Here is a 57033-nt window from a genome sequence, read left to right on the forward strand (position 1 = left end):
GCCTGTATTTCTTTAAAATGGGGCCTTGTTCGGTTGCAACCGATTGGATTTTGGTCATCGGAACCAAAGAATGTTTTTCGTTCAGCACACCCAATTTCATTTGTAAAAATTCTTCGTTCACATCGTAACGCCAATTTTTATAGCGAAAATACGAACTTATCCATGACCAGATCATACTGCCTATATCCAACACGAGTAAACCGTATAATATCCAGCCGATCCATGCCGGCCAGGCAAAGCGATGGTCGAGATAAAGCAACACGGCGAGAACCACAACCCCTGCTCCGGCCTCCAGCGTCTCACGTATGATCCAAACCTTTATTGCATCTTTGGATAATGTTTGTCGAGGTTCATTTATATCTGAATACATTCCATCACCTTTAAACATGTTTTCTTCATTTCACTTCATACCGGCAAGACAAAAATTCGTATTGCTCATACCGGATCAAAGATCATTTTCCAGTTGATAGGCCATAAGTTTTATGATTTCATCCTGTGACATTTCATTTGTTAACATGGTTTCACCCTTTACCCCCAGTTCGTTTCTCGGATTCCACCAGGTACGCAAAGCTTCTTCCCCGAATTCCGTTTTTTTCAAACGCATATTATGGCGTCTGACTGTTTCCCAAAACGTTAAGCGAAAATAATAAATATACGCCTTTGGATGGTAGAATTTCATTAAACGGGACAACATTTCCCCGTAACGGTTTTTGTTTAAAATGCCTTCGACAATCACAAATCTGCATTTTCCTTTTCCATATTCCGCAATTTGGCGAATGAGCTCAACGGAGAGGTTCCCATCTTTGTCCGACACCTTTAACATTTCACGCCGGACGGTATCTTGTGAAACAAGAAGCGTTCCAGAACCTAAATGGCTTTGAAGCCTTTTGGCGATCGTTGTTTTTCCGCTTCCGGAGTTTCCCCGTATGATAATCAGCTTCGTTTCCAATTATAAGCACCTCCCCGGATTTAGCCCCCGAAGAATAAGTCCAGAATATTAGAGGCGGTGGAAGTTTGTTTATGATAGAACTCCGAATAACCGCAGTTTTTGCAATACACGACAATGAACGTGTTGTTCTGGACATCAAATAATTTTGACAGGCCTGTCCCCGTCATTGCCACTTCTTTTTTCCCCGCATGCTTAGACCCGCACTTCACGCACCCTTTTTCAGACATGGCACTTTCCCCTCCTCATCATTGTTACTTTTTTATACGGGCGGCAGCAGAAAAAGTTTCAGGCATTTCAACTGCATAAGGGGCAGCAGGGATTTCTGATCCGCCAAAACGGCTGAAAACCCGGAACGATGGGTTTCTTTTCTGCGGGAGCCGTTTCAACGGCTGAATCATATGCCGGTGCGGGTGCCGCGGCAGATGGAAAGAGCCGGGTGTATTGGCCTACGGGGCTTTCCTGCCGTTTGGCACAGCCGCGCATCTATTGCGATGAAAAAGATATAAAAACCGGGCTGTTTTTGTATCGGGGGTATTCAGGGGGAATGCTATACCGTTTCCCCCTCCATCTGTTTTGTTTCAAAGTGATCAAGCAAGGTGCGCACTTCATCTGTTGAATCTGTGCTCATTAGTTGGTTTCGCAACTCGCTCGCTCCCCGGAAGCCTTTGACATAGATCTTAAAAAAGCGGCGAAGCGGTGGAAACGGGCGCGGCTCCAGTTCTGTTGAATATTTGTCAAAGAGATCCAGATGCAGTCTTAAAAGATCAAGCAATTCCTTGCTGTTGTGCTCTTTCGGCTCTTTTTCAAAAGCAAACGGATTTTTAAAAATGCCGCGCCCGATCATAATCCCGTCGACACCGTACTGGCGGGCTAATCTAAGGCCGGTTTGACGGTCAGGGATATCCCCATTAATGGTCAAAAGGGTATCCGGCGCCACCTCATCACGCAGTTTTTTGATCTCCGGAATGAGTTCCCAGTGGGCGTCCACTTTGCTCATTTCCTTTCTTGTACGCAAATGGATGGAAAGGTTCACGATGTCCTGTTTCAATATGTGCGTAAGCCAGTCCCGCCATTCATCCACATACGTGTAACCAAGCCTCGTCTTTACACTCACAGGCAGTCCGCCTGCTTTTGCGGCTTGTATGAGTTCAGCAGCAACATCCGGACGGCGGATCAGGCCGCTTCCCTTCCCCTTTGTTGCTACATTCGGCACAGGGCAGCCCATATTGATATCCACACCGCTGAACCCGAGTTTTTCCATGCCCATGCTCATTTGTCGGAAATATTCGGGCTTGTCCCCCCATATATGGGCCACAATCGGCTGCTCATCCGCCGTAAACGCCAAGCGGCCGCGCACACTTTGGTTCCCCTCGGGATGGCAATAACTTTCCGTGTTTGTAAACTCTGTAAAAAACACATCCGGCCTGCCCGCTTTACTTACAACATGGCGAAAAACAACGTCCGTCACATCTTCCATGGGTGCCAGTATAAAAAATGGCCGTGGTAAATCGCGCCAAAAATTTTCTTTCATAATAAAAATCATAACCTCCCCTGTCTGGTACCGGGCCAAACGTCCAACACAAAAAAATTTTAACCTCTTTTACACTTATAACATGGCTCGGTCCTTTTTATCAAACGGGATATTATTTTGAATGTTGTCAAATCAAAGCGGGCGATCGTGAAAGCCACACCTGGGGATGGAAAAAACCATGCCGTTTTACAGCAACGCCGCCTTAAACCAATGATTGAACAATATAAACCGCCATCCCCCACATGATGACTGCAGAAACTTTGTTTATGAAGCGTAAAAATCTCCCTGACTGGCCTAATCTCCCAATCCCTCTTCCTGCAATCGCCAATCCTGTGAACCAGATCCACGAAACAAGCATACAGGCAATGGAGAAAGCCGCTTTTTCCACCCCTACATAGTTTAAAGAACTTGTTCCAATTACCCCGATGGTATCCAATATCGCATGAGGATTCAATAAGGAAACCGATGCGGCAAAAAGGATTTGTTTTTTCGCATTGAATAAGCCGTCTCCATTTTGAACTGCCGGTTTGCTCCTCCATGTCGCAATGCCCATATAAACTAGAAAGCAAATCCCCGCGGACATAAATACTGCTTTTAGCCAAACAAATTCCAATACAACAACAGAAACACCAAAAACAGCCAAAGCAATTAAAACCATATCGCAAACAGAGGCGGTAATAATGGCAGGCAATGCTTTCAAAAAGGAAGGCTGGACGGCCCCTTGGTTAAAGACAAATACATTTTGCCCCCCGAGCGGCAAGATAAGCCCCAAAGCTAAAATAAACCCGTGAACAAACGCTGCTGACACGATGATCTCTCCCTGTTTTTTCTTATTATCTTACCGGGAAGAAGCCATTTGGTCTCCATCCAATTGGTTGGAAAATGAGCCAACCAAATAGTATGATCACCTGAATCCGTGACGAAATTTCCGCTTAAAGGCAAACAAATCGCATAAAATTTAGTATAATTGGTATATCAGACAAATTAAATTCATTCCACATTCAGGTGATCTAGGGAAATTTTTACATACTGAATCACTAAAAGTGCATTTATCGAATAGTCGGACACCACTATATCCTTACTCTTGGGAATCTACCTATTAACGGCGTTTGTTATATTTTCGTCACGGATTCAGGTTACACTGTATCGTGAATACTTCTTTACATAGCCGGTGTGTCTACCTTAAATTGTTCAGCCACGTATTTTGCATACGTTTCATGCGTACGTACCAATTCATCATGTGTACCTGATCCTGTGACCCGGCCTTTTTCGATAAAGTAAATCTTGTCGCTGTCCACAATGGTTGCCAGGCGGTGGGCGATGACTAAAGTCGTGCGGCCTTTCATCAAGTTGGTTAAGGCTTCCTGGACTTTCATCTCTGACTCACTATCAAGACTCGCAGTTGCTTCATCCAACATTAAAATCTTGGGATTGCGCAAAAAGGCCCGGGCAATGGCAATACGCTGGCGCTGGCCGCCGGAGATTTTCACCCCGCGTTCCCCTACCTCTGTGTTAAGTTTGTCAGGCATTTCTTCGACAAATTTGCGTGCAAAGGCTAAATCTAAAACGTTCCAAAGTTGTTCATCCGTATATGTACCGTCTAATCCATACGTCAAATTGTCGCGGATTGTCCCGGCCATAATCGCAGAATCTTGTGAAACGTATCCGATTTGGCTGCGGTAATTTGTTAAATTGATCTCTTCAATATCCGTATCCCCAAATTTGATTGATCCGCTTGTTGGTGCATAGAAACGTTCAAGCAAACTAAAGATCGTCGATTTGCCGCCGCCGGAAGGGCCTGCAAAAGCAATGACTTCATTTGGTTTTGCCGTAAATGATACATCTTTCAGGATGGGTTCATCCGGCGCATCTTCGTAGGCAAAGTCCACATGTTCCACTGATAAAGTTTTGCCAGCCAAATCCAATTCAATGCCCTTCGTAAAATCTTCTGGCTTTTCAGCAAGCAATTCTTGTACACGGCGCGTTGAACCCGCAGCCTTTGCCATTTCTGAAAATAAGGTTGCAATGACCGGCACGGCCCCAATCAAGTTAAACAAATACATCAGAAAGCTCATTAAAATCCCGATTTGCATTTCACCAATTGCAATACGGTGCATCCCATAAGCAAGAAGCCCAAAGACCATACTCATAAATACCATCATCATGATGGGTTGCATTGTTGCATCAAAGACAGCTTCTTTTTTTCCAACTTTAAACAGTTTGTTTATTTCATTATTGGCACGAACTTGCGCTTGTTTTTCTGCGTTCGAAGTTTTTACCAACCGGATTTCACTTAATGTTTCACTTGAAATCCCGTTAAATTGGGCCATCGCCTCTTGGCGGATATGCCCGATTTTTGTACCAAAGGCCATGATCGGCATCATCAAGATGACGACGATTGGAACAGCTACAACCATAGCGGCCGTCATGTGCCAATCCATCTTGAACATCATATATACTGTCCCGATGACAGTAATGATGCTCGCGAGTGTCTGCGGGAAAGTCACAGCCAGCAACTGTTTGACTTGTGCAGTATCGTTTACCAGACGGCTTGAAATTTCACCAGCTTTAACAGTATCGAAGTAGCTCACTTTCAAGGTGGTTAACTTCTGCCACAAGCTTTTCCGTAAGTTTTGGATTACATTTTCTCCAAAAATCCCCAGAACCGTTCCGCCAATTGCAGAAACAATGGCTGAGATGACAAATAGTGCGACGACTTTCCCTAACAACCCATAGTCAATGCCTTTTGAAAAATGATTGACAAGGGATGATGCTAATTTCGGCACATAAATTTGTACACCGGATGAAACAACCAGCAGTAAGACACCCATCGCCAGCAAAAGATATTTCGGTTGCGTCGTTTTGATGAGTTTCATAAATTGTCCAATTGAAAATTTGGTTTGATCTTTACGGACTGAACCATTGAATCCACTTTCCATTATCTTTTACGTCCTTTCTTCCAGCCATCGAATCCGCCGCCCATGAATCCGCGGCCGCCGAAGCCGCCAAACCCGCTGCGCTCTAGCATTTGTTCCCGTGCACGGCCGAAACGGGCACTCATTTTCCCAAAAAGTTCCCAGCGTTTATCATTGCTGAAGACTTCGTGGAGCTTATCATGAAATGCTTCGCTTGAAATATTGGAAACCATGCGTTCAAGATATTGATCCAACATTTCAAGCTCATCCTCTGCAAACCCCTGGAAGAGGACATCTTTTAGTGTAGTTGAAATTGAACTGCGCTCTTTTAAGCTTTCACGGCCTTTATCCGTGATTTTTACAATCGTTACACGGGAATCTTGTTCGGATTTTTCACGCCGAGCAGTGCCGGCTTCTTCAAGTTTCTTGATAATTTGCGTTACACTTGACGGCTTAATATCAAGCACTTCAGAAATGCGGCCCGCTGTCACATTTTCTTCCGCTGTCAACAGCTTCAGCGTTTCAAAAGCATTATCTGTTTTTTCTTCTACTGCATTTACAAAGATGAGAAATGGCTGGTGCGTAATTTCCAATAATTTATCCAGAATTTCATCTTTTTTCATTTTAAAACCTCCAAAATTATTTATTTAGTTTTTATTTACTTTGACAAACTAAATGATATGCCGGATTATTTTGTTTGTCAAGATAAAAACTAAGTAAAAAATAGGAGGGGGAACGGAGAAAAAAACATCGAGATAATGCAGGAATGATAGCGGCTGGACAGAAAAAAGCCCTGAACTCGGGAATCTTAGTGATCCCGAAAACAGGGCCTGTTGGCTAAAAGTTTATGATGTGTCGTAAATGTTTAATTGGCGGTCACAATTTCAGCTCCAGATTCGCCACACACTCCACATGCGCCGTTTGCGGGAACATATCCACAGGCTGCATGTACGCTACGTCATAAGCCTTGCTCAATATGTGCAAGTCCTTCGCCAAAGTGGAAGGGTTGCACGACACGTAGACAAATTTTTTCGGCTTTACCTTCAAAATTGTCCGTAAGAGGGCTTCGTCACAGCCCGAACGCGGCGGGTCGACGATGACAACGTCCGGGCGCCAGCCTTGGTCCAGCCATTTCGGCAGGAGGGTTTCTGCTTTGCCGGCAAAGTAATGGGCGTTCGGGATGTTGTGGGCGGCGGCGTTTTTTCTGGCATCTTCAATCGCTTCCGGAATCACATCCATGCCACGGATTTCAGATGCGCCGTCCGCGAGCCACAAGCCAATGGTGCCGACACCGCAGTAAGCATCCGCAATTTTCTCCTTGCCGGTCAACGCAGCGGCGTTTTTCACTTCATTGTAAAGCTTCAAAGTCTGGATCGGGTTCAGCTGGAAAAAGGCGCGGGCGGAGAGTTCGTATGTGAATTCTTCGAGCCGTTCTTCAATGATTTCTTTTCCGGATAAATGAATCGTTTCGTCGCCGAAAATAACCGACGTTTTTTTGGCGTTCACATTTTGCGCAACCGATACGACTTCCGGCAGGCGCTTTTTGATCTCAGAAAGGATGACATCTTTGCGTGGCAGCTCCCGCCTGGCCGTAATCAGCACAACCTGGGCCTGGCCGGTCTGGGTGCCGACCCTTGTGACAATTGTCCGCACGATGCCTTTCCCGGTTTTTTCATTATACACCGGGACATGAAAATCATTTAAAATTTGTGTCACCACTTGTGTCACTTTGTTTGTCAGCGGATGCTGGACAATGCATTCCGGCACGTTGATCAGCCGGTGGGAATCGAGGCTGTAGAGGCCGGAAATAATTTTCCCATGGTCTTCGCCGAGCTGGAACTGGCTTTTGTTCCGGTAAATCCACGGGTTATCCATGCCAATCGTCGGGCGGATATCGAGTTCGTCTACTTTTAACTTTGTATGGCGTTCAAGCGCCTGGATGACAATGTCGCGTTTTTCGATAAGCTGCTGCTTGTACGCAAGGTGCTGGAGCTGGCAGCCGCCGCACTGCTCGTAAACCGGGCACGGGGGTTTTACCCGGTGGGGCGAGCGTTTTCGCACCTTTTTGGCAATGCCCTCCACGTATTTCGGGTGTATCCGTTTTGCTTCAACGACCACCTCTTCGCCCGGCAGTGCACCTGGCACGAAAACGACCGTCCGCTTAAAATAGCCGACCCCTTCCCCGTTGATGCCGAGCCGTTTGATCGTCAAAGGAAATTGCTGTTTTGGTTTAATGATGGCTTCTTTTTGCATAAAATCCGTCCTTCTATTCGATGCTGCGCCATAAGTACAAGGAGGCATAACTCAAATAAGGCTCCCAGTCTTTTGCGTAAGCGTCCATTTCTTCATAAGTAGGTTTTTTCTCAAGCTGGAAAAGTCTTTTCAATGCCTTCTGTATGCCGATGTCAGCTTTTGGAAAATGATTCAGGCGGCCGAGCCCGAACATGAGAAAATTTTGCACGGTCCACGGGCCGATGCCGCGGATTTTCACGAGCGTTTTTAAAATTTCCTCATCCGGTTCCTTCTCAAGTGCCGCCAGATCCAGTTCGCCTGATGCCACCAATTTGGAAAGCCCGATTACATACTCTGCTTTCCGCTCGCTAAACTGCAGGGCGCGTAAATCTGCGACTTGCAATGCAGCCGTTTTTTCAGGAAACGGATAAAACCAGACACCGTCTTTTTGAAAACCAAAATGGTACACGAAACGCTCTGTCAGCGTATGGGCAAATTTCATATTGAGCTGCTGGTGGATGATGCATTTGACCAGGCAGGCATATGGCGAAAAGTCGAGCACAAACGGTGTACCGCGGTGTTCTTTAAAAAGCGGTTCAAGGGCGGTGCCGGTAAAATGGTTTGTGATGCCTGCGAGGTCTTTCTCCCACTGAAAAAGGTGAAAAATCCGCTTCTCAACGATTTCAGCGGTATCCGGATTTTCGCCTTTGATGAGAAATGCAGGTGCCTCCGTCGTGCCGGTTGCAGTGATAGCCGCTGTTTCCGGATGTTTGCCGTATATCGGGATTTTCACTGTCCGTCTAAGCGGATCCAGCGCATGCAACGGGTCGAGGCTTAATCTTTCGAGCGCACGGTCAAAATTGTACGGGCCATTGATTTTAACGATTTTCTCCCACATGGCGTCCTCTCAATTCGTTTTTAAGTATTATAGCACAAGCGCTCGCCCTTTTCATTGCCGATTCAACGCGCATGAAAAACAACGCAAGATAAAGAGACCCGGCCTGTTACTTGTCTAATCAGAATTTTTATTTGGACAAACGCAGGTGAGCTGCACGACTATTTGTCTAATTAGCCTTTTTAATTAGACAAAAGCGGAAGGGCTGCTCGAGCACTTGTCCAGTTAGAGCTCTGCCAATTAGACAATTGCAGGAGGGGTGCATGCTCATTTGTTTAATTAGCGTTTCCAATTGGACAAACGCAGGTGATCCGCCCGGCTATTTGTCTAATAAAGCTGCCAATTAGACAATTGCAACAGACCCGCGCGAGCATTTGTCTAATTAGACGCCCATGCCGCTGTGAAAGCAGCACCAGCGGAAAAATAAAAATCAACCGGCGCATATTTCAGAATAGACGCCCATGCTGCAGTGAACGCGGCCAGCAGAAGAATGAAGATCAGCCGGCACAATTGTTTCCAATTCGTTCAACCCAACCCGGCAAGCCCTTTTCCTTCTGGCAAGAAACCAGCCTGTTCCGGCAAGAAAAACAGAGCTGCCCACTTTTCAGGCAGCCCTCTTTGGTTACTTTTTCAATTTTTCGGTTTTCATAAACTCATCCATGCTTTTGAATTTGTAGCCTTGTTTTTTCAAGTCTTTGATCACGCGTTCCAATGCGTTGGCATTGTCTTTTGACACAGTATGGAGCAAAATAATGGCCCCAGGGTGGATTTGTGACATGATGCTGTCATAGGCAAATTGTGTGCCGCGCTGGCGGTTCACATCCCAGTCGAGGTAAGCCAGTGACCAAAGGACATGGGTGTAGCCTTCTTCATTGCCCAGTTTCAGCGTCCGTTCGCTCAGGATGCCGCGGGCCGGGCGCAAATATTTCATTTCTTTCTGGCCGGTAAGGCGGGCGGTTTCTGCTTTCACTTTTTCCAACTCTTCACGTACTTGTGCATCGGAAATCTGTGTCATGTCCGGATGGCTCCATGAGTGGTTGCCAATGATATGGCCTTCTTTCACCATCCGTTTCACAAGATCCGGCTGTGATTTTAAATAGTGGCCGGTGACGAAAAAGATGGCAGGGACTTTTTCTTTCTTCAGAACATCGAGTATTTTCGGGGTATACCCATTCTCGTATCCATTGTCAAACGTCAAATACACATACTTGTCATTCGGATTGCCCTTGTAAATGCCGCCGTATTTTTGCAAAAGAGCGTTATAAGCGGCGCCGGCATCCGCCTGCTGCCCGTTTTTGCCTTTGTTAAATCCCCAGTTGATCGGGGCGTTGGAAAGGGCAAAAGCATCTCGCTGCGGGCATATTGAAAAAAACAGGAAGACTGCAAAAAGTGTTGCAAAAACTTTTCTCATAACCAAACTCCTTTTTGTTGTTTTCCTTATCTTTCTCATTTCTGCAGCCGGAAATGCTGGCAGTATCTGTTCGTGCAGGAAAACAGGGCAATATCGTTCCAAAACAGCAGTCGTCCCCCGATGCCAGATAAAAAACCGGCCTTTACAAAGAAGGGGCCGGTTTGCGCTTTTTGAATTGGTCCATTTTCATTTCGATTTCATCGATCATTTGAATAAGCCGGTCAATATCTTCAAGGCCTGCCGCTTCCGGATCAATCGAATCCAGAACCTCCAAAAAGATATTCAGCCGTTCCATTAAATAAGTAAGTTGCTGGTCCTTGTCATATACCGCTTTCCCCAAAAAAATCCTCCTCACGTACTTCTTTCTTATTATAGTATACCCCATTTTCGGCACAGAAAAAAGCTGCCGTTCAGACAGCTTTTTCTTTATTAGCGTGAGACAGGCCTCCTCAGAAGCCGGCGAACCTGCCCAATAAACTTCCTTATTTCGGCTGTTCGCTCACGGAAAAGCCGAACGAAACATAGTCCTGAATCGGAATCCAGGCGCCAATGCCGTGGGAAGTGACGTTTTTCACCAAAATTTCCCGTTTCGTCCCTTTAAGGACAAGGTACACTTCGCCGTATGTCACTTTTCCTTTTTCGTTCACGGCCGGGGCATAAGCATACAAATAGCCGAGCCGTTTTGCCGGGACATTGTATTCATGGCCTTTTTTCGTGCCGGCTCCGATAATCGTGTCAAAGGAAAGCGGCAGCTTCGAGTTTTCCATTGCTTTTAACAGCATCATTTTCTTTACATCGTCCGCTTGCGGAATCCTGGCAGTCAGGCCGCCGCGCACGATCTTTTGCGCTTCCTGGACATAGTGCATTTTATAATTGGCATCGCCGCCGCGGTTATCAAAGTAGTTCGTATTGATTTTTTGGTATTGCCAGTTTGGCGACGTTTCGCTGGATTCATAATTCAGCGGCCATTCGCCCAGATAAATTTTCGCGCGCAAGCCGAGCGATAAAAACGAACGGTTCACGCTTGTTTCATTCAACATCCGCACGAGATTCGGGTTTTCAATTCTGACATTAGATGTTTTCAGCAAAGTTTCGGTAAACTTGCTCGGCTGCAAGTAAGGCAGATCCTGCGACGAGTTCGGATACGTATTTTCTTTTGTAATGTTTAGGACCGACTGTGGAATTTGCACCTGTTTATCTGCCGGCTTTGCTTCCCCTGCCGGCACAGCAAAAAGTACGGCAAGCAGGAAAATCAGGATCGTCCGCATCCATTTCATTGATGTTGTCTCCTTTCACAAGAGGTTACGAACGTACCGTTATTTTTTCCTGCCCGGATTAAAATATCCGTTCCATGCAAATAAAACCCGGCTCCTTTATACCACATGCATCACGGCACTCCGCCGCGATGTGCCAGCGTATTTTGCGCTTCACACGGCAATATCTTCCGGCGTTACTGAAAAAACTCCGGTTCACCGCTGGACTCCCGTTTATAACGGGCCGCAAGTTTCCGGCGTTATTGCAGATACCCCGTGTTCCTTTTATCTCGATGCATGAGCTTCACCAGTATTTGTCAAAGTATCACACATATTGCTTCCATTTATAATGGACATAAGCTTCCGGCGTTACTGCAACCCGATTTTCCTATATCCCGTTAATGGATCGCACGCATTTTTTCCGGCTATGATGGATACCGATTCCGGAATTACAGCAAGTAAAAACCGATCCCCATGATAATGTAGGCTGCCAGCATGGTGGCACCTTCAAACCAGTTTGTTTCCCCGTCATTTGCTAAAATGATCGTAAGCATGACCGAAGCGATCATCGAGACCAGCTCCGGTATGGAAAAGACAAGCGGCATGGCTTTTTCAAAAAACAAAGATGCGAGCACCAGGACGGGGACGACAAACATGGACACCTGGAGCGTGGAGCCGAATGCAATTTCAACCGCAATATCCATTTTATTTTTTACCGCCATTAAAATGGCCGAAGCATGTTCAGCGGCATTTCCGACAATGGCAACGATGATAATCCCGATAAACATTTCGCTCCATCCGAAACTTTTTGCAACGGACTCAAAAGTATGTACGAGATTTTCCGAAATATAGGCCACTGCAAGCGTCGCAAAGGCAAGCACAAAGATCGATTTCCCCTTTGACCATTCCGGCGCTTCATGTTCTTCTTTCTGCTGGGCCCGTGCTTCCCTGTCCTGATAGATCCCGCGGTGTGTCACCAGTTTAAAAAACAGGGCAAACAAGTAAAGCAGGATTAAAATAATGGAAATGCCAATGCTGAGGCTGACCGTCTTCCCTTCTGACATATTCATGGAAAAAATTTCAGGAATCACAAATGCGACAAAAATCGCGAAAATCAAAAGGCCTGAGTTATGCCGCGCATCATACACGTTAAATTTCTGGCGCTTGTATTTGAGGCCCCCCCAAAAAAACGACATGCCAGCAACAAGCAGCAAGTTCCCGAGCACAGAGCCTGTCAAAGAAGCAAGCACGACCTGGTGCAGCCCGGCCGCAAGGGAAAACAATGAAATAATCAATTCCACCGCATTTCCGAATGTGGCATTTAACAAGCCGCCGATCCGCGGACCCGCTATAATCGCGAGACTTTCGGTTGCCCGGCCCATAAAACTGGCCAGCGCAATGATGGTCAGGCAGTAAACGGCAAACATCAAAACGTTCGGCCAGTGCAAAAGTGCTCCTGCAACCGAGACGGGAACCCCGATCATCACCATAATGGCAAACATTTTATTCATGGCCATCCTCCTTATCTGCTTTCTATAAAATTTTACAAAAAAAACGGTTGGCTTGCCAAATTTTTCTGATCTGATTATGCTATAGAGAGCGAATGCACAACGAGAACAAGCCGGGTGAGAGCAATGAATCGTTATGAAAATATGCGTTTTTGGATTTTGGTATTGATGACTTCTGTTTCCGGATTTACACAGGGCATGCTTTTGCCGCTGATTTCCATTATTTTTGAAAAAGATGGAATTGATGCATCATTGAACGGGCTGAATGCAACCGGCCTGTATATCGGCGTTTTATTTGCATCCCCGCTCATGGAAGCGCCGCTGCGGAAATTCGGATATAAGCCGCTTATTTTAACAGGCGGGCTGACCGTATTTGCCTCACTGCTTTTATTTCCGGCCTGGAAATCGTTATGGTTTTGGTTTGTTTTGCGCCTTTTCATCGGCATTGGAGACCATATGCTGAATTTTTCGGCGCAGACATGGATCACGTCTTTCTCCCGGAAAGGGCAGCTCGGGCGGAACATTGCGTTATACGGGCTTTTTTTCAGCCTTGGATTTGCCGTCGGGCCGTATATGACAAGGCTTGTAAATGTGGATGAGCGCCTTCCCTTTATTGCCTGCTCCATCATCAGCCTTTGTTTCTGGCTGGCCGTTTTTCTTTTAAAAAATGAGCACCCGGAAGCAGATTTGGAAAATGTTTCTTTTCTGGCCACATTTCAGCGCTTTGGTAAGGTCTGGAAACTGGCGTGGGTTGCATTGCTCCCGCCGCTCGGTTACGGATTCATGGAATCGTCTTTAAACAGCAGTTTCCCGGTTTATGCATTAAGAAACGGAATAAATGTCGATGCTGTTTCCATGATTATCCCTGCCTTCTCGATCGGAAGCATCGTTTTTCAGCTTCCGCTCGGCATGTTAAGCGACCGGCTCGGAAGGCGAAAAGTGTTGATTGCGGTCCTTTTGATCGGCTGCGCCTGTTTTGCGGGGGCTGCTTTTAGCAAATCAAACGTCATCGCGCTGTTTGCTTGCTTTTTCGTTGCCGGTATGGCCGTCGGCTCGACGTTTTCTCTCGGGATCAGTTACCTGTCCGATCTGCTGCCGCGGCCGCTCCTTCCCGCCGGCAACATCATGTGCGGCATTCTGTACAGCTTTGGCAGCATGGCCGGCCCGTATCTTTGTGGCGTGATCATTAAATATACAAATGGGGCTGTATTTTTCCTGCTGATTTGCATGATATTGTTTGTTTTGTCCGTTTTGATTTTCCGTTTCAAAAAAACGACCGCCCCCGTCCCCCGGCACTCCTAACGGCTGCGTGCTGCCGTGCACGTTTTGAAGACCCGGTAACTTTGCCTTTTGTCCGCCAAAATCGGCTGCCTGGGTTGCCGGGGATAAGATTTACCGGAAAAACCGGCCGCGATCTTAACCCGGGAGATCTCTCCGTTAAGAGCGCGCGAAATTTAGACTGCTTTCCCTATTTGTCCGCCTGTCTTCACTCGTAAAACAGGCGGAATTTGGAACGCCCTTCTTCACTCAGAATGCTTCGTTTCTTCATTAAGATGGCACGGCAACTTGCCGTTTTTTTAATATGCGCTTAAAAGCAGTTATCCAAATTAGCAATTTTTGTGCTTATCATTTAAAACTGCATTCAGTTCACCGCCAAAAATGAGGATGATGCCGCTAATATAAAACCAAAGCATCATGATGATCATCCCGCCGAGGCTTCCGTATGTGGCATTATAATTCCCGAAATGGCTGACATAAAACGATAAAGCGAGTGACGCCACAATCCAGCCGACTGTTGCAAAAATGGCTCCGGGGACAACCGTCAGGCAGCCGAATTTTTCATTCGGCGCAAAAAAGTACAACAAGGCAAACACAATGAACAGCAGGACCGGCGTGAGCATCCATCTTAAAATATTGATCATATTTTTCAAATCATTCGGCAGCCCGAAGTAAGAAAACACATAATGGATGAGTTGCTCACCGAAAACAGGAATTAAAATAACAGCTATAAACACGATGATCATCCCGAGCGTCAGTATCACCGACATGAGCCGCTGCATGACAGGCGGGCGTGATTCCTCTACTTTATAAGCCCGGTTTAATGCTTTAATGACCGCGTTCATCCCGTTGGAAGCGGACCACAAAGTCGCGATCATCCCAAAAGAAAGCAGGCCGCCGTGCCGGTTGGTCAGCACTTCTTTCAAGGTGGTTTCGATTAGCTTAAACGACTGGCTTGGCGCAAAATGCCTGACCATATTCAACACATCATCCGGTTTAATCGGCAAATAAGGAAGCAAGGTAAACAAAAAAATCAATAGCGGAAATAGAGATAAAAGAAAAAAGTAGGATAACTGTGCAGCCATCCCGGTAATATCGTTCCGTTTTGAGTTCTCTAACAAAGCCGCAATGGTTGAACGTTTTTTTTCTGCCTGGAGTGCAATTTTATCCAATTTTCATCACCCTCTGTCCGTCCGGTTTACCATTATATTTCCCTCTCTGTTCCGTATGAAACGTTTCCGGATGGCACGCCATGCGGTATAATAAAAACATGAAAAACACGAAAAGGGTGAAAATGTTGGATCTTTCAGAAAAAACAGCGCAAAATATGGCTTATATGGTGCAAGCAATCACAGCGAAATTAAAAATGGTCAATACGGCGGCACTGCAGTCGTCCCAGTTTAGCATTGACCATTATGATGATTTGTTTGATTTGTACGAAATGGTGATGAAAAAAAATACATTCAGCCCGAATGAAATGCAAGCCATCGTGGAAGAGCTCGGCAGCCTGAAAAAAGATTAATGCCGGCCGGTTTCGGAATGTAAAAAAGCTGGGAGCCTTTATTCCTCCCAGCTTTTTTAGGTTTCCGGCGCTGTGCAGCACTCCAGCCGGATCCGGGTTCAGTGCAGCATTAATCTTCCTGATCCGTAATGATCACAATGCCGTCTTTTGTAACTGCAATGGTATGTTCATATTGGGCGGAAAGGGATCCGTCCCTTGTCCGGGCAGTCCAGCCGTTGTCGTCCATCTTCGTTTCGTAGCTGCCGATATTGACCATCGGCTCGATCGTGAACACCATGCCTTCTTTAATGCGCGGCCCTTTATGCGGCAGCCCGTAGTGCGGCACTTCCGGTTTTTCATGGATCGTCGGGCCGATGCCATGGCCGATAAAATTACGGACAACCGAGAATCCCTGTGCTTCCACATAAGTTTGAATCGCATGGCCGATGTCGCCGATCCGGTTGCCCGGTTTGGCCTGTTCAATTCCTTTATAAAGCGCCTCTTTTGTAACCTCAAGCAGTTTTTTCGTCTCTCCACTAACTTTTCCGACCGGATAACTCCAGGCGGAATCAGCCAGCGCGCCGTTCAGGTTGACAACCATATCAATCGTGACGATATCCCCTTCTTTTAACGGCGTTTTCCGTGGAAACCCGTGGCAAATTTCATCATTGATGCTTGCGCATGTCGCATACTGGTAGCCCTGGTACCCTTTTTGTTCAGGGGTTGCCCCGTGCTCTCTTAAATATTGGTCGACAAATTCCTCAATTTCCCATGTTGTAATCCCTGGCTTGATCATTTTTGCGATTTGCTTATGCGTATCGGCAAGCAGTTTGCCTGCTTTTTTCATCATGTCAATTTCTCTTTGTGATTTCAGTGTAATCATCGTCCGACTTCCTTTCGTTATGGCAACATTATTCTATGTAAAGGTTCATTTTCTGTTTCCCCGCTCCATTTATCATATCCCTAATTTGCATTGTGCGCAAAGTAAAAAAACTGCTGCCCGGAAAGAGGCAGCAGTTTTTTTCACTTAAAAGCTCATCCGTTCAGGATTTTCAGCGATTCCCTGTTAAATGCAGGGATGTCATCCGGCGTACGGCTTGTGACGAGCTGGTTCTGGCATACGACAACTTCTTCGTCGCGGAAGTTCGCGCCGGCATATTCCATGTCAACACGGATCGATTTGTAACCTGTGGCAGCCCGGCCTTCCAATGCTTTTGCCGTAATCAAAAGCTGCGGGCCGTGGCAAATTGCAAACACCGGTTTTTTCGAATCCATAAATTGTTTTACAAATTGGACAAAGCGATCGTCGGCGCGGAGCTGGTCCGGAGAAAAGCCGCCCGGAATCAGGAGGGCATCAAAATCATCCACGCTGACATCATCGATGCCTTTGTCGATATGGATTTCGGTGCCGTGTTTCCCTTTTACCATTTTTCCGGCTTCCATTTCAATATTGACAATTTCATGGCCGGCTTCCTTATATGCTTTCACCGGTTCGGTGTACTCAGAATCTTCCACTTCATTGGTGACAAGTACAGCGATCTTTTTAGCCAATCGAACCATCTCCTTTTCTAATCTTTGGGACGTTTATATTTTACCTCGTTTGTGCGGTTTCAAACAAATAGTCTGCTTCACGGAATCATCGAACGATTGGAAAATGCGGATCCGGGACGCTTTTTTCCCGGTTTTACCGGCCGTTTCCTTTCTCATTTTTCGGGAGAATGAGCACTTCCACCCGCCGGTTTTTTGCCCGGCCGCCTTGCGTATCATTCGATGCAATCGGATGGTATTCCCCATATCCTTTTGCCGAAAAATATTTTGGATTTAAATTTTTATTTTCTAAAATGATCTTTAGAAAATTGGTTGCGCGCATCACGCTTAAGTCCCAGTTTGATTGGAAAACAGAGTTATGGATCGGCACATTGTCCGTATGGCCGCTGACGATAATGCTTCTTGGCGGGTCCATCACGAGCAAATTGGAAAGGGCTTTGGCAGTTTTGATATCTTCTTTCCGGACCTCCGCTTTTCCCGAATCAAACAGGACATTGTCGCGGATCGTAATCAAAAGCCCTTCGCCTGTCAAAGACGTTTTAAACTTTCCTTCCAATTTATTGTGCGCTATGTACGTGTTGATTCTTTGCTGGGTTTCTTTTAATTGGGCATCCCCTTGCCCATTTGATGTATCTGTTGTGCTGTTGCTTTTTGAACCATTCGTTGTGCTGTCCCCGTTTTTTTGTGCATCATTTTTCTTTTGCTCGAGAAATTTTTCTGTGTCGGATGTGCCGTTATCATCCCCGGATGTCTGCTTCGTATAATCGAAAAAGCTCGTCCCGCCGACAAACACGCCGTTTAAGACTTTAGAAAATTTTTGGAATTTCTGGGCGTCGATGGAACTCATTGCGAACAGGACGATAAACAGGGCAAGGAGCAATGTTAAAAGGTCGGAATAAGGCAGGAGCCATGCCTCGCTGTTTCCCTCTTCTTCTTGTCTTTTCTTCCGCTTTTTACTCATTTGTTGCCACGCTGCCTTCTGTAATCTCTTCCATCAGTTTGATCCGTTCTTCATTCGGCAAATAAGACGCCAGTTTCTGTTCGATCACGCGCGGGGATTCGCCTGCCAGGATGGAGAGAATCCCTTCCAGCATAATTTCCTTGTTTTTTGCTTCGTTTTTGGACTTCCGTTTTAATTTATTGGCAAACGGATGCCACAATACGTAGCCGGTAAAAATCCCGAGCAATGTGGCCACGAATGCGGCAGAAATGGCATGCCCGAGCACTTCTGTATCCGACATATTTCCGAGAGCGGCGATCAGCCCCAATACGGCACCGAGCACCCCGAGTGTCGGGGCATATGTGCCCGCCTGGGAAAAAATGGCAGCCCCCATCTGATGCCTTTCTTCCATTGCCTCGATCTCTTCGCTCAGCACATCGCGGATATATTCGGCACTCTGCCCGTCAATCGCAAGGCTCAGGCCGTTTTTCAAAAAAGCGTCATCGACCTCGTCCAGCCTTGCTTCAAGTGCCAGCAGCCCTTCTCTCCGGGCAGTCTGGGCCCAGTCGGAAAAAAAGCGGATCATTTCTTCCGTGCTCATCAGTTGTTGTTCCGTAAATATAATCTTCAACAGTTTGGGAATTTTTTTCAATTCACTCATTGGGAAACCGATAATGACGGTCGCAGCCGTTCCAGCCAGTATAATTAAAAGGGCAGCCGGGTTAACGAGGACAGCCGGGCTTACCCCTTTTAACACCATCCCGGTACCAATTGCCGCAACACCCAGAATTACGCCGATAATTGATGATTTATCCATTTTTTTCACCTGAATATCATAATGTCTTCTTTCATTATATCGGATGGATGGCGGCAATTTGTAGTAAAAAAGCGGGAAAATATGATGCGGTTTTTAAACGCCCGGTGAAAGGGGCAGCCGGTTTCCGTTCCCCTGGATTTAGTAAGCAATTACAAATTAACGGCGCACTGTAACGCTCCAGAACGCCACCAAACCTGCTTTTTAAACGGGCTTCCCGCTTCTTGCGCAGAAACCGGCCCCACTTCCGGTTCTGTTCGCGGCGTCCCTTAATCAAACAGCCTTTTTTCAATTTTATCCTGGTAATTTTTAAACATGGCGCTGTGTGTTTTGATCCGTTTTTTGGAAAGCATTTGGTTGTACGCCAGCAGCTTCTCGCTCAGTTTCTTTTGCAATCCTTCTTTTTCCATTTCATTTTCGGACTGCTTGATTAAATCTTCAATGGAAAGCAGTTCTTTCTTTAAATTGGCTTCTTCCGGGGAAAAACCGGCGTTCTGCAAAATTCGGTAAGCCATCCGCAAATCTTCCGGCACGCCGGAAAGCGGGTCTTTCGGGAGCGGCTTTCCGTATCCCGGCAGATTTTCAAATTGCCCTTCTTCATACGCTCTCCGGATTTTCTCCTCTGTCATTCTCATCAAATCCAAAGGTCGGCACCCCTTTCGCTTTTTTACCATTATACCGCATGCGGGCATATATTTCCTTCTGTTTAAGGGACGCTATAGGCAGGAAGGGGGAACAAGGATGGGACGCGGAGAAATGTTTGGCCACAAAAGAAAAGGCCACCCGGGCCGTTTTCCGAAAGACCAGATGGCCGGCGAAAAGCAGCATAAAGACAGCAACTATGACGACGAGCAAACATTTCCGCACGAAGCGTTTAAAAACCGCATGCACAACCCGTAATAACAGGCGCCGCAGCGTATGCGGCGCCTTTCGATTATGACCGTTCTTCGAGATATTCTTTTAACACCACCGCCTGGTTGTGCTTTTCGTCTTTTGCCGCGTAGAGCAATGTAACCGTTCCAGCCTTTCCCCATTCGATCAGCCGGTCCAGTTCCGTTCTGTCTTCCAGCCGGTCCAGCTCTTCCTTATAAAGCGCGGCAAATTCAGCAAAAAAAGCCGGATTATGGTTAAATTTTTTCCTGAGGGAACCCGTCGGCGCAACTGTCTTCATCCAGGCATCGAGTGCCGCTTTTTCTTTTGATATGCCGCGCGGCCAGAGGCGGTCGACCAGCACACGTTTGCCGTCCCCGCCGGGCTCTTCATAAATTCGTTTTATCCGGTACATCTGGCAATCCCCCTTTCAATGCCTTGCCCGGTCCTGTAACTTTCTTCATTGTTTTCCCCGCTTTTTCTGGTATCATAGGGTTGATACCAATTCTGGACAGATGAGGAAATTTTTATGAGAATACGTGACTGGGATCAAAATTTAAAAGTCCGCCTGCTTGGGGAATCCTTGATGAATATCACCTTTTGGATGTTTTTCCCCTTTCTGACCATTTATTTCACCGAGGCGTTTGGGGCCGGGCTTGCGGGTGTCCTGCTGATTGCCTCACAAGTTTTTTCCGTCATTGCCAATTTGCTCGGAGGATACTACGCCGACCGCTTTGGCAGAAAGAAAATGATGGTCGTGGCCTCAATCGGGCAGGGCGTGTCTTTTTTCATTTTCGGATTTGCCAATTCGCCATGGTTCCATTCCGCCGTGACAGCTTTTATTTGCTTTACGGCTGCCGGCGTTTTCGGTTCTTTTTATTATCCGGCAAGCCAGGCAATGATTGCCGATGTTGTGGATGAGAAAAACCGGAGCCATGTGTTTGCCGTTTTTTATACATCTATGAACATTTCCGTCGTCATCGGCCCGGCAATCGGCGGGATATTTTTTGCGGATTACCGTTTTGAACTGCTTGTTTTTGCCGCTCTTTCCTGTTTTCTGCTTGGCGCACTGCTCGTCAAATATACGCGCGAAACAGCACCGCTTTGGGCAGGCGGGCAGCAGCGCGTCCATAAAAAATGGTACAGTACGCTGATGGAACAGGCCAAGAGCTACCAGGTGATTGTCAAAGATAAAATATTTATGTTGTTTATTTTTGCCGGAATCCTGATTTCCCAAACATATATGCAGCTTGATTTAATTTTGCCGGTATTTACGAAGCAGGCCATTCCTGAAGCAGATTTGCTCCATCTGCTCCACTTTACCGGCGAGCAGCTGTACGGTTTTATTTTATCCGAAAACGGGCTGATTGTCGCGCTTTTTTCAGTAGCGGCGACGAAATGGGTGACGAGGTACCGGGAGCGGAATGTGTTTGTCCTCTCCTCCCTCCTGTATGCCGTTTCGATTTATTTGTTCGGCGTCTGGATTTCAAGCATCGGCTTTATTTTCTCGATTCTTTTGTTCTCGCTTGGCGAACTGATTGTGACCGGAATCCAGCAGGACTTTGTTTCGAAGCTTTCCCCGCCTGAAATGCGCGCGCAATATTTTGCCGCCGCAAGCTTGCGCAATACAATCGGGCGCACGATTGCCCCTGTTTCCATCCCGCTTGCCGGTTGGATCGGCTATAAATGGACGTTTTCCATCCTGGCCGTGCTTGCGGTAATGAGCGCGGGGATGTATGTGCTGATGTTCCGACAGTATGAAAAGAAACGCCTGTCTGCTTGAAAACGGCATGATCGATGCACAATAGGCTAAAAAAGTCTGTCTGTTTAAACGGGCAGACTTTTTTCATGAACAGCAGTGTTTTGATCCATACTAGTTTTAGAAAAGTTTGCGGGCTTTTTCCCGGTGGTAAATAGACTCTAAAACGATTGAACCCATCTTTTTTAAAGAAAGAAGTGGTGAATATGCTGACAAAAGAACAACTGGCGCATTTCCGTTCCATTTTAACCGCGCAGCTGAAAGAATTTGAAGAGGAATTTGGGGAAAACGGCCATTTCCAAACGGGAACGGCATCTCCTTACGATTCTGTCGGGGAACTGTCCAGTTACGATAATCATCCCGCCGATACCGGTACTGAACTGTTTGAGCGGGAAAAAGATATTGCCTTAAATGACCATGCTGAATATGAAGTCGAAAAAATCAAAGCGGCCCTCAAAGCCATTGAGGACGGCACTTACGGAAGATGCAAAGAATGCGGCAAAGAGATCCCGCTTGAGCGGCTTGAAACCCTTCCGTCCACGCTGTACTGCAAAGAGCACACCCCGGACCGGACCATTCCAAGACACCGCCCGGTTGAAGAAGACGTGCTGAATCCACCGTGGGGAAAATTCGTTTTTGATGGAGGCAAAGATGAATCGGTCGCTTTTGACGCGGAAGACGCCTGGCAGGCTGTCGCAAAATGGGGCACATCCGAGTCCCCTTCCGATTTTGAAACCCCGCCGGACAGTTACAATGATATGTATACGGAATCGGATGACCATGACGGCTATGTGGAAGATTTCGAAAACTTTTCCGGCAATGACATCAACGGGAAAAACGTGGAAATCTATCCAAATGAGGAATACAAAGAATACGAAGAAGAATTGGATGAAACCCGTACGATGACGCCGTTCGGGGATCTGCCCCGAAACGAAAAAGATCCTTATGTGGAAGACGAGAAAAAAAAGAAATGAGCATGCAAAAATCAGGTTGAGGTGCCGGGCCTGATTTTTCTTTTGAAAAAATTCCGGATGAAAGCCTTTTTTCGTTCGTATATGCCGACTGATTTTGCTATAATTTTTATATGGTAAAAGGAAATTTGAATCGCGTTTGACGGCGCCGACATATTGGAGTGAGTCATTTGGAAGACAGACCGAAGAAATACATGCGGGAAACCCGCACAGTAAAGACCAGTTATGTTTTTCCGCCGGACACAAACCATCTTGGCACACTGTTCGGAGGAAAACTGATGGCGTATATTGATGATACTGCATCGATCGCCGCGGCCAAATTGGCAAGATGCACCGTTGTCACGGCTTCGACCGACTCCGTTGATTTTATCGCACCGATCCGCGTCGGAAACGTCGTTACAGTAGAAGCCATGGTCAGCCGGACAGGGCGGACATCGATGGAAGTATTTGTAAAGGTCAGTGCGGAAGATTTGAAAACAGAAGAGACAAAAATTGCCGCCATTTCTTTTTTGACCTTTGTCGCACTGGATGAGGATGGAAAACCTACACCGGTGCCGGAAATCATCCCGGAAACCGATGAGGAACGATGGTTAAACCAAACGGCCATCCAGCGCGCCGAACAGCGGGTGCTGCGGAAACAACAAAGTGAAGAATTGGCGTGCTATTTGTCAAAAATGCCGCTGTGATTCTTGTTTAGAAAAAATTCCTTTTGAAACAAAAAGGAATTTTTTCCTGTCCTCCATTGTGAATAAAATTACAAAAAGATTAAATTTGGGGTGCCGGCTGAAGCTGTTTTTCGCATATTTTATGGACTTGCCGCGATCATATTTTTGTAACATAAGAGAATGGAAGAAAATGTAACCTTTCAGAACGAACAAAAAAAGCTATACTAAATGGGAGAGACTACTGTTAATCCGAGCGAAAAGACGATGAAGGTTAGGTGACATGCATGTTTTCAGGGAATGAAATTGGGATCGATCTAGGAACTGCAAATGTTTTAGTATATTCGAAAAAAGAAGGCGTTATTTTAGACGAGCCGTCCGTTGTGGCGATTGACCATTCGACAAGGCAGGTGCTCGCTTTCGGGCAGGAAGCCAAAGCGATGATCGGAAAAACACCTGAAAAAATTACTGTCATCCGCCCTTTAAAAGGCGGGGTAATCGCTGATTTCGATATGACAACAGAAATGCTGAAACAAATTATGAAAAAAATCAATCAGCAAAGCGGCATCTCGATCCGCAAACCGAACGTCGTAGTATGCGTCCCATCAGGCGCAACATCGGTTGAACGGCGGGCCATTGAAGATGTCGTCAAAAACAGTGGGGCAAAAACCGTCCATTTGATTGAAGAACCGGTTGCTGCCGCTATTGGTGCCGATCTTCCCGTGGACGAGCCGATCGCCAACGTGATTGTCGATATCGGCGGCGGCACTACGGAAGTCGCCATTATTTCCTTCGGCGGCGTCGTGACGTATAACACGATCCGCATCGGCGGCGATAAAATGGACGATGATATTATGCAGCATGTCAGAAAAACGTATAATCTGCTGATCGGCGAGCGGACAGCGGAAAAAATTAAAATGGAAATCGGGCATGCCCTTGTCGACCATCCGGAACAAACGCTGGATGTCCGCGGGCGCGATCTCGTGACAGGGCTGCCGCGAACCATCACCTTAAGTTCGTTGGAAATTCAGGCTTCGCTCCGCGATTCCCTGCTCCAAATTTTGGAAACGGTCCGGGCTACACTGGAAGACTGCCCGGCAGAGTTAAGCGGCGATATTGTGGACCGCGGGATTGTTTTAACAGGGGGAGGCGCCCTCCTTCAAGGCATGCAGGAATGGCTGAGCAATGAAATTTCCGTGCCTGTCCATCTCGCGCCAAACCCGCTGCAATCCGTCGTAGTCGGCGCAGGCCGCTCCCTCCAGTTCATCCATAAAATGACTGCGGGGGCCGGAAAATAACCGGACACATTTGTTTTTCTAAAGAAACGGCGTGCTTTTGCCTTTTAATTTGGCAGAAACACGCCGTTTTTTCACCCTTTTGTGCTTTGTTCCAAAGCTGCCGGTTCCGGTTCAGCTGTTTGTTGCAGTTTGATCCCGGAAAGGCCTTCCAGCATTTCCCGGACATCAATGCCGCTTGACGCTTTCAAAGTTTCCTGTAAGGTTGACATCAAATCGGTTGCATAGCCGGTGATCTTATTTGCACCGCCGTTTGCGCCGCTTCCGGTATCGACAACGGTGATTTGGTCAATATTGGAAAGCGGGGCCGCTACTTGTTTCGCATATTCAGGCAGCACTTTCAAAATCATATCGAGCACAGCCGCCTGGCCGAACTGTTCGTATGCTTCCGCAATTTTTCGTTTTGTTTCCGCTTCGGCCAGCCCTTTGAGACGGATGACTTCGGCTTCCGATTCCCCTTGGGCGCGCTGGGCATCGGCTTTAGCCGTACCATCAATGCGGACGCGTTCCCCTTCCGCTTTCGCCATCGCTTCCACCCGGTATTTGTGGGCGTCGGCTTCTGCCATTTGTTTCGTTTTTTCTGCAACGGCGGCCTGCTCAACCGAATAACGGTCTGCATCCGCTTTTTTCTTGACTTCGGAGTCGTATTGTCGTTCACGCCGCAAAATTTCTTTTTCTTCGAGCTCGATTTGTTTTTGCCGCTCGATGATCTTGATTTCCATTTCCTGTGCGGTGACGTCCTGTTTCGACCGGGCCGTTTCCAAATCGTATGCCTGGTCGGCTTTTGCCCTTGCGATATCCTGTTCGCGGCGGAACTCGGCAATTTTCAACTGGTTGAACTTCTCGGCTTCCGCAATTTCCGTTGCCCGTTCCAGTTCTGCACGTTTTGCTTCTTTTAATGCTTCCGCTTTCCGGATTCTCGTTTCTTTTTCGGCTTCTGCCGTGGCAATATCCGCATCGCGTTTGACCTGTGCAATTCGCGGTTTCCCGAGCGCATCAAGGTAGCCGTTTTTATCCTTCACTTCTTTAATCGTAAACGACACGATGATAAGCCCCATTTTTGCCAGATCCTGTGAGGCAACGCGCTGGACTTCCTGTGAAAACTTATCACGGTTTTTATAAATTTCTTCAACCGTCATCGAACCGAGAATCGAGCGCAAATGGCCTTCCAGCACTTCCCGCGCTTCATTTTCGCGATCCTCTTTTGATTTCCCGAGAAATTGTTCGGCCGCTGTCGCAATTTCGCCGATCGACCCGCCGATTTTAATAATGGCAATTCCGTCTGCCATTACCGGGACGCCTTGTTCGGTGTAGACTTCCGGGGTGGTCACTTCCAGCTTGCTCGATAATAAGCTGAGCGGTTTTGCCTGCTGGAATACCGGAAACACAAATGTACCGCCGCCACGAATAATTTTAATTTTATTTCCGGCTTCGTCGACATGGACATTTCTACCGCCAAGAAAACTCCCTGTTACAATCAATGCTTCATCCGGCCCTGCTGTACGATATTTTGTAATAAAAACGCCGATAAGGGCAATCACCAAAAACACAACAACCCCGATAACAATCCAAATTCCGCTTGCAAACATGCGGCTCCCTCCTTATAATTGTCTAAAATTTTCAATTTTCAAACGATAATTCTCATAGGGCACAACATATAACACGCCATTTTTCACTTCAATCACCAACACCTGCGTCCCTTCTTTAATTTCCTCATCCTGTATGCTGGCTGCCGGCTTGGAGATAGTTCCTGTTTTGCTGTCAATCACCACTTCACCAAAACCGGCTTTCGGAATCGAAAGAATCGTTTTCCCGACCCTTCCTTTCAGGGATTCTTCCGTATAAGCAAGCGATTCCTCAGCCGAAGACAGCGGGACAAGCACAAACACATTGAGCAGGATATCAAGAATCACCGCGATCACGGCAGAAATGGCCATGATCAGCAGGTGGGAAAGCGGTGTCACCTTTTCCAAAATATACCCGCCTGCCGAGAAAAAAGTAAAAAATGCCAAAATCAGGGCTGGATGGATAAAATGGATGGCGTCTGCAATTCCGCCGAGCAAGTCATTGAACAACAGGTAAAGCACCGTCAGGCATCCCGCGACAATCAGCACAGCCAAATACGCCGTCTCTATCGGCACACCGAACACTTCCATAAACATTCCACCCCTTCCTTGATTGGGATTTTCTTTCAGATGATGCCGGACATAATTGCTTACTAATCATTACGTTTAAAAATGGTTTAAGTTTCGTAAAAGAGGAAAATTTTTTTAAACTGTGGAGCTGCCGCTGCGGATTCGCACGATGGTGATGTTTTACAGCAGGCAAAAGTATGGTGAACATTCCAGACCAGGCGGCAGGAAACAGAGCGGCAATATTCCGCCATTGATACCGTTACAAAAAGCCTGCTCCCCCATGAGAGCAGGCTGACTTTTTACCTTAGCGCGTTTTCCAGATCTTCCAACAAATCTTCGACGTCTTCAATGCCGACTGAGATGCGGATAAGCCCGTCTTCGATGCCAAGTTCGAGACGGCGTTCACGCGGAATGGATGCATGCGTCATAAGCGGCGGGAGCGAGATCAGGCTTTCCACCGCACCGAGGCTTTCCGCCAACGTAAAGTAACGCGTTTTTTTCAATATTTCAAGGGCTTTTTCCTGGGATGCCACTGTAAAAGAGGCCATGCCGCCGAATCCGCCGGCCTGGGAACTGTGCACTTTATGCCCGGGATGATGGATAAGCCCCGGGTAATATACCTTTTCAACGGCAGGGTGTGCGGCAAGAAAATCAACAATTTGCTTTGTGTTGGATTCAATTTCTTCCATGCGTATGCCAAGTGTTTTAATGCCGCGGATCAACAGCCAGCTGTCCTGCGGTCCGAGAATGCCGCCAGTTGAGTTTTGGATAAAATGCAAGTCTTCTGCAAGCGTTTCGTTCCGCACGGCAACAAGGCCCGCGACCACATCGCTGTGCCCGCCGAGATACTTCGTTGCGCTGTGCACGACGATATCCGCACCTAAAGTGAGCGGATTTTGCCAATACGGGGTGCTGAATGTGTTGTCTACGATAAATGTCAATTCGTTTTCACGGGCTATACCGGCAATGGCCCGCAAGTCTGTTATTTTCAATAGCGGGTTCGTCGGCGTTTCCACGTAAATGGCTTTTGTATTCGGGCGGATCGAGGCACGGACCGCATCCAGATCGCTCGTGTCTACAAAAGTGACGTCGATATGGAAACGGTTCATCACTTTTGTTAAAACGCGAAAAGTACCGCCGTATACATCATCGGTTGCCAAAATGTGGTCGCCGGCCGAAAACAGCTGGATCACCGCTGTAATCGCGGCCATCCCGGAAGCGAATGCAAAACCGTGTGTGCCTTCTTCGATATCCGCAATCAGTTTTTCCAAAGCTTCACGCGTCGGATTGCCGGTGCGTGCGTATTCGTATTTAAAATGGCCGACGCCATCCTGCTTGAATGTGCTCGCATGATGGACGGGCACCGAAACTGCGCCTGTATATGGATCACGGCTGATGCCTGCATGAATGAATTTTGTTTTTTTACGCATGACACAAACTCCTTCTCATCAAGAATAAATGCTGCAGCTGAGATACCGTTCGCTGCTGTCCGGAAAAATGGTGACAATATGCGTGCCCGGTTTTGCCTGCTTTGCTTCGCGCAGGCTCGCCTCCAAAGCAGCACCTGAGGAACTGCCGATCAAAAGGCCTTCAAGCCGGGCTGCTTCCGCAAGCCGTTTAAAAGCTGTATCGTCGGGAATCGTGTGGATGGCATCAAAAAATGCACGGTCCATAAAAGGCGGCAAAAATTCCATGCCGATCCCTTCCGTCCGGTGGCTACGCGGCTCGCCCCCGTTTAAAATCGAGCCTTCTGGTTCCACGATGGCTGCCTTCAAGTCCGGATTTTTCTCTTTTAAATAGCGGGCAGTCCCCATAAACGTGCCCCCGGAACCGGCGCCTGCGACAAAAACATCGATATGGCCATCAAGTGCTTCCCAAATTTCAGGCCCAAGCGTCTTATAATACGTTTCCGGATTGGACGGGTTTTCAAACTGTCCCGGGAAATACGCATTTGGTGTTTCAGCGGTTAGTTTTTTTGCTTTCGCAATCGCGCCTTCCATGCCAAGCGCGGTCGGCGTGTTCACGACTTCAGCCCCGAGCGCCCGCATCAGCGTTTGTTTCTCCACGCTGAATTTTTCCGGCACAACAAAAACAGCATGCACGCCGTAACGGATCGCAGCAAGCGCAAGCCCGATGCCCGTGTTGCCTGCCGTCGGTTCTATGATCGTCCCGCCACACTTCAGCTTGCCTTCCTGAAACGCGCGCTCCACTAGATAAGCCCCGAGCCGGTCTTTCACGCTGCCGCCCGGGTTAAAGTATTCCAGCTTTGCAAACAGGCGGACACCTTTTGGGAGATCAAATGCGGTTAATTCAACCAATGGCGTGTTGCCGATCAGTTCGTGCACGCTTTTCGCAACCTTCATTTCGCTCGTCTCCTGTTATCAGGCAAATACTTGTGTCCACTCATCACGTTTTGCCAGCATTTTCCGGGCAATTTCCTTTGCGCCTTCCAAAGAATGGCTTGCTGCCCAGCCGCACTGCGTTTCATTGCAGGCCGGCACTTCTGTGGCATGCAATACATCGTTTAACGTTTTTTCAATGATGTCAAGCACCTCGTTATCATCATCCAAATTGATAACAGAAAAATAAAAACCGGTCTGGCAACCCATTGGGCTGATGTCGACAATTTTATCCGTGTAATTGCGGGCGAATTCCGCCATCATATGCTCGAGCGAGTGGAGCCCCGGCATATCCATATGTTCCTTGTTCGGCTGGCAGAAACGGATATCGTATTTGCGGATGACATCGCCATGAATCCCTTCTTTTACTCCTGCAAGGCGGACATATGGCGCCTTGACTTTTGTATGGTCCAAATTAAAGCTTTCTACGTTCATTTTTTTCATCTCTGTCATGATGATCATGCTCCTTTCATTTTTGCATCCATCAGCCACACAAACCGGTTCATCTTCCTGAACGAGACATCAAAACCATTTTCCTCAAAAATGGAAGACAAAACGGGAATGGTCGTGTAGTACTCCGTCTCAAGATCTTCCGCAAGCCGGCAGAATCCCCTTGCTTTGGCTTCCTTGATCATCTCCTGTTTTGCCTTTTCCGTCTCAAAAACCGTATCGGCGAACACGATTTTGCCGCCAACCTTTAACCGTGTGCGGAAAAGGGAAATGGCGGCCCTTTTTTCTTCGTCTGTCAAATGGTGGAACGCATAAGTGCTGGCAAATGTATCCGCCTTTTCCTGCACGTGAAAATTCAAAAAATCCCCGTCTATTATTTTAACATTCGGATGCTTTTTTTGAGCGATTTTTCTCATATTGGCAGAAGGTTCTATCCCGATTATTTTCAGCCCTTTCTCCAAAAGCTTGCCCGTCAAATTGCCTGTTCCCAGGCCGAATTCAACAACAAAACCAGTTGCCCGGTCTCTGACGGCATCCAAAATTTTATCGTATTGATAGAATACTTCTTCGTATTCGGCATCATGTCCGGTAACAGTTTGATCATAGGAGCGGGACCATTCATCGAACAGCGCGTCAAACTCCCTTCCCAATCAAATCCCCCATTTCCCATAAAATAACTCTGAATTAAATGTAACACGCCCCTTGTTTTTTCGCAAACAAAAATGCAAAGGATTTATTCCCATTTTTAACGTGTATACTTTTATTTCCTGCCATTGTATTTTAAAATATGCTTAAAGGAGTGAGATGTGATGACATTGTTAGATGAAGTACTTGCATTTAACCAGGAATTTGTGGAGAAAAAAGCGTATGAGCCTTACCTGACTTCCAAATTCCCCGACAAACGGATGGTGATTTTCACATGTATGGACACGAGGATCATTGAATTGTTACATAAAGCAATGAATATTCAAAACGGAGACGCGAAAATCGTAAAAAATGCAGGCGCCATTTTAACGAGCCCGTTCGACAGCACGATGCGGAGCCTGCTTGTCGCCATCTATCAGCTGAAGGCGGATGAAGTGTTTGTGATCGGCCACTATGACTGCGGCATGACCGGATTAAAAGGCGAAACCGTCCTTGAAAATATGAAAAAACGCGGAGTTGAAGAAAATGCGATTGAAACACTCGTTCATGCGGGGATTGACCTCGACGAATGGCTGAGCGGTTTCGAAAAGGTCGAAAGCAGCGTGAAAAAGAGTGTCGGCATCATTAAAAACCACCCGCTGATGGACAAAAAAGTGCCGGTCCACGGGCTTGTCATTGACCCGGAAACCGGGAAGCTTGATCTGATCGTAAACGGCTACGAAAATTAAAACCGGTTTAATCCGGGCGTACGGGGTTCTCCTCTTTTTTAACCGAAACTTCATGAAATGATGATGTTGCTTTCATTGTTTTTTAGGGTCACTGGTTTACAATCAATCATGTAGCGAGGACAGCAGAGCAGGAAGCATGCTGGACAAATACCCACTGTTTTACCCCCTCTTTTTATGTCGGCCTGTGTGCCGTCTTTTTTTTGAGCAAAAATTTAAGGGAATTTTAAGAGTGGAGATCGGATAATAGCGTGTAGGAAAAATTATGATGAAACAGCTCCACCGCAAGCACGGGACCAGGTGTCAATCAGCAGTGAAGCCTACGAGCGGTATAACTGGCCATTTGCAGATTCAGGCACCGATAATGCGTTTGGGGTTTTATGGCGGCAGACAGGATGGCGGAGGGCGATTAAAAGCACAAACCCGTTGCCGCTCTTCCCAATAACCCGAGCCCCGGACTTGACCAGCGGCAAAGCCTATGAACAGAATAACCGGCCATTTGCAGATTCAGGCACCGGTGATCCGGTGACCACCATATGGCTTTTACGGCGGAGGATGAATGGGGCTTCAGATGAAAAAAACGGGTAAAGGCCGCTTGTACGGCTACTTTACCCGTAATCTTTCCCCCACACGGATGGTATAATCATCATCCAGATTATTCCATTTTTTAATTTCTTTGATGGTTGAGCCGTATGCTTTGCTTAAAGCGTATACGGTATCCCCCTTAACGACTTTGTGATACGTTGCACCGCTTTTCTTTTTGAGCCCGAAAGCTTTTGCCAGCCCGTTGACATGCCCCTGCGCCACATCCTCAATCCAGCTGCTTTGCTTCATTTTTTTCGCATCACTTGCCGTGTCAATAAAGCCGTTTTCAGTAAGGAGCGCAGGCATGATTGATTCCCTGAGCACATGAAAATCGGCCGTTTTTCTGCCCCTGTCTTTTAAATCATTCAGCTTCAGCACTTCCTGGTGGATGGTTTTCTGGTAGGTTTCTGTCGTGATGCCGGCTTCGGGATAAATATAGCTCTCAAAACCCGTTCCATTTCCTGAATTGATATGAATGGAAAGAAAAAAAGTGGCGCCCCAGCTGTTGGCGGCATCCGTCCGTTCTTTCAATGACACAAATTTGTCCGTCGTCCGCGACATTTTCACTGAAACATTTCGGTAATGGTTTGTTAGAATGTCGTGAATCTGTTTGGCAATCGCCAAAGTGATGTCTTTTTCCTCCATCCCGTTTCCCACAGCACCTGGGTCTTTTCCGCCATGCCCCGGATCAAGAAACAGTTTAAACAAATGCTTCACCCCTTTTCAACCATGCTCAATTTCTACATATCTTTTTTAAAGAGAAACGGTTACTTTCCCGCCCTGTTTTTTTGCACAAATGGAAACCATCCGTTTTGCCGGCAGCAGGGAAAATTCCCTAATAACCTGGCAAAGCTAAGTGGGACAGATGCAAATGACAAGGGGTCGGATTATCGCATGGAAAATGAAGAACCTGGCCTGTTGCCTCGCACAATTGAACCTATCTTTACAATATCGTATGTAAAGCATGTTTCATGTGTGACAGTATTGTCCGCCTGGATTCCGCCTGGATTTCTCCGCAATCGTTTTACGGAAAAGTTTATGTACTTGCTTCTTTTAGCGTTTTGGCAATTGAATTGCGGGAAGAACCATGTGTTTTGCTAAAAAGCAGGGGTATTGACACAAAACGGCAGATTCACTATAATATTTAAGGTGACTAGAACGGATATTATAAAGTTACGGCTCCGTAGCTCAGTGGATAGAGCGTCGGTTTCCTAAACCGTGCGTCGGAGGTTCGAGTCCTCTCGGGGCCGCTACATGAATCACTACAGCCACAAGGGTTTCAGCGTTTTGGAATCCTTGTGGCTTTTTCTTTATTTGGCCATTTGGCACGAATTTGGCACGAAATTTCAAAACAGGAATATTTGTTCCTATTTTTCCTCAAAAAATTAGCTACATAATCAATAAAATTCCCGCCACGATCAAAATGCCTATCTCCATCTGTCAGCCACTTTTTTCTACCCAGTAGGACCCGTATGTGTCTTTTTGCCAAACCAATTTGATTTCTCGCGTTTTAAATAATTCGGATTGGAATTCCTCCTGACTCAGTCCGTTCAGCGATCGGAACCGCCCGCGGTCTTCCCTGAGTCTCCAGAACTCTTTCTTCGGCAGCTGACGGCTGACGTCCGTCGTTCTTCCTGCTCGCAGCATGTCCCGCAATTCCTTTTTCTCCAGCAACGTGAGCATTGACGTCCTCCCTCTCCTCTTGTTGTTTAGGGTTTAATCCCACCATAACCGTCCTAGTGCACATGCCATTTAGGGGTAGGGCCATTTTTTTAGATGTGCTAAGACGGATTCATTGAAAAGTTTGCTTACCTTAAAAAATGAGTGACACTTTAACTGAGATATAGTATGCTTTAAAAAGGAAATTTTTATTAACCTTTACCGTGTATGTTTTTTGGACAAGGGGTATAATATAAATGGATATATACTACAAAACCAAGAAAATGAAAAAACGTTGCAGTGATGAAAAATCAATGGTAAAGGAATATGGGCCGGAGATTGCAAAGAAATTACGCCAAAGACTAATGGAATTAAAAGCATCTTCAAATTTGCATGATTTTAGTTCTCTTCCTGCACCTCGTTGTCACCAGTTAAATGGGAGGAGAGATAATCAATTTGCGGCCGATCTTAAGCATCCCTTTCGGTTAATTTTTGAGCCGAATAACGATCCTACCCCTTTAAAAGCTGATGGCGGATTTGATATTTCAAGAATTACATCGATTCTTATTATTGAGGTGGTGAATTACCATGACGACTAATCAAGCATACAGATGCGAACCGGACTTCCTAATAGCTCCTGGTGAAACTTTACTTGAAACAATTGAAACAATGAACATCACTCAAGCTGAGTTAGCAAAAAGAATGGGACGCCCACTGAAGACCATCAACGGAATAATTAAAGGAAATACTGCAATTACTCCTGAAACTGCTCTTCAGTTAGAAAGGGTTCTTGGGATTCCTTATGGCTTTTGGATGAACCTTGAAAACAACTACCGTGAAACATTGAAAAAAGAGCAAGAAAAATTGAAACTACAGGAATCTGTTAAGTGGTTAAAAAATTTTCCATTGAAGCAAATGATAAAGATGGGTTGGATTGAGAAGAAAGATACAGAAGTTGGTCAGATAGAAGAACTTCTAAGATTTTTTAAAGTCGCTTCAATAAAAGCCTGGGATGATATATGGCAGACAAATGTAGCTTTTAGAAAGTCTCCGGCTTTTAAAGCCAACCCTTATGCAATTTCAGCTTGGCTTCGTAAAGGAGAAATTATAGCTAGCGAGTTAAACTGTTCTCCTTTTAATAAGGAGAAGTTTAAATCAAGTTTGGAGAAAATCAGAAGCCTGACACTTGCTACAAATCCTGAAATTTTTATACCGGAATTAACCAAAATATGCTCGAATTGTGGTGTTGCAGTTATTTTCTTACCAGAACTAGATGGCTGTAGGGCAAGCGGAGCTACAAAATGGTTAAATAATAATACCCCGATGATCTTATTGAGCGTTAGACACAAAACCAACGATCACCTATGGTTTACATTTTTTCACGAAGCTGGGCATATTTTATATCATGGAAAGAAAATGACTTTTGTAGAGGGTCTGAAGGGAATAGACAATCAAAAAAAAGAGGAAGAAGCAAATACTTTTTCTGCAGATTTTTTAATTCCTAAACGTGAGTATTCCCAATTGATTGAAACCAAACCATCTAAGGCAGAAGTTATTAGCTTTTCGAAAAGAATAGGTATTGCTCCAGGAATTGTTGTTGGCAGGTTACAAAAAGATCATAAGATCCCATATAGTTACTACAATGATCTAAAAATAAGATATATATGGAACAATAAATAATTTTTTCACCATATAATAAATAAATTTAGCCCCCGCAAACGCGAGGGCTTTAAACTTTGCAGCAGACTCTAAGATGTAAAAATATTTTACCCGGACTGAGATCATTTTACACGCAGTTTTTGTCCGACACAGATCGTATATTGACTGTCCAGGTGGTTCCAGGACTTGATTTTCGCGGTTGAGGACCCATATTTTTCGGCCAACTCCGAAACAGTGTCCCCCTTTTTTACGGTCACATATTTTTTACTATTTGATGTTACAGTTGTGGTGGACCCTGAGATTTTTAACCTTTGGCCAACATAAATCAGGTTGACATTTTTGATGCCGTTAAGAGACTTCAGCTTCGAAACGGTTGTGCCATATTTTTTGGCAATGCCTGACAGCGTATCTCCGCTTTTAACCGTGTACGCTTTAGCCAGCACTTTGCTGGATGTTGTCAGTTTGCTATTTGACGTATTAACTTTTGTCGGTTTAACTCCAGATTTCAGTTTGCTCAACAATGCCAAGTTTTGGGCGGCCGTCCCGGTATAGTTTGTAATGCCGTACTGCTTGGCCAACTTAGCACGAGCACTGAATGTTGCACTCTTGTGGTGAGTCTTAAGATAATCAACAAGCGACAACGATCCGATCTTTTTAACCACGCCAGTGTTGGTCGCGTTTTCCACTGTGGCCACGTTAGTATATTTGCCAGCATAATCCTCACTTACATCGAAGTAGCCGGGAATCCCAGCAAACTTGTATGTGCTGGACCATTGCCAAGCCCCTTTTTGTCCATTGTACCAGACTGGTGTCGGCTGGCCTGTTTCCGGATAAAGTGGGTACCTGGCAAGCCAAGGTTTAGAGATTGTGAGTTTGCTTGGCTGCAGTTCAGTGTTAAAAAATGAGTGGCCAGTGTACAAGTCAATCTTTCTGTAGCCTAGGGACTTCATTTTGGCAACAAAAGCATTTGTGGCTTTTGTCAGATCTGCTGCAGAGAGACTTGCTAATGACTTGTCCTCTACATCAACTACCACTTGGCCATCCTTATTTTTATCAAAGCCAACAAGCTTTAGCTTTTTATCAAACCATTTTGCCTCGGCCTTTGCCTGTACTGTACTTTTAAATCGGGCGTAATGATAAGCATGAACTGCCATGCCAGCCTGTTTTGCATTGGCAATATTCACGCTTGCAGCCGGATCAACATAGCTTTGCCCGTCCGAAACCTTTACGACCACCGCATTAATGCCGCCTGCTTTCATTGTTTGATAAAAACTTAAAGGCAGCCCCTGTTCTGCGTTATGATGGCTGACGTCGATAAAATCCACACTCGGCGTCGCGGCATAAGTATTCGGCGCAAAAGAAAACGCCAGCCCTGTTGCCAGGGCCAGCGCTCCAATTTTGTTATAAAATTTGTTTCTCAATTCTCCATCCTCCTTATTTTGTTTCTTTTTCCGTATTTACGGTGGCAATTTGATATACGCCGCAACTGGCCATGCCAGCGATTCCACCAGCCATCACCATTTGCACGAGCGAATAGTTTACGCTTGGCAAAAATGCGAAAAGCAAGCCCAACAAAATACCAAAGGCAAAAGCAATCAGTGGAAAATAATTGCTCTTTAGGTTTGGGAAAGATTTTTTCATCAGACCCACCAAACCATTTACAAATGGGACGATCGCATAAGCAATCACTAAAAGCTGAGTAATATCGTTATTCACGGTTTTCACCTCCTCTCAAAAAATGTAAAAATAGATTTAATCTGCTCATCGTGCCGACTGGACTTGTCTTCCACTATATCCACTCGATTTTCAAGCAGGTCAATCCGTTTTTCGATTGTGAGCTTGATGCCTTCAACGCTCCGGCTTAGCCCATCAATCGCTTGTTTCAAGGGATCAATCACAATTTTTTTAAACAAAAAAATCACGATACTCCCCAAAAAGCCGAGTATCGTGATAATCCCAGTAAGGTCTGATATCTGTACATGTTGCATCGCCCTTTTTCACCCCCATATAAAAAAGGCACCGTGCTAAAGAGTGCCTTTTTGCAGACGTTCCTTTATTAAAAATCGGTTTGTTCTCTCATCATGACATTAATTACGTTTTCTTGTTCTACTGTAATATTTAGTAACCGATCTATTGTTTCACTTTGTTTTGAAATCACAGAGCAAAGGCCTGCTACCGCAGGCCTTAACAGATTTTCAGTTTTTCAGATTACGAAGCGACATACGCGGAACGGAAACCAAGGGACCAACTCGAAGCCGAACGAGGGTAGCCCAGGCCCAGATAGAACACGCCAGCACTCGAACCGAAGGCCCAACCGCCACCGCGAAACGGCAACCGCTCCCCGTAGTTCCGTACATATAAATAATCTCCACCATGATTTGCATCGATCGGCGCGATTGCGAGATATTTCAGGAGATCGGGGACCGTAAACCCGGATTTTGCAGCTAATGTTTCAAACGTCGTGCCACTGCCACCGTAGTAAGGGCTGGAGCTCGCATCTCCTGTATACATCGGATTTGCACGCGTATCCGATAAAATCGGATCGCCGCCAATATCATGGTCAGTTGTCGTCGCATCGCCAGCCGTTGAGTTATCAAAATATACGCCCGTGTCAACCCATCCATCTGCTTTTCCAGTGCTCTCAGCTGTTCCAAAATTATTATCTTGATGAACATAAATTTTACCGTCAAGCAGTTTCAAACCGTCAACCCATTCCCAGACGTTACCATTCAAGTCAAAAACGCCGGCGTTTGTGCCGTCATGTGACCAGGATGCAGGCCCAGACCCAGTTAATATTCTACCTGTTCTATTACCATCTTTTGATGCTTCTCGACCGTGTTCGTAAGGTGCTGAAACGTCACTTCCGAATTGGTTGTTTCCGCGAGGCATGGTGCCGTTCTTCTTAGCCCACAGCGCCAACGCTGCCCATTCCGCATTCGTCATCAAATGCCATCCTGGTCCCTTTGCTGTGCAATAGCTTTTTGCTTGATCGTAGTTGACGTATGTTTTGGGATCCTGACCAGGGAGAGAGTATGCAAAATTGTCCTGGACGATATTTTGAAACTTTGAAATCCAAATTTCGCTTTTAACAACGCCATTAACGATGAATGCTGGATGTGGCGTATTTGGTGCCCCGTCAATGACATCTGATAGGTTAAATTTAGGTATGCATACCATAATGGAGGGATTTCCCTTCACATCATACATAACCGTGTTTTTTCCGTCTGTTGCTGCTTCAACAGCTTGGCGGTAGACGTCTTTAGTGCTTAAGATAAAGGCCATTATTCAGTCGCTCCTTCCGTTTGTTCCTCGTCACTTGGTGTTTGTTCAGGTTTTTCCAGATTTTGCCCATAATTTGCAGGCAGCCCCCATAAACGCAGCTCAACCCCGTTCATATCAAGTGGGCGCTCAACTTCTTCCATGATTTCATTTCCATGTTCATCTTGTCGTCCTGTATTGATCAATTCCTTCTGTTTCGGAGGAATAATAATATTGGCCACATACCAGGCTCCCAACCCTTCGGCCATTGTCTTCAACTGGTTATCCAGGCAAATGTCAATTACCCTTTGTTCTGAGGTCTGACGAGCTTGTAAATCAATTGTCACGTCACCGACTGTTAACAAAGTCCCAGATACACTGTAAGGCACTTTTTGCCCATCGTTTACATTTGTGATAATCACTGTTTGTCACGCTCCTTATACGTTTGGGTTTAAAATTGTCCATAAAAAAGTGACCGACTGTGATGAGCCCGTCATTTTTACTTTAAAACCGTTTTGAGTTTTATCATATACAATAAGCTCGCCAACGCTTCCGTCGTCATTTTGAGCACTTACTAGTACATCGTAATTTGGTGCGTTGATCTGTGGAAACCCACTGATTGACACTGTTACAAAGGGTTCGGATGATCGGAAATACCCGTTGCTTGTGCCTGGATTGCTGATTGTTGCTTGGCCTTGTAATAAGCGTTGGCTTTTGTATTTCTCAAGTTCTTTAGTGTTTAAATTTGAAAATTGTAAAGCCATTGCTGCAGCTAGTCCGACATCTAAGTGACTAATATCTAGTCCTTCGTAAATATTATTCATTTGCCCGGCAGAAAACGGTGTTCCTTCCTGAATTATCTTGCCACTCGAATCCTTTATCCTGTCTTGCCATGTTCTTCTTTCGTACGTCATAATCTAACACCTCCTATATCTTTTTGAGATTGTAAGTAAATGAGATTAATAGACCGTTGATTGATGGCTTATCGATGTTCTCTGCTTGTGTGTCGAAGACTTCGCCGTCTCGGTCTATCAATTGCGATTGCGATATATGCCCACTAACCGTATCATCTAGGTATAGGTAAATATTTATATTGTCTCCGTCAATGGATGTCTTATAGATTGGTATACTGTAAACCTTTCCGTCAAGCGTGTATCTACCTTCCCTAAGTAAATTAATCAAAGAATTTTTAAATTTTATTAGCCCACTCCCTGTAACTGCCAATTAAACCACCTCCCCAGCAACAAATGTTCCACAAATCGGATACGTTTCCTGCAATGCTGCATCATGATTCATAGTTAATTCTAAATTCGTTTTAACGTCTGTATTTATATTGTTGTCTCCGCAAATCATATACTCGTCTTGAACAACGGACTCAACATTTCCGGTAAAAACGTATGATTCATCGTGATCAGAAATATCGTTGTTTTGTACATAATCTCCACTTATAGGATATTCGTCCTGAAGTACATTTTCTTGATGCTGTCTAAAGGTCAAATTCGTAACAATATCAACGTTCTCATTTGTCTGTTTTTCACCATCAGGTGTTATCCATCCGGCAAAATATTCGAATGGATACATAATGCATTCATGTTTAGAAAGAAAGCTGAACAATCGATCGTTAATGTACTCCCATTGAGTTCCGACACCTCCGACAAGAACTTTACTAATCTCGTCATATGGAATTGATATAGGATCGTCTTGCCCTTTGATCGTAATTACTAATGTTGCCGGCTGGCCTGCAAATGGCCCATCATCTACATCAACACCTGTCTGGACACTTACAAGATGGTCACCCATATAAACTTCTAACAGTTTTATAATCGATTCGATGTCTCCATCAGATAAATAGCTTATGATGATACGTGTTTTCAACTTGAGTCGATACTCATCATCAGATACGCCCCCTCTAGGCTCTTGTAGGATTTCTAAACCTATGCGATCTAATACAACACCCTCAGCTTCGTCTATATCTCGCCAAAGCTCCATTTTATCCAGAGTGCTTTGCAGGTCGTCCATTTGAGCACCAACGATTGAAAATATCTTTCCTATATTGCTATCCGTCGTTTTCTTAAACATATCTGGAAGTTTACTAAGCATATCCGTTAAAAAACTCATTGGACCACAACCTTGTCATAGCTTGTCTTAGCCACTTGGTTTGAACCGACAGTAATATTTGATTGGAAATAATTAATGCCATCCGTGCTTAATTCCACGATGGCATCATCTACACCAACAGTATTTAATACCGCGGCTACAATTTTCGCATGAACCACATTTTGTTTGAGCCCTAGACCGGGATATTCGTTACCATTTTCATCAGTGCCTCCAATATAACTAAGGATTTGATTTCTTACATTCGTGACCCCATCAGCTGGAAAATCAGCGCCTTTTGTAAGAGTAACTCTCACATACACTTGTATGGTTTCTGGCCGCGTAAACCCAATATAATGGACAGTTCCTTTGGAATCCGTGACCTGTACAACAGTAGTTCCGTACACCTGAATTCCTCCAGGTGCAACGGAAAATATGGCCTGGGCCACATCTTCATCACTTCCTCCGAATACAAAAGGAGCGATGCATTTCGGCGGCAGACCATCTTTTTCAACCATGGTTGTATTTTGGTTAATGACTGCGTCCCTTACCCCGGATACTTCTAATAGCTTTGCTGCGATACTTTCAACGTTCGATGCTCCGGATTTCTCCGGATAATTTTGGAAACGCTCATACAGCTCAGCATCAGTTTCAATATCAGCTCCGCCTATTGTTGGTTCAAGATTTGTTACCGAATATACTCCGTCAATTGGGTTTTGAATTTCTGTAATCTGTCCCGCGTCTACATTACCAGACGCTCCCGTTTTTTCGGCATAAATTTCTACTATGCCTACACCATTATTGTCCAATGTGACATCAACTGTGGTGGCAAACCAAATATCATTTTTGGTTCCAACTATAAAACTTTCAGGAATTGTAATATTTGGGTCGCCAGTAATCTGAATGGTTCCACTTGCATAATCATCAAGGTTCCGAGACATCCCTTTGATTTTAACGAGTCGGTCAAGTGAAACACCTTCTGCCGTTCCTGGGAATGAGTTATTGTAAACCTTTTCGACCATTTGCCACAGCAATGATAAAAACCACGCATAGAGGCGGACTAGAATTCCTATGAACGAACGGGTTGATAAATTGATGTTGTCACCGAATAACTCTTTAGCTTTATCACTCATTTCATCAAGTAGGTCATCATACGTTTTCCGCCTAAACCCGTTCTTATCAAGCATCTATGTCCACCCCCTCAATGTTTAAAGCATTACCGTCAGCTTTTTGTAACTCGACAGAGATCGACCTGATTCTTGCTTTATTATCATCATTGAAATCAATTTTCTCAACGGATTCTATCCTATCCTCCTGGGATATCGCTTCCACGATGTCATCGTGGGTCTCATCTTGATTTGCCTCTTTGCCAATGATGTTGTCAAAAGAAAGGCCGTGTTCAGGCTCTAAAAAGAACTCTCCTTTTCTCGTTTGTAACAGCATCCGAATACTTTGAACAAGTTCCTCATCACCATCTACCATGACAACCTCTCCATTTTCAATAACAATATCTCCTTGTACTATTTTTGGAGAAATCATAACTGATACACCCCTACGATGACAGCATCATTCATACTATGCAGCCTGGTATATTCCGGGTCAAAAGTTTGGTTTCCGGAAAGGTTGTCAAGGGCACGATCTGTGAAGTTCAGATGAACAACATCTCCGGTATTTATAGTTCCCACATGCTTTAAAATATGGGCACCCAAAATTGGCGTATACTCATCTAAATTACCGTCAGCGTCTTTCGTTTTAAAAAGAACTTTCACATCAGCAGTGTGGTTACCATGCACTTTTACGACTTTTGCCGGCGCGGATACGTAAAGGTGAAGTCCAATTTCACGGATTAAATTGCTGAAAAACTTATCATCGTACGCCAATCAGATCACCTGCACTTCCGTATAAAAATCATTTCCACTACAAACATGCTTGCCTTTTTTGGCACGATACTTCCCGTTTGCAGTTTTGCTTTTTACCGTAATGATAGAAGCAGTCGTGATACGATGTTGCAGTAGACATTTCACTGTATATCCGCTCACAACGTCTTCCTCAAACGTTTCAGGAGAGCCAATTAAGCCGGTGCTTTCCTCAAGGGTAAAATTTTCGTCTATTCCCTCTCTAATGTTGCGGATAACCATATTCCCCTTACGCCAATAAAGAGAGGCCCCGCAATCACGTACAACCTCTACCAAATTATTTAAGATTTGGCCGGTGACAGTATAGCCGCTTTTGTAAACCTTATTTTTTGGCAGCTTACATTCTGCCAGGCGAATCCCAAGTACGCTTGTTAGTTTTTTTATAATGGTTTCCGCCTTTGTCCCAGATTTGAACGTGATTTTTAAAGTTTTCGTTTTACTATTTGAGGTAGACTTCGAAACTTTTATGCCAGTCAGGTCTTGACCCTCTAGCATTTTTATGGTTGTAATTTTATCAACACCGTCTTTATTTGTTTTCACGCTGGAAATTTTTCCACGGGAAATCACGCCGTAATCAGATTTGTAACCGGCTTGTAAAGTGACTGACGCACCTTTTTTAATTTTTCCGATTGAGCTTGACGACAAATTGTAAATTGAAATGGTAGTCTCATTTGGCTTTTCATCATCATCGAACGGTGATTCAAACTCTATATGGAGTTCGTCGCCCGAAAAATCAACTTTATAATCACCTTCGATATGAACTTTAACTACACGGCCAAATAGTTTAGTCGCCATTATTATCCACCTCATCATCAAGGTTCGGCTCGTTTTCATCGAGTGTATTATTGACAAATAAGAAAACTGTTTCCATAAAATTGCTGAAAGTAATACGGGTCGCTTTCCCTGACTCGTCTACCGGAATTAACGTGGGTGCAGGAACATCACGAATAACGTCAGCCCACAGCTGACGGTTAAGCATCATCTTTTCTCCCAAAACAATAGGGTTCAAGCTTGCATCATAAAGATCCACTGTAAAGAAGTCGTATTCTTGGTTATAGTCGAACCTCAAAATATACGTTTCTTCTCCCAGGTCTATTTCAAACTGCTCCGGCAGATTATCTTTATCTACCGGAATATATTCACGCACCATCCATCACCTCATTTGACACGCAGCTTAACCCCAATGGGGATGCGCCTATCGGGGTACCGATTCCATTTCCGTAACTGAGAAATGGATGTGCCATATTTTTTCCACAGCTTCCAATAACAATCACCTTTCCTAGTAACGTGATAAACTTTTTTCGTTTTTGTTGATTTCTTTTTGGATACAGTTTTCTTCTTTCCGCTTGTTTTAACCTTTGTCCAAGAAGTAGTAGCAAAACGAACAAATTGTAATTTAATGCTTACCTCACTGCCGTTTCCGACATCTGCTGTCCGGTTGTCGTCAATGCTTGTGATAATCACATTGCTTGCTATGGTTCTGCCAACGAATTTAAGGACTGCACCATTCCTCATAGAGTCTCTTAAATATTGCAGATCACTTTTATAATTAGAGCCTAATACAAAGCCATTGATGCTTAGCGTTTGTGTTTCTTCTTGAACGTGGTCAGACAATGGCGACCCTTTTTCAACTGGATAACTGGTGGCGGAAACAGATGAGGATAATCCCTCATCTGTAATTGTTAAACTGACCTTTCCGAGTTTTGCCACTATACAACCTCCTCTGGTCCAAAGAGATCAAGCAGTTTTTTGTAATGGTCATCAAGCATGTTTTGGAATTCTTGTTTCAAGTTTTGTGTAGTGGCAGAATCAGCATTTCCTTCCACTTTTATTTCTACGTGTGGCTCATAATTGATTTGGACAGTCTTGCTACCGCTATATCCACCCATAGATGGAGTATAGGCGTTGCCTGTGCTTCCACTACTTGGAGGATTATAGCCTAATTCAGCATTCGCTTGAGCAAGCAAGGATAAAGCGTTTTTCCTCATGCTTGGCTCGGTCGGGATAATGTATTCTTTCCAGCCGTTTTCGGCTAACGTTGCAAACTGTGGCTTGTTTGCAATTCCTCCTGTTGCATAGCCGACATATCCTTTTCCTTGAGCAAGATTGCGGATTCCCGGAACATTGCCGATGGAACCGTATCTGGCTTGCATATAACGAATGGCCGCGACAGCATTGTGGATCGGATTCCATATGTCATTCATGCCCGGAAGCTTATAGGCATTGAATGTGGAATCGATTGTTTGCATAAGCCCCTTCGATGGATGCCCGGCTTTGGCGTTTGAGTCCCAAAGGTTTATCGCCCTTGGATTTCCCCCTGATTCATGCATTGCTAAGGTTACTAATGGTCCTAGCCATGAAGAAGGAACGCCTGTAATGGCCATTGCAGCACGAATCCATTGAGTAACACTGCCTTTACCACCGCTGCCTAATGAAATGAAGCCTTCCAATTTGCTTTTTACAAAGCCAATCGCTTTGTCTTTTATGAGAGATAGGGCACCTTTCCCTATTGTCCCGAATACTCCATCAATATGTGGAAGACTTACGCCAAAGTGATCCCAGACCTTTTTCATGAGTTCGCCTGGTTTGTCTAGGTAGGACCAAATATCCAGAGCGAAATCTTTCACTTTTCCGGCCGCGCTCTTAACGCCGCCCCACGCTTTACTTCCAAGGCTCTTAGCGCCATCAATTACTGAAGAAGCCATATTTTTGAGTTTAGAACCAATCCCATTTGCATAAGCAGGTAGCAATCCCGATGATAGTAACGCCTTGGTTTCTCGATGCGGCAAAACTTCGGTTCCTCGCGGTAAGTAAACGAGCGTGCTTGTAGCTGGTGATAGTCCGATTTGTCCGGACGGTGTTCTAATCAATTCAGGACCGCCACCGTCTCCAACGATCGCAGGACCGCCAGGATGGAAGTTAGTACCTTGAGCGTATTGTGGTGGATTCCATTTTGGTATCCTGGATTTCACACCGATTTTTCCCAAAACCCAGTTGATACCACCTGTAACGCCATTTACACCCTGTGCTAAGCCTCCAACAAGAGCATTCGCAAGGTGCTTGATACCACTCATAGCTTTACCAGCCATGCTTTTGATGCCATTGCCGATCTTTCCAGGTAAAGCTTTGGCTCCGTTGACGATATTGGTAAAAGTGGAAGAAACAAAACTCTTAATGCTATTAAATATGCTGACCGTGTGGCTTTTTGCGCTGTTCCATCCAGATTTTACGCCGCTAACAATGCGAGAAACGAGTCCAGACAGTCCGCCTCTCAAGCCATTCCATATTTTTAATGCTCCGCTTTCAATGCCCCTAAAAATAGCCAAAGAATTATTTCTCATTGCGGAAAAACCGCCGAAAACAAAGTTTTTAATGGCGGAAATTCCTCCGATAAAAATAGCGCGAGCACTATTCCAAAGGGATACAAAAACACCTTTCAAACCAACAAAAAATGCTCGTCCAGCAGCCAATACTCTTCCGAAAAAGAGAAGCTGAACATAGTTCCAAATGAACTGAATGGCTCCGAAAAATACTTGTTTAATGCCTTGCCACATCGTATGGAAGTTCAGCGTAAAGAGCCCGGCAAATATTTTCACTAAGCCCATAATGACGTTCAGCGCACCGCTGATGACGCCTTTAATATTGCCCCATACTGAAATAATGAGGGAAAGTATAGACGGCCATACAAACTTCATTACCGACCAAATCGCATTTGCCACTGTAACGATTACGACCCGAATTGGTGCCCAAATATTCCTTACGGCTTGCAGGATTTGTGCACCGTTTTGACTCCAGAAGATTCTTAAAGCATTTAGCTTGCTTTGAACAAATCCGGTTATAGCTGAAATGGCTTGAAAAATATATGGAGAAATAAATCCCCAAACCTCTTGTGCTTTGGTTTTAATGGCATTCCAAGCGCTAATTACGCCATTTCTAAATGTTTCAGAATGGTTCCAGGCATAATAAAGGGCATAACCAACACCCACAATAGCAGCAGAAACAAGCGCTGCTGTTCCAGCTACTGCTGCGAAACCTGTAACAAACGGACCAATCAACGCCCATGTTCCCGCTAATGCAGCCTGAAAACCACCAAACAAGCCAATCCCTACGGCCAAAGGCGAAAGTATCATGGTTAAGCCGACAAATAAATAAGCGAACATGCCGACTAACTTTGTGACATTAGAATTTAGCTTGTTAATCGAATTGATAAAGTTACCAACCGATGTGACAGCATCAACCACATGTGATGCAATGTTTCCCCACAAAGAAACAAATGGCTGAAATGCCGAAGCGAAAGTTGATTTAAATCTTTCCCAAGACTTTCCTAATGGGGTTAAGCTATTTTGCAGGTCCTGAATTTTCTTTCGAGTTTCCTCTCTCAATTTTGTCAGCTCATCTGTAGCCTGAGTACGGGCAAGCCCCACTTTTTCGCGCCAGAGAGAGACATACTTGTTCAATTCTGGACGGCTCATGTTGTTAAGAGCTTTCACTTGTCCCGCAGCAGCTGGCCCCGCTTTCTGGAGTTCCTTAATTAATCCATCATCCACACCTTTTTTTACAAGGCCTTGTAGGTTGGTCCTCCAGGTTCTTATTGCGTTAAGCTGGCTTTGCAAAGCTTTAATAAGTTCAGATCCATTGACTTTTGGAACTGAGACTTTTTCAAATAAACCAACAAAATTGGAGATTTCATTCACCCGCTGATTCCACGCATCACGGTAGATTTTTGTTAAATTCGCTTCTTGCTGCTTCACTTTGTCCGGGTCCGGTCCTAACGAAGCATGAGCCATTATCGCCGTGAATCCTAGCCATGCTGCCCCTGCGATCGCCAGTACTGCTTGCTGCCGCATGATTCCTTGATTGATCACGGATATGGTATCTTGAAGATCTTTCATTTTAGCGTTCGGCCCAAGCATTTTTAAGGCTAACTGTGCAGCATTCCCGGCACGAACCATCTTTTCCATGTGGCTTGTTACAGCGAGCAATGGGTTATTAATTTTGAGAATCGAACTTCCCATTCTGTCATAAATCTTGGTAATTTTGTCACTTTGCCCGCTCATAGCTGACATAGTTGCGATTGATTGAATCATTCCCTGCCGCATGGAAAGGTTGCTATTGATCATTTGATCGCTGATTTTTTTGTGGGCTTTCCCAAGCTTTTGAATTTCCGACATGAAATCATCCGTAGTTCCTGTATAGTGCCCCATCTGCATGCCAAGTTTGCGCATTTCAAATTCAGATTCAAGAAGATCCTTCCTAAATTGCCTCATTTGATTATGATTTTGTATCAATGATTTTCGCATATCTGTGCTCATATCAGACCAGGCTTCTGCCAGATGGATAGCACTCATACCAGAATCACGAGCAAGTTTACGAATAACATCACTCTGACGGGAAAACTGATTAACGAACGCTTTGGATTCATCAATCATTCCTGCGTATGCAATGTCAACGAATTTTGACATTTTGCTCATTTCCCTTGCGGCCTTATTGGTCGTGCCCGCAAAGTCATTCATGGCTTTGTTCATTTTATTTAACGGTGAAGCATCGGCGTTGAAACCGATGTCCACCGTCATATCTCGGAGGCTCATGACTTACCTCCTTTCATCCGGTATTTTTACTTTCTTTTCATAGCTTTTGCTTCTCTTTGGGCCTTAATATCCATGGCCATATTAATTTTGGCCAACTGTCTTCGAGACATTTGCAAGGATTCCGTATAGGAAATAACCCCTTCCACGATTGGTCGATAAAACAGCCAGTCTTTCTCTACTTCTTGCCGAATAATGGTTTTATCAAGATTGTTATCTTCCAGATTTAAGAAAGTTCATCGCTTCTTCGAGAAGCTCATCTAACCCTTCATGAGGTTCAATCCCTTTTTCGTCGTTTCCATCGAAATATTCGAAAGAAACCTTAGGATCGACAATCACATGTTTGAAAAGTTCCTCGGCGAGTTTTTCACTAGACATCCTTCCGCCCTCAAGTTGTGCCCTGTCTTGGATTCTCATACGTTCACGTGCCCCAGGATATTGCAATGTGTAAACTACTCCTTCGATTTCAACTTGTTTTTGAGTTCCGATTTTTGCCATTTTAAAAACCTCTCCTTTTCGATGTAGATTCAAAGAAGCAGCCCGATTGGACTGCTTCGTGAGATTACTAGTATTTTTGTTAATAGATTTTCTTCTCTTCGCGCCCATTTTTCATCACGATTCCGTGTAGTCGAGCACTTGGATCTCAACTGACCGTTCCTCAATATCATCCGAGAATGTTTTCTTAGGAGATTTTTTGATTACTGCCTTAGTGCCGCCTGCCTTTTCATTAATTGGACCATTTTTATAACTGACCCAGACAGGAAAAGGAGTAGTGGCTTTAGCCATTTGAATAATATACGCAAGAGATGGGGAATCCTGTGCTAGCGTTAAAGTGATAGTCCCAAGTGGATTATTTTTGACAACCAAAGAAACTTCACCTTTCGCACTAACTTTCGTTGAAAACTTGTCCTCATCTTTTTCGCACTCAACCATGGTTCCTTCTGCAAATCCAGTAATAAACCGTCCGGCGACAGTAACAGTAACTAAATTCGGATCATAAGTAGCCAATGTTTATTCCCCCTTAAGCTTTAATTTCGCCGGTAATATTTGCTTCATGGATTGCCCCGGCCAGTTCAAATGAAAAAGATAACCCATTGTATACGCGACTTGATCTTTCTTCTGCAGAAGACTCTGCACGTGTCTTAGCCGTCACCGAGTAAATTGGGTTGCCTTCATCGTCTTCAGCGATAATACCATTTGTATATGCCTGTAGCAGCGTTGTCACTACTTGCCCCTCGAGCAAATTAATGCCGTTGTGATCAAATTTGATCTTTTTGTTATTTGCAAAAGCTTGCTGAATACCATTTTCTATATTCGTTTTAATCCAGGACTTTCCATGCATGACGTCAATATATTCGCCGCTTACCACCGCTCCTTCAGATGTCTGATTAAATCCGGATTTTGTGACATATGCAATAGCGCCATCTTGATGAATTTTATTCAGTTCAGCTTCATTCACATCAATAGGTGTGATGCCAGTTAGTTCTTTAAACTTCCACGTAATAGAACCAACTGTTTGTGATCCCAATTCTCCAACTAAAGCCGCATCGGCTTCCTCTCCGGCTGTTGGATGATAGAAGTCAATTACATAGTCGTAAGCTTTCGCTTTGAATGCTGCCCTTTCAGCTTCTGTTTCAGTTTTTACTGCGTAAATTTTGAATTTCTGACTTTCGATAAAGTCAGCAACCGCTAGTTTATCTGCTTGTTCAGCGTTCGCTGTAAGAACAAAAAACCAATCATTCCAGTAATATTTTTCAACCGCTTCTACAGCTGATGTAACCTCTGTACTTTTCGGATCATAAGTAGCAATTGCGATTTCTTTCGGCCGATGTTCTTGTGCAAAAATAGCAAATGCTTTCTTGTAAGCGTTGGTATCTTCTGCAAAATCAGTTTTCACCGCTGGAATGTCGCTATAATTTTTAATTGTGCTTGGTCCAGCTTTTTCAGCCAAAATAAGTGGCTTACCTAATCCCACAAGGCCAGATGGCTTTACTAGATCAATCGTGACAGTAACGTCTTGTAATGGCACTCTACATACCTCCTATATTGACTTTTTCAATAGTTTCGATGGCTCGAATTTGCTCGTCGGTTAAACGAAGCTGAACATCAAAACCGTGCTTATACTCGTAAGAATCGACTAGAAATGTAGTTCGATCTTCAATGTTTCCCACTTGATAGACCGCTAGATTGTTGTCAGACAAGAATGTTTGACCCAAAAATAAAAACCACTGATGAACTTTGAAAGCTAGTTCCATCGTGGTTTCAATGTCCTCAGCATAAAAGCTGAATGATATAGTCAAACGAAATTGTTCTGATCTTTTCTCATATGATCCAGTGTCATCGGTATATTGAGTGATCGCCCCTCTTCCTCTTTCTTTCACATAAGAAGAAGTAATATTGTACACACCATAAGGTAATGGCGGCGGCTTATATGTTGTATTAGCTTTAATAATAGTAATGCCCGTATCTTGTTTGATACGGGCAATCATATCTTTTATGGCTTGAATATTCATTTTTATCGACACCTTGCAAGATAAATATAGACATCTGCATAGTCGCTGTAATCTTTAAATGATTGAATGGTATATTTGTCGCCTTTATATTCGAAAACTTGTCCGAGTTCTAAAGGCTGTGTTGTGTAAATCTTCTTGTCTTTGACACTATAGGTTCCAGCCTCCGAATATTTCAAATCATTTTCGGTTAACGGAAGGATAATACCTTCCATTTGTACAGTGGTTTCACCACCTGGAATATAATCCCCTGCATCGTTCCAATAGCCTTCCTCAACTTTAGTAAAAGTGAAGGGAACCTTGAACTCATCAATAAAGTCAGCAAATTCAAAGGGTTTGTTCATCATTCCACCCCTATTCAATCTCATGCCTGATAGATTCTACTAATTGACCAGTATCTTGTAATGGATTGGTTTTCCCAGGACTTGCAGCTAATGTTACTTTTGATTTTGGTGGGCTCTTAATCGAAACTAATTTTTTTCTAATCAGCCCGGCGAATTCTTCGCCAATAGAATCCATAAAAAATTCAGGATCTATTTCATTTGCGATTACGTCTGGCATCATATCTTTTATTTTTTTGTAGATTTTATCGATGTTCTCGTCGTAACCACTTCTCAAAAAAGAACGTTCTGGAATGGTAACGGATTTCACCAAAACGAAATAAACGTCAAAACTGTCTTTTCCTTTCTCCTTTGCTAACAGTCCATTGCCTTTTTCGGTTTCAATGAAGAATAGGTCATTAAAATCACGAGGACTTTTCCCTTTCGCTTTAGGATGAGAAGGAATAGCCAAATATTTTCCGTTTTTTGGATTGATGGTCATTCCATACTCATGAATACGAGCAAGATCAGCCATATCTATTTCACTTTCTTCATGTTTTTCACCGCTAAATACCCCGACTTTAATCTTTCGGGACTTCAATTTTTCAATATTCTTGATGACCTCACCTAGATCCCCAGTGTCTTTGATCGTGATCCCGATCTTTTTTCTCATATGAACCGCACCTTCTTATATGGCCGGAGATACTTTTCCGCTTCTCGCATGGTTGCACCCTCGAAAAAGCTTTTCGACATGTCTCCAAGCGATTGGGAAGCTACATTGCTGTTTTCGGTCATGCTTTTCACAATGAGAGCGACCCCTTTTTTTACCGAAGGCGGAAGGCTTAATGTTCCATTTTCATCAAGAAATTGATTGTTGCACCATCTTTGAGCGTAATCAATGGCGTCATCCAAGGCGACCTGAAGAAACTCATCTTGACTATCATCCTTGATTTTCAGCCTGATCTTGAGTTCCTGCAGATCCACTTTGATCACCTTCAACTACCTTGAAGCCAAGGTCTTTATAAATCACATTGAACGCTTTCTCGGTTACATATAATTCGGTTTTTCCTTTTTTAATTTTCATTTACACTCTCCCTCCTTTAAGCTGCAGGTGGTACAAGGGCAGCAAATGCGTCATCAGAAAGGGTCATGAAACCGACTTGCATGGTTGCACGAAGTGCGAACATATCACGTTCAAACAAGTTGATTGGTTTACCTTGATCATCTTGTATCGTCGTCAATGTTGCTTCCTCACTGATTTTGTATTCAATATCTTGCAAAATACCATAGCGAGCATAATCCCAAGCCCCTGTCATCAGCAAAGCCTTCGTATAGTCCCATGATTTTGAATCTACATAACCGACTGGTAAGCCTAACACTTGTGAAGAAGCTCCGCCATTTGCTTCATTGAAAAGTGGAAGTCCGTTAGCATCTTTCGCTCCACGGAGTTTTTGGCGGAATCTACGAATGGTAGTGAAACCATCCGGATCTTTGTCTCCATCTTCAATTAATGCCATTAAAGCGTTCAGATCGTCATATAACGAATCATTCGTGCCACCTGCACCAGTACCGATGGTGATTTTATTTCCACTTGCATTGACTTTTTCAAAAACAGATACACCCGTACCAAATGGAGAACCTACACCGAATAGCGCCGCTTGGTCAAATTTGATAGCAAATGCTTCACGAATGGCAGGGCGCATAGCGTTAAAGAAGTCAGTAACTGTGTAATTTAAAAATTCTTTCGAAGCTGGAATAATGACCCCAAGTTTTTTCGTTGTCATTTTGGCTGTTAGCCAAGTAGCTTTATCGGTTTGAATCCGTTCACCTTCACCTACCCAGTAAGCCCCAGGACCACTAGCAAGGTATGTGAATTCTTTTTCTGGTTTTGTCATAGGTTCATATTTTGCGAGTTGTGTGATCGCCGCTGTTTGCATGAATTCTTTCAAAACGAGTGTTGCTTGTTCTGTAGGAACTTTCCCATTCACTGCATCTTGCAGCAAAACATTATTTGGATTGAATGTTGGCATCTATGATTCCTCCTTATTTTCTTAAACTTACTTCGGCAGCCAGTTTATCTATGTTGACTGATCCGGTTTGCGATTTCCCACCCGGTTCAACTCTTCGGCCACCTTCTTTAAACTTGACATCCACAGCAGCTTGAACCGCTTTGGAATACTCTTCTTCTAGCTTTGATAGATTAGCAAGCGTCTTTTCTTCATCGTCAGCAATAAAAAAGTCAACAAGTCCATCAGGTAGGTTCTTTTCTTTCGCTACCTTTAAGGCCTTATTAACCAGTGCCTCACGCTGACGAGCTTTTTCCGCTTCCTCAATCTGTTTTTTTAGCTTTTCAATTTCCATTTGCTCCGGCGATTTTCCCGGATTCCGCTTTTGGATTTCTTCTTCGATGATTTTTTCTAGGTTGTTCGCTTTCCAAGTTTCAAGACCTTTAGAAAAGTATTGATCCAGTCGTGGTTGCAAAAGTCTTTTTCCTTCTTCCGTTTCAAGGAACCCTTTCACCTTATCAGCTGATACGGCAGAAAGTTCTCCAAGATAAGCTGCTACTTCTGAATCTGTTTTATGTGCTTCAAGCCATGCTTTGATTTCTTCTAAAGTCATTAACTATTCCTCCTCAGACCTTCATATTTGCCATATAAGCAACTATAAAGTTCTACTAATGGTTTTATATTCGTTTGTTCTTTAACGCCTACAGAACGAAAAAAAGGCAATAAAAAAAGCACCTCTTTGAGCTGCTATAAGTTCTATTTCTTTGATTATTTATAATTCCGTAATCTTGATGGCTTGTTTTTATTGTTTTAATCGTTCTTTTTTCCAGGTTTCGAAAGTCATGCCCTCTAGCTCTTTAGCATCCACTTTTTCGATCTTTTCAACCGAATAAGTGAGGAAGCACCTGCAGTTAATGTCCTCGCCGGCCGCACCCATTTGTCCGGGAGCCGGACCTTCACCAAGTTTCCCCTTAAAATTTTGATCAACCGGGATTTTCTTCCCATCAAGCATCCGATGATTTGCTGCATGTTTGGCGTCTTTCTTCCCGATTCCACGACCAGGGCGAACACGCTCATCTTGCATGGTGTTCCATTCTTTCAGCATGATGACACCATTCTTATGAGCATGTATGGCAGAGTCCAGCCTTCCTGATTCGCTCGCTCTGTGCGCTTCAGTGCGAACAATCCGCATGGCTTTCACGGTATCGCCTTCTAGCGCTCCTTTAATTCTGTTGGCCATCTGTCCGTATGTTTCGCCTTTTACCAATCCTTGTGTGATTTCTTGCTGAATGGTGTAGATGATATTAGTACGATGTTTTTCCAATCGATCGCTTAAGCTTAAACCGCTTATCGGATTCTCGATCATCGCCGTTATAACTTCCGCAGCAACGGCAGAATAAGCGAGACGGCTCAATGTATCTGTTTCAACCGCCCAAGCCGTAAGGTAATAGCCATCAAGATAACTCTCACCTAAAACGTCATAAATGACCGATTTCAGGCTTTTATAGTTGATCGAGAGTAATCTATTGATTTCTCGTAAAAAACGCCTTAGGCGGTCATATCGAGCCATTTCCGCGTATGTTAGGACGCCACCTGTTTCATATTTCTCATAAATTTTGGAGAGAGCCTGGCGAATTTCATTCAAAGTAATGGCATATCGCTTGGCAATCTCTCGGTCACTCTTTTTTAACCGTTGCCCAAGAGCTCGGTTAATTTGCTCTGCTGATTTCTTGAGGTTGTCCACTTATATCCACCTCATCAAGATTTACCGAATTACGGATATCCTGCTGCATTTCTTCTTCCTCGTATTCAGGATCATCTACAAAAGACAGAAGCGATAGACGTGTCTTTTCAGAAACAAATCCTTTCAATGCAGCAGTTGCTTGAGCCTCTTCAAGGATATTAGCCGGCAAGTTCCGTTTAAATCCAAACCATACATTCAAGTAATTGTCGGCCCCCGTCAAGCCCCTTTTTGCCCACGCAGAACAAAGTACCTTGAATTGGTATCGCAGCGCAGCAGTCATTTTTCGTTCCATTGTGATGCACTTGTTCTCCAAAGCCATTAGTTTAAATTTCATGGCCACACCAGAAATATTTCCGGCAAATTGCTCGTCCGAAAAATTCACGGATTTAGCAAACCGCAAGATGTTTTCTTCCAGGCGATTTAGGTGGTTCTCGATCATGGTGTCATTAATGTCTTTGGTTAAATATTTGACATCTTCTTTTTCGTCGTAAAGATTAAAAACGCCCGTCTTTTTAAGCATTTGAAGCGTTTCCTCATCGGCTCCCATGCCCTTGAGGATGAGATACGCCAAACGATATTGCTCAATCTCATTACTAGCATCAGACAGAGTGCGATCATACGCATTGATGAGTGAAAGCACTTTTTCAGCATCGCCTTTGAGTTCCTCATTGTTCGGCAGTCCATAAAGAGGACAATAATCAAACATGTGCGGCTTTATATCTACCAAATCAAATTTCTCACCATCATTCGCCTCAAAGAAATAAATGTATGTGTCGTCATAGAATTCCGCTTTACGTTTTTCATTAGTCTGGCCTGGTCCGATTTCAGTAACCGTATAATAGCGCAAAGCATATTTTGGCTCCGTGATGTCGCTATCCGAAAGGATGATACATTCCCACGGATCCATATTCATGACCCGTTCTTGACCTTCTGTGTCCACGTAGGCAAGGCGGGCGCCGTAACCGCAAATGGTGGCTTTCTTACCCCATTCACTGTCTTTATCCTCGATGTTATTGCGAAGATTAAATTCATCAATGACCGCTTTCAAGCTATCTTGATTATCCGTTTCGTATGTGATCGGATGCCCGAACATGTAACCCACTTTTGTGTCCACAATATCGGAATCAAATGTGTTGTTGAGCCGGTTGTTGACTTTATTGTCGATTCTTCGAATGGCTCCTGTTTCAAAATCCTCATATTCAATCGGCTGTCGCTGAAGAATGGGAACGCCATCAATCTCAGCCTTATATCGTTGATATAGATTAACCATTCTGTCATGATCCGGTTCGTGGGCTTCAATCATCTGTTCGATCAGATCTTCTGTGGGTCCTCCATTTGCATCGATAGCATTTAAGAATTCTCTCACGTCTTATCACCTCGCTCTCATGCGCTTTCTAATTGGTTCCATGCTGTAACGCAAGGCATCAATTAAGTGGTTATAGTCATCAATCGGCTTGTTAATTAACTGGCCATCCTTGTTGGTATCCCAGACATAATTGGATAGTTCCACTACGAAATTGGCGCAAGATGGATGCACGAATATTTGAAATTGCTGTAGGAACTGAATACCCGATCGAACGCTATCAGGACCCTTTTCCGCTGGCTTAATGCGACGAATCCCATATCTTCTAAGCTCACTAATGCTTTTTTGTTCAGCACTATCGGCAATAATCAATTCCTTAGCATATCCTTTACGTTTGATCATTTCGGCTATCTCGTCATTGTGCATGGCCTTTTCGTAATGTTCATCAAAGATGAAAATTTCTTTGTTGTTCATGTCCACCAAAGCACACGACAAAGCTGTCGGGTCCACGGTGAAACCAAAGTCAAGTCCAAACGCTGATTTCACTCCGCTGCGTTTGGCAATTTCAGATTTATCAAAGTGGGATTCTTTCCAGTTCTCGAAAATGGCCCCTTCTGCAATTCCCCATTCTCCTAAACCTTCGATTTTGTATCGTCTAGGAAATCGGATCTTCATATCTTCAAACAGATCTATATCCGATTGATCTAGGAATTCATTGCAGAGATAATTTGTCGTAATGGCTAAAATGTTAGGACTCTGAACATCAAAAAAACGCTTCTTCAACCAGTGTTTTTCATTCCACGGGTTAAAGGTGAGCGTTAATTGTTTGAAGTATCCTGGCGGCAGTTCACCACGGATAGACATATCTACCTTGTTGAAATCATCTTCATTCAAAATTTGATAAGCTTCTTCAAACCATGCCCAACAAAGATAGCCGACATCCACCGTAATGGAAGTGACGGACATCGGATCATCCAGGCCGCGGAATAAGATCTTTTGCCCGGTCGGCTTATAACGAATTTCCAACGGACTCTTTGTCCATTCCCAAAGATGATCCACTTTCAGCTGGTGGATAGCCCATTTTAGCTGTGCATAGGTTGAATCCTTATGATCTTTGAAAACCTTCCGGATCACAAGCGTATTTGCGAGGGGATATTTCATCATTCGGTAAATAATGTTGAGCGCTGTTGTTGTTGACTTCTTGGATCCACGTCCTCCTTTCACTACCCGGTAGCGTCCCAGGTAGTTCCAGAAATCTTTGTATCCGCCCCCAACAACCTTTTTTAGACTGACCTTACTCATCAAGATCCTCAACAAAAATCACTTGCTGAGAGCCCTCAACCTGTTGCTTGTCTGTCCACATTGCATATCGTTTTCCAAGAAGTTCAGCAGCTTTTACACGGTCCTTGACGCTTGGTGTTTTATCCTCTAATTGAAAAAAGCCCTCTCCTTTTCCGATTGGGATTTCTTCAGTAATTTCGCCCCGAAGAACGCTGGTTAGGAACTTCAACACTTCGTCTTGTTTGGCGATCATTTTTTCTTCTTTTTCGGCAACTCGCTCTTGAATATATTTTTTTATTTCAGGTTTTTTCAGGTTTTCATTCCCGATACTATATGCCGTTTTTTTACTATATCCAGCTTTTATCGCCGCTTCTGTTGCATTCCCTAACTCAATATAATAATCAGCAAAAGCCTTTTGTTTTGGAGT

66 protein-coding genes and 1 tRNA gene (2 of these 67 running past the window's edge) are annotated in these 57033 nt (G+C 44.6%); 11 read left to right on the forward strand and 56 right to left on the reverse strand.

Translation table 11 applies throughout. The features are described 5' to 3' along the window. The 13 genes from NST20_RS12750 to cax all read right to left on the reverse strand — a co-directional run. Nucleotides 1-370 carry the 5' portion of a PH domain-containing protein gene (locus NST20_RS12750; RefSeq protein ID WP_342400427.1) on the reverse strand. The gene continues 125 nt to the left of window position 1, outside the view, so the window shows 370 of its 495 coding nt (coding positions 1-370); it begins with the start codon at nt 368-370; its stop codon lies off the left edge, out of view. Nucleotides 371-445: 75 nt separating this feature from the next. Then, nucleotides 446-949 carry a kinase gene (locus NST20_RS12755; RefSeq protein WP_342399568.1) on the reverse strand — a complete coding sequence of 168 codons (504 nt, stop codon included), beginning with the start codon at nt 947-949 and terminating at the stop codon, nt 446-448. Nucleotides 950-969: 20 nt separating this feature from the next. Then, the gene (locus NST20_RS12760; protein ID WP_017550109.1) at nt 970-1176 is read right to left on the reverse strand and encodes a zinc ribbon domain-containing protein; all 207 of its coding nucleotides are present in this window, start codon (nt 1174-1176) and stop codon (nt 970-972) included. A gap of 320 nt (nt 1177-1496) precedes the next feature. Next, nucleotides 1497-2492, reverse strand: coding sequence for a tRNA-dihydrouridine synthase (locus tag NST20_RS12765; protein WP_342399569.1), 996 nt, complete (start codon nt 2490-2492; stop codon nt 1497-1499). A gap of 190 nt (nt 2493-2682) precedes the next feature. Then, nucleotides 2683-3288: a LysE/ArgO family amino acid transporter gene (locus NST20_RS12770; protein WP_061087095.1), complete on the reverse strand. Its 606-nt coding sequence runs from the start codon at nt 3286-3288 to the stop codon at nt 2683-2685. 352 nt (nt 3289-3640) lie between these two features. Then, nucleotides 3641-5419 carry an ABC transporter ATP-binding protein gene (locus tag NST20_RS12775; RefSeq protein WP_260832080.1) on the reverse strand — a complete coding sequence of 593 codons (1779 nt, stop codon included), beginning with the start codon at nt 5417-5419 and terminating at the stop codon, nt 3641-3643. After that, nucleotides 5419-6018: a MarR family transcriptional regulator gene (locus tag NST20_RS12780; protein WP_342399570.1), complete on the reverse strand. Its 600-nt coding sequence runs from the start codon at nt 6016-6018 to the stop codon at nt 5419-5421. The genes NST20_RS12775 and NST20_RS12780 overlap by 1 nt, the downstream gene beginning before the upstream one ends. A 253-nt stretch (nt 6019-6271) precedes the next feature. Beyond that, the gene (gene rlmD / locus NST20_RS12785; protein WP_342399571.1) at nt 6272-7648 is read right to left on the reverse strand and encodes a 23S rRNA (uracil(1939)-C(5))-methyltransferase RlmD; all 1377 of its coding nucleotides are present in this window, start codon (nt 7646-7648) and stop codon (nt 6272-6274) included. A 13-nt stretch (nt 7649-7661) separates the two neighbouring features. Next, nucleotides 7662-8525, reverse strand: a complete 864-nt coding sequence (locus NST20_RS12790; RefSeq protein ID WP_342399572.1) for a DNA-3-methyladenine glycosylase — start codon at nt 8523-8525, stop codon at nt 7662-7664. Between the two features lie 619 nt (nt 8526-9144). Further along, nucleotides 9145-9933, reverse strand: coding sequence for a delta-lactam-biosynthetic de-N-acetylase (gene pdaA, locus NST20_RS12795; protein WP_013860352.1), 789 nt, complete (start codon nt 9931-9933; stop codon nt 9145-9147). A gap of 142 nt (nt 9934-10075) precedes the next feature. Continuing rightward, nucleotides 10076-10273, reverse strand: a complete 198-nt coding sequence (locus NST20_RS12800; protein WP_017554110.1) for an SE1561 family protein — start codon at nt 10271-10273, stop codon at nt 10076-10078. A gap of 142 nt (nt 10274-10415) precedes the next feature. After that, nucleotides 10416-11210 carry a YfkD famly protein gene (locus NST20_RS12805; protein WP_017551475.1) on the reverse strand — a complete coding sequence of 265 codons (795 nt, stop codon included), beginning with the start codon at nt 11208-11210 and terminating at the stop codon, nt 10416-10418. 425 nt (nt 11211-11635) lie between these two features. Further along, nucleotides 11636-12697 (reverse strand): calcium/proton exchanger, encoded by a 1062-nt coding sequence (gene cax / locus NST20_RS12810; RefSeq protein ID WP_342399573.1) that lies wholly within the window; start codon nt 12695-12697, stop codon nt 11636-11638. Nucleotides 12698-12811: 114 nt separating this feature from the next. On the opposite strand from cax, the gene NST20_RS12815 reads away from it, so the two are divergent. After that, nucleotides 12812-13996, forward strand: coding sequence for an MFS transporter (locus tag NST20_RS12815; protein WP_342399574.1), 1185 nt, complete (start codon nt 12812-12814; stop codon nt 13994-13996). Between the two features lie 305 nt (nt 13997-14301). On the opposite strand, the gene NST20_RS12820 is transcribed toward NST20_RS12815, so the two are convergent. Further along, nucleotides 14302-15144: a YihY/virulence factor BrkB family protein gene (locus NST20_RS12820; RefSeq protein WP_342399575.1), complete on the reverse strand. Its 843-nt coding sequence runs from the start codon at nt 15142-15144 to the stop codon at nt 14302-14304. 125 nt (nt 15145-15269) lie between these two features. Between NST20_RS12820 and NST20_RS12825 the strand changes: the two genes are divergently transcribed. Further along, the gene (locus tag NST20_RS12825; protein ID WP_026104843.1) at nt 15270-15494 is read left to right on the forward strand and encodes a DUF1128 domain-containing protein; all 225 of its coding nucleotides are present in this window, start codon (nt 15270-15272) and stop codon (nt 15492-15494) included. A 109-nt stretch (nt 15495-15603) separates the two neighbouring features. Here NST20_RS12825 and map read toward each other — a convergent pair whose 3' ends face one another. The 5 genes from map to NST20_RS12850 form a co-directional block, all read right to left on the reverse strand. Then, complete coding sequence (gene map, locus NST20_RS12830; protein WP_328196504.1) at nt 15604-16356, reverse strand: type I methionyl aminopeptidase; 753 nt, start codon at nt 16354-16356, stop codon at nt 15604-15606. A gap of 152 nt (nt 16357-16508) precedes the next feature. Continuing rightward, nucleotides 16509-17024, reverse strand: coding sequence for a type 1 glutamine amidotransferase domain-containing protein (locus tag NST20_RS12835; RefSeq protein WP_342399576.1), 516 nt, complete (start codon nt 17022-17024; stop codon nt 16509-16511). A 133-nt stretch (nt 17025-17157) separates the two neighbouring features. Continuing rightward, a complete protein-coding gene (motB, locus tag NST20_RS12840; RefSeq protein WP_013860361.1) occupies nt 17158-17982 on the reverse strand; it encodes a flagellar motor protein MotB in 825 nt (274 codons plus the stop codon). Then, a complete protein-coding gene (motA, locus tag NST20_RS12845) occupies nt 17975-18778 on the reverse strand; it encodes a flagellar motor stator protein MotA (RefSeq protein WP_013860362.1) in 804 nt (267 codons plus the stop codon). The genes motB and motA overlap by 8 nt, the downstream gene beginning before the upstream one ends. A gap of 266 nt (nt 18779-19044) precedes the next feature. Then, nucleotides 19045-19419, reverse strand: a complete 375-nt coding sequence (locus NST20_RS12850) for a DUF1992 domain-containing protein (RefSeq protein WP_342399577.1) — start codon at nt 19417-19419, stop codon at nt 19045-19047. Nucleotides 19420-19516: 97 nt separating this feature from the next. On the opposite strand from NST20_RS12850, the gene NST20_RS12855 reads away from it, so the two are divergent. After that, nucleotides 19517-19675 carry a hypothetical protein gene (locus NST20_RS12855; protein ID WP_013860365.1) on the forward strand — a complete coding sequence of 53 codons (159 nt, stop codon included), beginning with the start codon at nt 19517-19519 and terminating at the stop codon, nt 19673-19675. A gap of 34 nt (nt 19676-19709) precedes the next feature. On the opposite strand, the gene NST20_RS12860 is transcribed toward NST20_RS12855, so the two are convergent. After that, entirely contained in the window at nt 19710-20060 is a 351-nt protein-coding gene (locus tag NST20_RS12860; RefSeq protein ID WP_017551467.1) for a DUF488 family protein, read from the reverse strand. Nucleotides 20061-20174: 114 nt separating this feature from the next. On the opposite strand from NST20_RS12860, the gene NST20_RS12865 reads away from it, so the two are divergent. The 4 genes from NST20_RS12865 to mreBH all read left to right on the forward strand — a co-directional run bounded on the left by NST20_RS12865 (nt 20175) and on the right by mreBH (nt 24335). After that, a complete protein-coding gene (locus tag NST20_RS12865) occupies nt 20175-21428 on the forward strand; it encodes an MFS transporter (RefSeq protein WP_342399578.1) in 1254 nt (417 codons plus the stop codon). Nucleotides 21429-21610: 182 nt separating this feature from the next. After that, nucleotides 21611-22378 carry a TraR/DksA C4-type zinc finger protein gene (locus NST20_RS12870; protein ID WP_340702924.1) on the forward strand — a complete coding sequence of 256 codons (768 nt, stop codon included), beginning with the start codon at nt 21611-21613 and terminating at the stop codon, nt 22376-22378. A 167-nt stretch (nt 22379-22545) separates the two neighbouring features. Next, complete coding sequence (locus NST20_RS12875; protein WP_342399579.1) at nt 22546-23061, forward strand: acyl-CoA thioesterase; 516 nt, start codon at nt 22546-22548, stop codon at nt 23059-23061. A gap of 263 nt (nt 23062-23324) precedes the next feature. Further along, a complete protein-coding gene (gene mreBH / locus NST20_RS12880; RefSeq protein ID WP_013860371.1) occupies nt 23325-24335 on the forward strand; it encodes a rod-share determining protein MreBH in 1011 nt (336 codons plus the stop codon). Nucleotides 24336-24406: 71 nt separating this feature from the next. Here the strand turns inward: mreBH and NST20_RS12885 are convergent, their stop codons facing one another. The 6 genes from NST20_RS12885 to NST20_RS12910 form a co-directional block, all read right to left on the reverse strand. Then, nucleotides 24407-25921: a flotillin family protein gene (locus NST20_RS12885; RefSeq protein ID WP_342399580.1), complete on the reverse strand. Its 1515-nt coding sequence runs from the start codon at nt 25919-25921 to the stop codon at nt 24407-24409. Nucleotides 25922-25933: 12 nt separating this feature from the next. Beyond that, nucleotides 25934-26494, reverse strand: coding sequence for an NfeD family protein (locus NST20_RS12890; RefSeq protein WP_041819420.1), 561 nt, complete (start codon nt 26492-26494; stop codon nt 25934-25936). A gap of 272 nt (nt 26495-26766) precedes the next feature. Then, nucleotides 26767-27897 carry a bifunctional cystathionine gamma-lyase/homocysteine desulfhydrase gene (locus NST20_RS12895; protein ID WP_276210534.1) on the reverse strand — a complete coding sequence of 377 codons (1131 nt, stop codon included), beginning with the start codon at nt 27895-27897 and terminating at the stop codon, nt 26767-26769. Between the two features lie 18 nt (nt 27898-27915). Further along, a complete protein-coding gene (locus NST20_RS12900) occupies nt 27916-28830 on the reverse strand; it encodes a cysteine synthase family protein (RefSeq protein WP_342399581.1) in 915 nt (304 codons plus the stop codon). 18 nt (nt 28831-28848) lie between these two features. Next, nucleotides 28849-29319 carry an S-ribosylhomocysteine lyase gene (locus NST20_RS12905; protein ID WP_265114819.1) on the reverse strand — a complete coding sequence of 157 codons (471 nt, stop codon included), beginning with the start codon at nt 29317-29319 and terminating at the stop codon, nt 28849-28851. Nucleotides 29320-29324: 5 nt separating this feature from the next. Then, nucleotides 29325-29966, reverse strand: coding sequence for a class I SAM-dependent methyltransferase (locus NST20_RS12910; RefSeq protein ID WP_342399582.1), 642 nt, complete (start codon nt 29964-29966; stop codon nt 29325-29327). A gap of 159 nt (nt 29967-30125) precedes the next feature. Here NST20_RS12910 and NST20_RS12915 point away from each other — a divergent pair, with 159 nt between their 5' ends. Continuing rightward, nucleotides 30126-30689, forward strand: coding sequence for a carbonic anhydrase (locus NST20_RS12915; RefSeq protein ID WP_013860378.1), 564 nt, complete (start codon nt 30126-30128; stop codon nt 30687-30689). A gap of 600 nt (nt 30690-31289) precedes the next feature. Here the strand turns inward: NST20_RS12915 and NST20_RS12920 are convergent. Continuing rightward, nucleotides 31290-31979: an N-acetylmuramoyl-L-alanine amidase gene (locus NST20_RS12920; protein ID WP_328005021.1), complete on the reverse strand. Its 690-nt coding sequence runs from the start codon at nt 31977-31979 to the stop codon at nt 31290-31292. A 469-nt stretch (nt 31980-32448) separates the two neighbouring features. Here NST20_RS12920 and NST20_RS12925 point away from each other — a divergent pair. After that, a tRNA-Arg gene (locus NST20_RS12925) sits at nt 32449-32521 on the forward strand. Nucleotides 32522-32711: 190 nt separating this feature from the next. On the opposite strand, the gene NST20_RS12930 is transcribed toward NST20_RS12925, so the two are convergent. Then, on the reverse strand, nt 32712-32954 hold the full coding sequence (locus NST20_RS12930; protein WP_328229293.1) for a hypothetical protein: 243 nt from the start codon (nt 32952-32954) through the stop codon (nt 32712-32714). Between the two features lie 233 nt (nt 32955-33187). Here NST20_RS12930 and NST20_RS12935 point away from each other — a divergent pair, with 233 nt between their 5' ends. Beyond that, the gene (locus tag NST20_RS12935; RefSeq protein ID WP_328229292.1) at nt 33188-33529 is read left to right on the forward strand and encodes a type II toxin-antitoxin system RelE/ParE family toxin; all 342 of its coding nucleotides are present in this window, start codon (nt 33188-33190) and stop codon (nt 33527-33529) included. Next, a complete protein-coding gene (locus tag NST20_RS12940; RefSeq protein ID WP_342399583.1) occupies nt 33519-34610 on the forward strand; it encodes a HigA family addiction module antitoxin in 1092 nt (363 codons plus the stop codon). Before NST20_RS12935 ends, NST20_RS12940 begins: the two co-directional genes overlap by 11 nt. Nucleotides 34611-34711: 101 nt before the next feature. Here NST20_RS12940 and NST20_RS12945 read toward each other — a convergent pair whose 3' ends face one another. The 28 genes from NST20_RS12945 to NST20_RS13080 form a co-directional block, all read right to left on the reverse strand. Continuing rightward, nucleotides 34712-36010 carry a GH25 family lysozyme gene (locus NST20_RS12945; RefSeq protein ID WP_342399584.1) on the reverse strand — a complete coding sequence of 433 codons (1299 nt, stop codon included), beginning with the start codon at nt 36008-36010 and terminating at the stop codon, nt 34712-34714. Between the two features lie 13 nt (nt 36011-36023). Further along, on the reverse strand, nt 36024-36305 hold the full coding sequence (locus NST20_RS12950; protein WP_342399585.1) for a holin: 282 nt from the start codon (nt 36303-36305) through the stop codon (nt 36024-36026). 5 nt (nt 36306-36310) lie between these two features. Continuing rightward, nucleotides 36311-36577, reverse strand: a complete 267-nt coding sequence (locus tag NST20_RS12955; protein ID WP_328229288.1) for a hypothetical protein — start codon at nt 36575-36577, stop codon at nt 36311-36313. 220 nt (nt 36578-36797) lie between these two features. Next, nucleotides 36798-37871 (reverse strand): SUMF1/EgtB/PvdO family nonheme iron enzyme, encoded by a 1074-nt coding sequence (locus tag NST20_RS12960; protein WP_342399586.1) that lies wholly within the window; start codon nt 37869-37871, stop codon nt 36798-36800. Then, on the reverse strand, nt 37871-38269 hold the full coding sequence (locus NST20_RS12965) for an AAA family ATPase (RefSeq protein ID WP_328229282.1): 399 nt from the start codon (nt 38267-38269) through the stop codon (nt 37871-37873). The genes NST20_RS12960 and NST20_RS12965 overlap by 1 nt, the downstream gene beginning before the upstream one ends. A 15-nt stretch (nt 38270-38284) precedes the next feature. Continuing rightward, on the reverse strand, nt 38285-38761 hold the full coding sequence (locus tag NST20_RS12970) for a signal transduction protein (RefSeq protein WP_328229281.1): 477 nt from the start codon (nt 38759-38761) through the stop codon (nt 38285-38287). Between the two features lie 310 nt (nt 38762-39071). Further along, nucleotides 39072-39965, reverse strand: coding sequence for a hypothetical protein (locus tag NST20_RS12975; protein WP_328229280.1), 894 nt, complete (start codon nt 39963-39965; stop codon nt 39072-39074). Beyond that, complete coding sequence (locus NST20_RS12980; RefSeq protein WP_328229279.1) at nt 39962-41128, reverse strand: baseplate J/gp47 family protein; 1167 nt, start codon at nt 41126-41128, stop codon at nt 39962-39964. Before NST20_RS12980 ends, NST20_RS12975 begins: the two co-directional genes overlap by 4 nt. Then, nucleotides 41121-41480, reverse strand: a complete 360-nt coding sequence (locus tag NST20_RS12985) for a DUF2634 domain-containing protein (protein ID WP_328229278.1) — start codon at nt 41478-41480, stop codon at nt 41121-41123. Before NST20_RS12985 ends, NST20_RS12980 begins: the two co-directional genes overlap by 8 nt. Further along, the gene (locus NST20_RS12990) at nt 41477-41821 is read right to left on the reverse strand and encodes a hypothetical protein (RefSeq protein ID WP_328229277.1); all 345 of its coding nucleotides are present in this window, start codon (nt 41819-41821) and stop codon (nt 41477-41479) included. Before NST20_RS12990 ends, NST20_RS12985 begins: the two co-directional genes overlap by 4 nt. Next, complete coding sequence (locus NST20_RS12995) at nt 41822-42652, reverse strand: hypothetical protein (RefSeq protein ID WP_328229276.1); 831 nt, start codon at nt 42650-42652, stop codon at nt 41822-41824. Continuing rightward, complete coding sequence (locus NST20_RS13000; RefSeq protein WP_342399587.1) at nt 42642-43007, reverse strand: hypothetical protein; 366 nt, start codon at nt 43005-43007, stop codon at nt 42642-42644. Before NST20_RS13000 ends, NST20_RS12995 begins: the two co-directional genes overlap by 11 nt. Before the next feature lie 8 nt (nt 43008-43015). Next, nucleotides 43016-43567: a phage baseplate protein gene (locus NST20_RS13005; protein WP_328229274.1), complete on the reverse strand. Its 552-nt coding sequence runs from the start codon at nt 43565-43567 to the stop codon at nt 43016-43018. Continuing rightward, entirely contained in the window at nt 43567-47445 is a 3879-nt protein-coding gene (locus tag NST20_RS13010; RefSeq protein WP_342399588.1) for a transglycosylase SLT domain-containing protein, read from the reverse strand. Before NST20_RS13010 ends, NST20_RS13005 begins: the two co-directional genes overlap by 1 nt. Nucleotides 47446-47655: 210 nt before the next feature. Then, nucleotides 47656-47940, reverse strand: a complete 285-nt coding sequence (locus tag NST20_RS13015) for a hypothetical protein (protein ID WP_342399589.1) — start codon at nt 47938-47940, stop codon at nt 47656-47658. A 114-nt stretch (nt 47941-48054) separates the two neighbouring features. After that, nucleotides 48055-48450 (reverse strand): DUF3277 domain-containing protein, encoded by a 396-nt coding sequence (locus NST20_RS13020; RefSeq protein WP_342399590.1) that lies wholly within the window; start codon nt 48448-48450, stop codon nt 48055-48057. Between the two features lie 13 nt (nt 48451-48463). Then, nucleotides 48464-49471 carry a DUF3383 family protein gene (locus NST20_RS13025; RefSeq protein WP_342399591.1) on the reverse strand — a complete coding sequence of 336 codons (1008 nt, stop codon included), beginning with the start codon at nt 49469-49471 and terminating at the stop codon, nt 48464-48466. A gap of 1 nt (nt 49472) precedes the next feature. Further along, on the reverse strand, nt 49473-49955 hold the full coding sequence (locus tag NST20_RS13030) for a hypothetical protein (protein WP_342399592.1): 483 nt from the start codon (nt 49953-49955) through the stop codon (nt 49473-49475). A 2-nt stretch (nt 49956-49957) separates the two neighbouring features. Continuing rightward, nucleotides 49958-50296, reverse strand: coding sequence for a hypothetical protein (locus NST20_RS13035; protein ID WP_342399593.1), 339 nt, complete (start codon nt 50294-50296; stop codon nt 49958-49960). Between the two features lie 10 nt (nt 50297-50306). Next, on the reverse strand, nt 50307-50945 hold the full coding sequence (locus NST20_RS13040) for a hypothetical protein (protein ID WP_342399594.1): 639 nt from the start codon (nt 50943-50945) through the stop codon (nt 50307-50309). Beyond that, nucleotides 50942-51256, reverse strand: a complete 315-nt coding sequence (locus tag NST20_RS13045) for a head-tail connector protein (protein ID WP_342399595.1) — start codon at nt 51254-51256, stop codon at nt 50942-50944. Before NST20_RS13045 ends, NST20_RS13040 begins: the two co-directional genes overlap by 4 nt. After that, nucleotides 51213-51356, reverse strand: coding sequence for a hypothetical protein (locus NST20_RS13050; protein ID WP_342399596.1), 144 nt, complete (start codon nt 51354-51356; stop codon nt 51213-51215). Before NST20_RS13050 ends, NST20_RS13045 begins: the two co-directional genes overlap by 44 nt. Nucleotides 51357-51372: 16 nt before the next feature. After that, nucleotides 51373-52302, reverse strand: a complete 930-nt coding sequence (locus NST20_RS13055; protein WP_342399597.1) for a phage major capsid protein — start codon at nt 52300-52302, stop codon at nt 51373-51375. A 13-nt stretch (nt 52303-52315) separates the two neighbouring features. Continuing rightward, complete coding sequence (locus tag NST20_RS13060) at nt 52316-52891, reverse strand: DUF4355 domain-containing protein (RefSeq protein ID WP_342399598.1); 576 nt, start codon at nt 52889-52891, stop codon at nt 52316-52318. A 189-nt stretch (nt 52892-53080) separates the two neighbouring features. Beyond that, on the reverse strand, nt 53081-54022 hold the full coding sequence (locus NST20_RS13065; protein WP_342399599.1) for a phage minor head protein: 942 nt from the start codon (nt 54020-54022) through the stop codon (nt 53081-53083). Beyond that, nucleotides 53988-55388 (reverse strand): phage portal protein, encoded by a 1401-nt coding sequence (locus NST20_RS13070; RefSeq protein WP_342399600.1) that lies wholly within the window; start codon nt 55386-55388, stop codon nt 53988-53990. The genes NST20_RS13065 and NST20_RS13070 overlap by 35 nt, the downstream gene beginning before the upstream one ends. Before the next feature lie 6 nt (nt 55389-55394). Then, nucleotides 55395-56627, reverse strand: a complete 1233-nt coding sequence (locus NST20_RS13075) for a PBSX family phage terminase large subunit (protein ID WP_342399601.1) — start codon at nt 56625-56627, stop codon at nt 55395-55397. Continuing rightward, nucleotides 56620-57033 carry the 3' portion of a terminase small subunit gene (locus NST20_RS13080; RefSeq protein WP_342399602.1) on the reverse strand. The gene runs 12 nt beyond the window's last position, so 414 of the gene's 426 nt are visible here — the last part of the coding sequence; its start codon lies beyond the right edge, outside the window; the stop codon is at nt 56620-56622. The genes NST20_RS13075 and NST20_RS13080 overlap by 8 nt, the downstream gene beginning before the upstream one ends.

This window comes from Weizmannia sp. FSL W8-0676 (assembly GCF_038593015.1).
Classification (GTDB): domain Bacteria; phylum Bacillota; class Bacilli; order Bacillales; family Bacillaceae_C; genus Weizmannia; species Weizmannia coagulans.

What these genes read in the sequence shown, in the direction of transcription:
- NST20_RS12760 (WP_017550109.1), bottom strand. Translation starts at nt 1,176, where the DNA reads ATGTCTGAAAAAGGGTGCGTGAAGTGCGGGTCTAAGCATGCGGGGAAA.
- NST20_RS12765 (WP_342399569.1), bottom strand. Translation starts at nt 2,492, where the DNA reads ATGATTTTTATTATGAAAGAAAATTTTTGGCGCGATTTACCACGGCCA.
- NST20_RS12775 (WP_260832080.1), bottom strand. Translation starts at nt 5,419, where the DNA reads ATGGAAAGTGGATTCAATGGTTCAGTCCGTAAAGATCAAACCAAATTT.
- NST20_RS12780 (WP_342399570.1), bottom strand. Translation starts at nt 6,018, where the DNA reads ATGAAAAAAGATGAAATTCTGGATAAATTATTGGAAATTACGCACCAG.
- rlmD (WP_342399571.1), bottom strand. Translation starts at nt 7,648, where the DNA reads ATGCAAAAAGAAGCCATCATTAAACCAAAACAGCAATTTCCTTTGACG.
- NST20_RS12790 (WP_342399572.1), bottom strand. Translation starts at nt 8,525, where the DNA reads ATGTGGGAGAAAATCGTTAAAATCAATGGCCCGTACAATTTTGACCGT.
- pdaA (WP_013860352.1), bottom strand. Translation starts at nt 9,933, where the DNA reads ATGAGAAAAGTTTTTGCAACACTTTTTGCAGTCTTCCTGTTTTTTTCA.
- NST20_RS12805 (WP_017551475.1), bottom strand. Translation starts at nt 11,210, where the DNA reads ATGAAATGGATGCGGACGATCCTGATTTTCCTGCTTGCCGTACTTTTT.
- cax (WP_342399573.1), bottom strand. Translation starts at nt 12,697, where the DNA reads ATGAATAAAATGTTTGCCATTATGGTGATGATCGGGGTTCCCGTCTCG.
- map (WP_328196504.1), bottom strand. Translation starts at nt 16,356, where the DNA reads ATGATTACACTGAAATCACAAAGAGAAATTGACATGATGAAAAAAGCA.
- motB (WP_013860361.1), bottom strand. Translation starts at nt 17,982, where the DNA reads ATGAGTAAAAAGCGGAAGAAAAGACAAGAAGAAGAGGGAAACAGCGAG.
- motA (WP_013860362.1), bottom strand. Translation starts at nt 18,778, where the DNA reads ATGGATAAATCATCAATTATCGGCGTAATTCTGGGTGTTGCGGCAATT.
- NST20_RS12855 (WP_013860365.1), top strand. Translation starts at nt 19,517, where the DNA reads ATGGGACGCGGAGAAATGTTTGGCCACAAAAGAAAAGGCCACCCGGGC.
- NST20_RS12860 (WP_017551467.1), bottom strand. Translation starts at nt 20,060, where the DNA reads ATGTACCGGATAAAACGAATTTATGAAGAGCCCGGCGGGGACGGCAAA.
- NST20_RS12865 (WP_342399578.1), top strand. Translation starts at nt 20,175, where the DNA reads ATGAGAATACGTGACTGGGATCAAAATTTAAAAGTCCGCCTGCTTGGG.
- NST20_RS12870 (WP_340702924.1), top strand. Translation starts at nt 21,611, where the DNA reads ATGCTGACAAAAGAACAACTGGCGCATTTCCGTTCCATTTTAACCGCG.
- mreBH (WP_013860371.1), top strand. Translation starts at nt 23,325, where the DNA reads ATGTTTTCAGGGAATGAAATTGGGATCGATCTAGGAACTGCAAATGTT.
- NST20_RS12885 (WP_342399580.1), bottom strand. Translation starts at nt 25,921, where the DNA reads ATGTTTGCAAGCGGAATTTGGATTGTTATCGGGGTTGTTGTGTTTTTG.
- NST20_RS12890 (WP_041819420.1), bottom strand. Translation starts at nt 26,494, where the DNA reads ATGTTTATGGAAGTGTTCGGTGTGCCGATAGAGACGGCGTATTTGGCT.
- NST20_RS12895 (WP_276210534.1), bottom strand. Translation starts at nt 27,897, where the DNA reads ATGCGTAAAAAAACAAAATTCATTCATGCAGGCATCAGCCGTGATCCA.
- NST20_RS12900 (WP_342399581.1), bottom strand. Translation starts at nt 28,830, where the DNA reads ATGAAGGTTGCGAAAAGCGTGCACGAACTGATCGGCAACACGCCATTG.
- NST20_RS12905 (WP_265114819.1), bottom strand. Translation starts at nt 29,319, where the DNA reads ATGACAGAGATGAAAAAAATGAACGTAGAAAGCTTTAATTTGGACCAT.
- NST20_RS12915 (WP_013860378.1), top strand. Translation starts at nt 30,126, where the DNA reads ATGACATTGTTAGATGAAGTACTTGCATTTAACCAGGAATTTGTGGAG.
- NST20_RS12930 (WP_328229293.1), bottom strand. Translation starts at nt 32,954, where the DNA reads ATGCTCACGTTGCTGGAGAAAAAGGAATTGCGGGACATGCTGCGAGCA.
- NST20_RS12935 (WP_328229292.1), top strand. Translation starts at nt 33,188, where the DNA reads ATGGATATATACTACAAAACCAAGAAAATGAAAAAACGTTGCAGTGAT.
- NST20_RS12940 (WP_342399583.1), top strand. Translation starts at nt 33,519, where the DNA reads ATGACGACTAATCAAGCATACAGATGCGAACCGGACTTCCTAATAGCT.
- NST20_RS12955 (WP_328229288.1), bottom strand. Translation starts at nt 36,577, where the DNA reads ATGCAACATGTACAGATATCAGACCTTACTGGGATTATCACGATACTC.
- NST20_RS12960 (WP_342399586.1), bottom strand. Translation starts at nt 37,871, where the DNA reads ATGGCCTTTATCTTAAGCACTAAAGACGTCTACCGCCAAGCTGTTGAA.
- NST20_RS12970 (WP_328229281.1), bottom strand. Translation starts at nt 38,761, where the DNA reads ATGACGTACGAAAGAAGAACATGGCAAGACAGGATAAAGGATTCGAGT.
- NST20_RS12975 (WP_328229280.1), bottom strand. Translation starts at nt 39,965, where the DNA reads ATGAGTTTTTTAACGGATATGCTTAGTAAACTTCCAGATATGTTTAAG.
- NST20_RS12980 (WP_328229279.1), bottom strand. Translation starts at nt 41,128, where the DNA reads ATGCTTGATAAGAACGGGTTTAGGCGGAAAACGTATGATGACCTACTT.
- NST20_RS12985 (WP_328229278.1), bottom strand. Translation starts at nt 41,480, where the DNA reads ATGATTTCTCCAAAAATAGTACAAGGAGATATTGTTATTGAAAATGGA.
- NST20_RS12995 (WP_328229276.1), bottom strand. Translation starts at nt 42,652, where the DNA reads ATGGCGACTAAACTATTTGGCCGTGTAGTTAAAGTTCATATCGAAGGT.
- NST20_RS13000 (WP_342399587.1), bottom strand. Translation starts at nt 43,007, where the DNA reads ATGGTGCGTGAATATATTCCGGTAGATAAAGATAATCTGCCGGAGCAG.
- NST20_RS13010 (WP_342399588.1), bottom strand. Translation starts at nt 47,445, where the DNA reads ATGAGCCTCCGAGATATGACGGTGGACATCGGTTTCAACGCCGATGCT.
- NST20_RS13015 (WP_342399589.1), bottom strand. Translation starts at nt 47,940, where the DNA reads ATGGCAAAAATCGGAACTCAAAAACAAGTTGAAATCGAAGGAGTAGTT.
- NST20_RS13030 (WP_342399592.1), bottom strand. Translation starts at nt 49,955, where the DNA reads ATGAATATTCAAGCCATAAAAGATATGATTGCCCGTATCAAACAAGAT.
- NST20_RS13035 (WP_342399593.1), bottom strand. Translation starts at nt 50,296, where the DNA reads ATGAACAAACCCTTTGAATTTGCTGACTTTATTGATGAGTTCAAGGTT.
- NST20_RS13040 (WP_342399594.1), bottom strand. Translation starts at nt 50,945, where the DNA reads ATGAGAAAAAAGATCGGGATCACGATCAAAGACACTGGGGATCTAGGT.
- NST20_RS13050 (WP_342399596.1), bottom strand. Translation starts at nt 51,356, where the DNA reads ATGAAAATTAAAAAAGGAAAAACCGAATTATATGTAACCGAGAAAGCG.
- NST20_RS13055 (WP_342399597.1), bottom strand. Translation starts at nt 52,302, where the DNA reads ATGCCAACATTCAATCCAAATAATGTTTTGCTGCAAGATGCAGTGAAT.
- NST20_RS13060 (WP_342399598.1), bottom strand. Translation starts at nt 52,891, where the DNA reads ATGACTTTAGAAGAAATCAAAGCATGGCTTGAAGCACATAAAACAGAT.
- NST20_RS13075 (WP_342399601.1), bottom strand. Translation starts at nt 56,627, where the DNA reads ATGAGTAAGGTCAGTCTAAAAAAGGTTGTTGGGGGCGGATACAAAGAT.